We start from the raw sequence: 55,277 nt of genomic DNA on the forward strand, positions 1-55,277 counted from the left end.
CGGGGGACCGGTCGGCCGGCACGCGCTGATCGGCCGCGCCCGGTTGATGACCCCGGTGCGGGTGATGTTCTTGATCGCGCTGGTGTTCCTGGCGCTCGGCTGGTCGACGAAGGCGGCCTGTCTGCAGAGCACCGGAACCGGGACCGCCGACCAGCGGGTAGCCAACTGGGACAACCAGCGCGCCTATTACGAGCTGTGCTACTCCGACACGGTGCCGCTGTACGGCGCAGAGTTGTTGAGCCAGGGCAAGTTTCCCTACAAGTCGAGCTGGGTCGAGACCGACTCGACCGGTGCCCAGCAGATCCGTTACGACGGCCAGCCGGCGGTGCGCTACATGGAGTATCCGGTGTTGACCGGGATCTATCAGTACGTGTCGATGGCGCTGGCCAAGACCTATACGGCGCTGACCAAGCTCGCCCCGCTCCCGGTGGTGGCCGAGGTGGTGATGTTCTTCGACGTCGCCGCCTTTGGGCTGGCGCTGGCCTGGCTGGCCACCGTCTGGGCGAGCGCCGGCCTGGCGGGGCGGCGGATCTGGGATGCAGCCCTGGTGGCCGCCTCCCCGATACTGATCTTTCAGATATTCACCAACTTCGACGCGCTGGCAACGGCTTTCGCGATGGCCGGGCTGCTGGCCTGGGCGCGGCGAAAACCGGTGCTGGCCGGGGTGCTGATCGGATTGGGTGCCGCCGCGAAGCTGTATCCGTTGCTGTTCCTGGGCCCGATGCTGCTGCTGGGAATCCGGACCGGGCGCCTGCGTGCGTGGGTTCGCACCGCGGTGGCGGCGGGGGTGACCTGGCTGCTGGTGAATTTGCCCGTGCTTGTGTTCTTTCCGCGCGGCTGGTCGGAGTTCTTCCGGCTCAACACCCGTCGCGGCGACGACATGGACTCGGTGTACAACGTCATCAAGTCATTCACCGGCTGGCGGGGGTTCGATCCCAAGCTCGGGTTCTGGCAGCCGCCGACGGTGCTCAACACCGTTGTCGCGGTGCTGTTCGTGGCGTGTTGTGCGGCAATCGCATTCATCGTGCTGACCGCCCCGCAACGGCCACGGGTGGCGCAGCTGCTGTTTCTGGTGGTCGCCGCTTTCCTGCTGACCAACAAGGTGTGGAGCCCGCAGTTCTCGCTGTGGCTGGTGCCGCTGGCGGTGCTCGCACTCCCGCATCGGCGGCTACTGCTGGCGTGGATGACCGTCGACGCGCTGGTGTGGGTGCCGCGGATGTATTACCTGTACGGCAACCCCAACCGTTCGCTGCCCGAACAGTTCTTCACCACCACCGTGCTGCTGCGAGACATCGCGGTTATCATGTTGTGCGCGTTGGTTATTCGCCAGATCTATCGGACCGGTGAGGACTTGGTGCGCTGGGGCGGCCGCGTGGACGATCCGGCGGGAGGGCCCTTCGACCGCGCACCCGACGCGCCGCCCGGCTGGGTGCCGGATTGGTTGCGGCCGGTTGGTTCGCGCCGCTCGAGCGTCCCGGAATCCCACGACGCCGACGAGCAACCCGCGATGGCCAGCGGAGTGGCCCCAGCGCCATGACGCAGGTCGCCATCCCGATCTTCCCGCGATTCACCGCACTCGACGCGGTGGGCCCTTACGAAGTGCTGCAACGCATTCCGTCGATCGACGTCGTGTTCGTCGGGCACCAGCGCGGTGAGGTGCGGACCGAGAACGGAATGCTCGGTGTCAGCTGCGACCTCACCTTCGACGAGGTGGATAAGCCCGACGTGGTGGTGTTCCCCGGCGGCATCGGCACCCGCCAGCTCGTTCATGACGAGGCCGTCCGGGCATGGCTGCAAGCGGTACATCCGAACACCACGTTCACCACCTCGGTGTGCACCGGTGCCCTGCTGCTGGCCGCGGCCGGTCTGCTGGACGGGCTCACCGCCACCACCCACTGGCGGGCCGCCGACCTCCTCAACGGATTGGGTGCCCGCTACGTGCCGGAGCGAGTCGTCGAACATTTGCCGCAGCGGATCATCACCGCGGCCGGGGTGTCCAGCGGCATCGACATGGCCCTGCGTCTGGTGGAGCTGCTCGTCGATCGCGAGGCCGCGCAGGCGGCTCAGCTGCTCGTCGAATACGACCCGCAGCCGCCCTTCGACTCGGGCGCGCTCGCCAGGGCCGATCCCGCGACGGTGGCCCGGGCCGAGGAATACCTGGCTGCCCGGCAGTAGCGAAGTTGCCCAATCGGCCGGATTTTTCTGGTCAGCCCGCTATCCGGTAGCCTGATGCGGTTGCCGACGCAGGCGACCCTCCTGCCACGGAACGTCCGTGGCCGCTTGAGACCAGAGGAGGTGGTGAGGTTTCCATGCGTCCATACGAAATCATGGTCATTCTTGACCCCACGCTCGACGAGCGTACCGTTGCCCCGTCCTTGGAGACGTTCCTCAACGTCGTCCGCAAGGATGGTGGATCCGTCGACAAGGTCGACATCTGGGGCCGGCGCCGTCTGGCCTACGAGATCGCCAAGCACGCCGAAGGCATCTACGTCGTCGTCGACCTGAAGGCCGAGCCGGCGACCGTGTCCGAGCTCGACCGCCAGCTGAGCCTCAACGAGTCGGTACTGCGCACCAAGGTGATGCGCACCGACAAGCACTAACAGCCTTGGCTGCGTCGCGTGCCTCTCGTCGGCGCACCTGCCTAGGCTGTGGAGAGCTCAGCGAAAGTACGCTCATGACACCCATCACCGGAGCGGCGAGGAACAGGTCGGAACGAGGAGGAAATTGTGGCTGGTGACACCACTATCACCGTTGTTGGAAACCTGACCGCCGACCCCGAATTGCGGTTCACCCCGTCGGGTGCCGCCGTCGCGAACTTCACCGTGGCGTCGACACCCCGGATCTATGACCGCCAGAGCGGGGAATGGAAAGACGGTGAGGCGCTGTTCCTGCGGTGCAACATCTGGCGGGAAGCCGCCGAGAATGTCGCGGAAAGCCTCACGCGCGGCGCTCGGGTGATAGTCACAGGCCGGCTCAAGCAACGCTCTTTTGAGACTCGTGAAGGTGAGAAGCGCACCGTCGTCGAGGTCGAGGTCGACGAGATCGGGCCTTCGCTGCGGTATGCCACGGCCAAGGTCAATAAGGCCAGCCGCAGCGGCGGTGGCGGTGGCGGCTTCGGTGGTGGCGGCGGTGGCGGATCGCGCCAACAGGCGGCGCCGGCGACCAGCGCACCCGCGGACGACCCGTGGGGCAGTGCCCCCGCATCGGGCTCGTTCGGCGGCGGGGACGACGAACCGCCCTTCTGATTGAAAAAACTTCAGTAAAAGAGAACGGAAAGAAAAACAGACATGGCCAAGTCCAACAAGCGGCGGCCGGCTCCGGAAAAGCCGGTCAAGGCACGGAAATGTGTCTTCTGCGCCAAGAAGGATCAAGCGATCGACTACAAGGACACCGCGCTGCTGCGTACCTACATCAGCGAGCGCGGCAAGATCCGTGCGCGTCGCGTCACCGGCAATTGCGTGCAGCACCAGCGTGACATCGCCATCGCGGTGAAGAACGCCCGCGAAGTGGCGCTGCTGCCCTTTACCTCCTCGGCGCGATAGTCGCCGCAGGCCTACCGAAAGTACGAAACGATGAAGCTGATTCTGACGGCTGACGTCGACCACCTGGGTGCCGTCGGCGACACGGTCGAGGTCAAGGACGGTTACGGCCGCAACTTCCTGCTCCCGCGCGGGCTGGCGATCGTGGCCTCCCGCGGCGCACAGAAGCAGGCCGACGACATCCGCCGCGCCCGCGAAACCAAGGCCGTCCGCGACCTCGGGCACGCCAACGAACTCAAGACGGCGATCGAGGCGCTCGGCCCGGTCTCGCTGCCGGTGAAGACCGCCGCCGATTCCGGAAAGTTGTTCGGCTCTGTGACGGCCAGCGATGTCGTCGCCGCGATCAAGAAGGCCGGCGGTCCCAACCTGGACAAACGCATCGTGCGCCTGCCGAAATCGCACATCAAGGCCGTCGGGACCCACCCGGTGGCGGTGCACCTGCACCCCGAGGTCGACGTCGAGCTCGCGCTCGAGGTCGTCGCGCAGAGCTAAGCGCCCGACATTTGCTCGCAGCCCGGCGGTGGCCCGATCGGCCGCCGCCGGGCTTCTTGTGCTGCGGGCACGCCGCCGCGCGCCGCTGACAGGGATCGCGGACGTGCTCCCTGGCGAACTATTTCTGGGGTGCATTTCGCCTGGGCGCGTTACCGGCCCGTAACGCTGGGAAAACACGGCGGAAAGCCAACACGCCCGGGGCAGTAACCTGGCCCGACACGCCGTAGAGATTCTTGTCCACACGAATTCCATGCCGTTGTATGGCCGGTATCTGCACTGATGTCCTAGCCCTTTGCATTAATCCACAGGTTCTCCACACCCCGCTCAACACAGGTGTCGACGGATATGCACACACGATGCACAGCTTCATAAACAGCACCCCCTTTGCGTACTAGCCAGCAACGTTTAACGTCGTCCCGGCGCCGGGCGTGCGGGTGCTCCGGGGCGCGCGTTGTCAGCACCTTGACTTACGCTCGATACCGGCTATCGAATGTATGTTCGGATGCGTGAATCAGGGGAGGAGGGAATCCGTGGCGGTCGTCGATGACTTGGCGTCGGGCATGGATTCCTCGCCGCCAAGCGAGGACTTCGGCCGGCAGCCACCGCAGGATCTGGCGGCCGAGCAGGCGGTGCTGGGCGGCATGCTGCTGAGCAAGGACGCCATCGCCGACGTGCTGGAACGGCTGCGGCCCGGCGACTTCTACCGCCCCGCGCATCAGAACGTCTACGACGCGATCCTCGATCTCTACGGGCGTGGCGAGCCAGCCGACGCGGTGACGGTCGCCGCGGAGCTGGACCGCCGGAACCTGCTGCGCCGCATCGGCGGCGCACCGTATCTTCACACGCTGATTTCGACGGTGCCGACCGCAGCCAATGCGAGCTACTACGCGACCATCGTGGCCGAGAAGGCGTTGCTGCGGCGCCTCGTGGAGGCGGGCACGCGGGTCGTGCAGTACGGCTACGCGGGCGCCGAGGGTGCCGACGTGGCCGAGGTGGTCGACCGCGCGCAGGCCGAGATCTACGAGGTGGCCGAGCGCCGGACGTCGGAGGACTTCGTCCCGCTCGAGGATCTGCTGCAGCCGACCATGGACGAGATCGACGCCATCGCGTCGAACGGCGGCGTCGCACGCGGCGTGCCGACCGGCTTCACCGAGCTCGACGAGGTGACCAACGGCCTGCACGCCGGGCAGATGATCATCGTGGCGGCCAGGCCTGGCGTGGGCAAGGCGCTCGCGCTGGACACGCTGCTGCCGACGCCGACCGGCTGGACCACGATGGGTGATCTCGACGTCGGCGATGAGTTGCTCGGAGCCGACGGGCGGCCGACGCGGGTGGTGGCCGCGACCGATGTAATGCTGGGGCGGCCTTGCTACGAGGTCGAATTCTCTGATGGGACCGTGATCGTCGCCGACGCGGCGCATCAATGGCTGACCGAAACACGCGCATCCCGGAAGTCGGCGCAGGCGGCGGCGGTCGGCTACAACAGGTACAAAAATCAGCGGACCTTTGCGGCGGTGCGGACCACGGCCGAGATCGCCGCAAGTCTGCGCTGCCCCGTGCAAGATCGGCGACTGAACCACAGCGTGGTCAATGCGCGCGCGCTCGACCTTCCGGAGCGCGAATTATTGGTTCCGGCATACACTCTCGGCGCTTGGCTGGGCGATGGGACCAGTGCCGCCGCGCAGATCACCACCGCCGATCCCGAAATCGTCATGCGGATCGAAGCGGACGGCATTGTTGCCGTTCCGTCGGAATCCGCCCGGTACCGCTATCAGCTGCGCCTACCGGCTGGCGCTGAGCCCGGCGCGCGCCAGTGCGTGGTATGCGGCAGGTCGTTCATTCCGCAAACCAGTCAAGTACGGACCTGTGGGCGTTCGTGCGGTGGCAGGGCCCGGTTTGTCTCTGCCGCGGTGCCGAGCCCGACGTGCGTTCGCTGCGGCGGACCGTCGGCAGGGCTGCGGTTGTGCCAGAAATGCCACTTCGCCGTGGGCACATTGCAGGCACGCCTGCGGACGATCGGGGTGCTTGGTGACAAGCACATTCCAACGGAATACCTGCGGGCGTCCGAAACGCAGCGGCGTGCCGTGCTCGCCGGTTTGCTCGACACCGACGGAACCGTGACCGCGGGTGGCGCAGTCCAATTTTCAGTCACCAGTCAACGGCTGGCGAGCGACGTCAACGAGCTCATCGTCAGCCTGGGCTATCGCTGCCAAACCTCGACCAAGCGCGTCCCGGGCCGCTGCGAATCGTCCAGCATCGCTTACACCTTGACCTTTTCCACGGACGACAAAGTGTTCGCATTGGAGCGAAAGGCCATAACGCACAAGGAGCGCCGGGCTACAGCGGGTACCTCGCGCTGTGGCTCGCGCTTCATTGTGGACGTGCGCCCGATCGAGTCGGTTGCCGTGCGTTGTGTCGAAGTGGACAACGACAGCCACATGTACCTGGCGGGCAAAGCAATGGTGCCCACGCATAACTCCACGCTGGGACTGGATTTCTTGCGGTCGTGCTCGATCAAGCACCGCATGGCCAGCGTCATCTTCTCGCTGGAGATGAGCAAGTCCGAGATCGTCATGCGGCTGCTGTCGGCGGAGGCGAAGATCAAACTGGCCGACATGCGGTCCGGGCGCATGAGCGACGAAGACTGGACGCGGCTGGCGCGCCGGATGAGCGAAATCAGCGAGGCGCCACTGTATATCGACGACTCGCCGAACCTGACGATGATGGAGATCCGGGCCAAGGCGCGCCGGCTGCGGCAGAAATCCGACCTGCGTCTGGTCGTCGTCGACTATCTGCAGCTGATGTCGTCGGGCAAGAAGGTCGAGTCGCGGCAGCTCGAGGTGTCCGAGTTCTCGCGCCACCTCAAGCTTTTGGCCAAGGAGCTCGAGGTCCCCGTCGTCGCGATCAGCCAGCTCAACCGCGGTCCCGAACAGCGCACTGACAAGAAGCCGATGCTGTCGGACCTTCGTGAGTCGGGATCGCTGGAGCAGGACGCGGACATGGTGATCCTGCTGAATCGGCCGGACGCGTTCGAGCGCGACGACCCGCGCGGGGGAGAGGCGGACTTCATTCTCGCCAAGCACCGCAACGGCCCCACCAAGACGGTGACGGTCGCGCACCAGCTGCACCTGTCGCGGTTCACCAACATGGCGCGGTAAGGAGTGAGGTAGGAGGTGCTGGTGAGTGTAGTACTACCACTCCTTACCTGCGGTGCAACGGTTGCGCGCACCGCCCGGGCGGCATGACGTGATCCAGCCAGCCCGTGGGCGGCACCGTATTCCCCGGCCGGCCCGGGCGTCGCGACTAACACCCCGCTGGGCGGGGGCAGCACAACCTGACGGTCGAACTGGTCGCGTTGGCAACCACGCAGGCAGCATTTGGGTCGGCACCCGCCGTCGGCGGGGCATGCTGCTCGCGGCCGAACGCGGTCGTGCGAGGCGTTTTCAGCGTAGTACCGCGTGGGCGCGCTGCACCGGCGATGCGGCCAGCCACACCGGGATGAGCTAGGCGTCTTCGATGAGCCCGGGTGCGACCCGATGGTCAGCAGCCGAGCTTGCGGCTCGTGCCGCACAGGGGTTCACCGCGCCGCGATCGACGTCAGTGAACGACCCGCGTATGCGTTGCGCGCGATGCATGCGGGTTCGGTGTTGAACCTGAAGGCCCCGCGTCAATCCGGCCCCCGCACGGCGACGGCCGGCGCCGCGATCTCAGACGGCGGAGCCGGACTGGCGGCGGTAGTGCCGGCGTGCTTTGAGCCGGTTGCCGCAACTCGACATCGAGCACCACCGCGCGCTATTGCCCTTGGATCGGTCGATCAAAAACAGGTTGCATTCGGTGTTCGCGCACGCACGCACGCGTCCAGGGGCGTTGGTCTGGAGATAGTCCCATGTCACAACCGCGAGGGCCGCGAGCTCATCGCTGGATGGGGTAGATGACTGCCACTCTATGTGATTGTCGCGGATCATCGGATGGTAATTGACACGCCGCAATGCCGGCGACAGCACCGCTGGGTCGGCGTGACCGCGAATCACTTGCTGCAGCGCATCGCGGGTGCTGCGTAGCAACGCGAAATCGGTTCTCTTAGGAGGATTGTCGGCGTGCTCGGCAATCCAGCGTGCGGCGGATCGGTCATCGCCGAGTTCATCGTGGGACACACCATCAATGACGGGCGTGGTGTTGAGCAAGGCAAGAAAGAACGCCTCGTCGACATCAGTGCGTACCACCACCCTAACCCCCTCCAACGGCTTGACAGGTTAGACTACCACGTGCTTGTCTATAACCGGCAAAACTATTTATGGAGGTTAGACCTGTGGCCGTTCATCATCGTTATCGCACCATCGGTGATCACCAGATCTTCTACCGGGAAGCCGGCCCCAGCGACGGGCCGACAATCGTGCTGCTGCACGGATTTCCGACCGGTTCGTTCATGTATCGCAATCTGATTCCGCTGCTTGCCGACTGGTATCACGTCATCGCACCCGACTTCCTTGGCTACGGGCTCTCTGATGCCCCGACCGTCGAGGAGTTCGACTACTCCTTCGACGCACTGGCCCAGATCACCGCGAAACTGCTCGAGGAACTGGGCGTCGAGAGGTATGCCATCTTTGTGCAGGACTACGGTGCGCCGATCGGTTGGCGGTTGGCGCTGTGGGATCGCGACGCGGTGACAGCCATAATCACCCAGAACGGCAACGGCTATGACGAGGGCTTCATCGCCGAAGGCTGGCAACCGATCTGGGATTATCAGGACGATCCGTCGCCGGAGAATGAGGCGCAGCTGCGACACGCACTGACCATGGAGGCGATCAAGTCCCAATACACCACCGGCGCACCGGATGAGTCTGTGGTAAGCCCAGATACCTGGCACTACGACTACGCACAGCTGTCACGTCCCGGCAACGACCGAGTCCAATTGCAGATGTTCCGCGACTACGCCACCAACCCGCCGCTGTATCCGAAGTTGCATGACTGGTTACGCGACAAGCAGACTCCAGTGCTCGCCGTCTGGGGTAAGCATGATCCTTTTTTCGGACCCGAGGGCGCCTACGCGTTCACCCGCGACACCGCGAGGGCCGAAGTCCATCTGTTCGACGGCGGGCACTTCTTACTCGAAACTGCGCTCGAGGAGGTTGCCGCTGTGGTCAACGACTTCCTGGGCCGAGAATTACGCCGCTGACCCGGTCACAACCGCCCCGCAGCCCGAGGCGGCTGGCGGTGTGAGCCGCGTCTCCGGCGCAGCCAACCGCTGGTCTGACCCACCAAATACGAAGGGAACGTAGAGACATGGTTGAAATCTTTGACCACCGCGGTGATCCCGTCACTCATGGGCGCGCGCACGTTAACGGTATCCGGGTGCACTACGTCACGGCGGGACAGGGAGAGCCACTGCTGTTGCTACATGGAACACCAAAAAACCATTACTACTGGCATAAGCTATTTCCTTTGATCACTGAGCATTTCACCGTAGTGGCACCCGATCTTCGGGGATTCGGCTATACGGACAAGCCGCCGGCATCCGAGGGCTACGACAGCCTGACCAACGCCACAGATCTCGCAGAGCTGATGCGCCACCTAGGTCACAATCAGTTCCATGTACATGGCGAAGACCGGGGCGCAGAATACGGTTACGTCCTCGCCGCGACCCGGCCTGAGATGGTCAAAACGCTGTCGTTCGCCGAAATGTTGCTCTCAGGGCGAGGACTCGAGGAGTGGTCGACCTTCACTCGAGAGCACCTGTCGGCTCAGTACCGCCAGCAAGGGATCTGGTTGTGGCACGTCCCGTTTTTCTGGATGCCGCATCTGCCCGAAATGCTGATCACGGGCCACGAGAAGGAATTTTGGGCATACTGGATCAAAGCCGAAACCTACAATCCCTATTCCATCTCCGATGCCGCCATCGATGAATGGGTTAGCTGCCTCAAGGCGCCGGGCGGATTGCGGGGCTGCTTGGAGAGCTACCGAGCGGGGCTGCGCAACGCGGAGATCAATCGTGAACTCGCGGTCAGCAAGCTCAGTCTTCCGATTCTGACCATCGGCGCTACCGAGTTCTTCGCCCATCTCGTTGAGGACCAAATGCGTGACCTCTGTGCAGGGGCGCGGCGCAGCGCAGTGTTCGACGAGTGCGGCCACAGCTTGGCGCTGGAGGCCGAGCATGCGCTGGCAACAACGTTGCGCGAATTCATGCTCGAAGCTCAACACTGAAGACACTGGCGTACGGGTGGGACCAAGAAACAACGCGTCGTCGGTGAAGTAGCAAGCGATTTCCGCGGTTGCTGGTGGTCGATGGCGTGCTTCCAGCCCTCGATGGGAGTGGGCCGGCACAGCCGGGTTACAACAGATTTAGACGCTTCAGGTCGGCAAGATACTTGTTGATCAGCGCCTCGTCAATGTGCGGAATGCCCTCGTAGCCAACTAAATTCGCGGTTTTGACGGCTTGCTGGAACACCTCCGTGGGCGCCGCAGCCCCGAGCAGGGGCTGCTCGGGGCTGCGATAGGCATGAAGCAGTGGCAGTACGGAGAGTTGGCGTTGCTGTTCGGGCAGTGACCTCAGTCGGGTCTCGAAACGGTCGAGCCATTGCCGGTAGTCCGCGAGCCGGGTGATGGGATGGCCGCTGTGGATCAACCAGTCGACCACAGTGTCGAGCGAGACACCGTCGTCGTGGGGATTCATGACGTCGTAGGAGCGGAATCCGTGATCGGCGTGCGACGTTTGGCGCCCGATTGAGGTAATAGCCTCGGCGACGAAGTCGACTGGTAATCCGTCGTAGTGAGCACGTGGCCGATGCGCGGAAGCGGTGGTGCGGTAGAACGTTTCGGGCGCGATACCGGTGTACAGCAGGCTCAGTAGGAGTCTGGTGAACATATCGGGGACATTGAGTTGGCCCGGGTAGTGAGAGTGGGCAAGAATCATGTCGCAGCGGAAGACGGCTACCGGCAGTGCGCACAGATCGTGCGCCTCGCGCAACAACACCTCGCCGGCCCATTTGCTATTGGCGTATCCATTGGCGTAGTCGCCGTTGATCGGCCTCGTGCTGCTGACCGAACGAATGTCCCCGTCTTCGAGAAATTCTTGGGAATCCACACTCATCGCAACTGCCACTGTCGACAAGTAGTTGACCGCCTTGATGCGATTGGTCAGCGCCAAGCGAATCACTTCGGCGGTCCCAACGACGTTGGGCCCGAACAGTTGCCGGTAGGGCAGTACATGGTTGACCAGCGCGGCGGGGTGCACGATCAAGTCAACCTCGCCGGCAAGGGTGTGCCACGTGTCGACATCGACTCCGAGATCTGGTTCGGCGACGTCACCGGCGAGTACCGTCAAGTGATCGGCGGCCAGAGCGTGATAGCGCTCGGCTAGCTCGGCGTCACCGGCGTACACGGCGTCGAGCCGCTGTCGTGCCTCGGCGTTGTTGCGGCCGCGCACCAGTGCGATCAGGGTGCCCCCGGTTCGGGATTTCTGCGCAAGCCATTGCAGGACCAGGAACCGGCCCAGCCAGCCGGTGGCGCCGGTTAGCAGGACGGTGCCGGGCTCGCCGGTGGCACGGGGCAGTTCCGGTGCGGTGGAAAGCGTTGCGGCGTCGATGAATTTGTCGAGGGTCAAGTCAGCCGCTCGGGCCTCGTGGTCGCCCCCATGCACGGATGACGAACTCGGTCGGGTGGTAACGGCCGAACGGTGTTTAACGATGAAGTTAGCCAGGTCGGCAAGATCGCCGGCCGGGTTGATGATGCGAGCGACGGGGACCTCGATTCCAAAAACGTCGTCGAGGAGATTGGCGAATGTCAACGCCGATAACGAATCCCCGCCGAGATCCAGAAAATGAGTGCCGTGATCGATGTCGCGGGATCCCAAGATGATGGCGGCCGCGTTGACGACGGTCTCGATTGCGGGCCGGCTCGCCGCCAGGTCGCGTAACTGGCGTAACTCGTCGTCGCGCGCTGAATCGATATCGGAATACATCTGTTCGAGTTTGTCTCGGTAGCGCGCTGTCAGGTTGGGGCGCAACAATTTTCCGACCCCCGACAGCAGACCGTTGTCGACAGTGAAGGGCTCGGTTTCGACCAGGATATCCAGGAGAAATTCGTAGGGCTGCAGTTCAGCGGCGGTGGCCGTGCGGTGCAAGGAGGCGGTGAGCGCGGCCTTGAGGGCGTCGGGGTCGGTGTGTTGCTCGGACGTGTGTTGGGTAGGCACGACGACAGCCAGCAAGCCGGAGCGTTCGCTGTTGCCGTACACGAAGACCTGGTTGACCAATGCTGCCCCGGTGTAGATCGCCTCTAGGTTGGCGATAGCGACAAATTCGCCGTGGGCCAGTTTCAGGACATTGTTTCGACGGTCGAGGTAGACCAGATGATCGGGCGCGATCTCGGCCATGACGTCGCCGGTCTTGTAGTACCCCTCGTCGTCGAAGACTTCCGCCGTCGTCTCGGGCCGTTTGAAATAGCCGGGGAACATTGCCGCCGACTTGACCCTTAGCTCTCCGCGTGGGTGCGGCCGATCGGTGGTGAAGTAGCCCAGTTCGGGCACGTCGACGAGTTTGTAGTCGGTGACCGGCGGGCGGACGATCACGCCGTCGCGCGCGACTGCGCCGGCTTCGGTAGAGCCGTAGCCGTCGATGAAGTGTGTGGCGAAGGTGGTGTCCAGGAAGGTGCGCATTTCTGCCGACAGGGGCGCGGTGCTGACGAAACCGGATACGACGCGTCCACCGAGGACCTTCTCGCGCAGCTCGGTATCCGCCTGTCGTCGTGCGGCGGCGGGATCGGCACCTTGACTGATCAACCGCTCCACGCCGTTGCGGTGTCGTTGATAGAGCATCTCAACCACACGGGGTACCAGTCCGAGCGCCGTGGGCCGTACCAGGGCCCAGTCATCAAACAGCGTCGACAAATCGGGTTGTGCGACAAAGTAGTTGGTGCCGCCGGCTTGTACCGAGGAGATCAGCGACAGCCGGCCGACGACGTGGTTGAGCGGCATGAAGTTCACGTTGATCGCCGGGGCGTCGTTGTCAGTCAGAAACGATGATGTCCACAGCCGTGCCACGGCAGCTTCGGTGCTGGCACCGCCCTTTGGTGTACCTGTGGAGCCGGAGGTGTAAAGAATCATGGCCAGCCGGTCGGGTGAGCCGCCGGTGTACGGCTGTACCGAGGGTAATCCGGCGGCGTGCGCGACGACGTCGTCGATGACCTCGACGACTATCTGCGGATTGGTCTGGGCGAGCTGTTCGCGGGCATTCTGCAGCGCCTCACGCTGGGCATCAATTCCGGGCCGGTAGTCAAGAACGACGAGATGGCGCAACGCGTCGTTGTGGTGCGCGGCGGCTGCCACAGCAAGCTCGAGGTAGGTGGCACTCACCGCGATGACCTTCGGTGCGGTTTCGCTGATCATGGGTTGCAGCCGTCCCAACGTAGCGTTGTGCTGCAGGGGAACCGCGACCAATCCCAGGTAGGCACACGCCAAATCGACTACGAAGTAATCAGCGCTGGAGAACCCGATGGTGGCGACGAAGTCGCCCGCGGTGAGCGGTGCGTGGGCGTCGTGCGTCCACGCCGCAGCAAGAGCCCTGACGCGCTGCCAGACCCGCCGATAGGTGATGGTCTCGAACACTGGCAGCAGTGACGCACTCGTGCGCCCCGTCTCCGGGTCGGTGATCAATTCAATCTCCCGCTGACCCAGAGCTGGGCGCTCGCTGTAGCCCTCGAAGAACGTCTGCAGCACCTCAGCAAGTCGAAGGCCCGGTTTCGTGGCGGCCGTGAGCACCGCGGGGTCAGGTCGGGCGGCGCGGAACTGTGCATCGGTGTCGTAGAGCTCAGCGATCCGTCGTTCGCGTCGCTTCGCGAGGTCCGCATCGCCGATGACCAATGGGTGCTCGTGCTGATCAACACCGAGGGGCATGAACTCGCCTACTTTCGTCGATTGACATGCGAACGTAGATGGTTAACGTCCAAGTTAACATGTATATTCCAGGTCCACGATTCGCAATGCAGATCGGCTCAGGCGGGAATGGATTCTCTGATGGCCGGTGTTGCCGCTCGACAGGAACGGCGTGCCGCGGATGCCTGTCGGCTCCGGCCAATCCCGGCCACCAACGCGTTGTCAAGCAACTAGAAAGGAAAAACGAGATGACCGCCGATACCGATATTTCCAGCCTCGCCCATGACGCGGATCCCGCCGCGAAGAAGGCGTTTAACGCCAACGTACTGGCGCAGTTTCGAGCCAACCATGGCCAGATCATCAGCGGTCCCTTGGCAGGACTACCGAGTCTGATCCTGCACACTGTGGGGGCCAAATCGGGAAACCCCGTCGAGACACCACTTTTCAGATTCGATCACAACGACAGGCGTTACGTCATCGCGGCATTCGCCGGCAGCCCGGTCAACCCCGCCTGGGCGCACAACCTGTGGGCTCACCCGAGCGTCGTCGTGGAGGTCGCCGACGAAACATACGATGCGACGGCACGTGAGCTGCCTCGGCAAGAGCGCGATGCGTTGTGGCCATTCTTGATTGAGCAGAATCCCAGCTTCACCGACTATCAGGAGCAGACGAAGAGAACCATCCCGATCTTCGAACTCCAGCGCAGTACAGCATAGTGAGAACGACGAACGGCGGCCGCGGCCTGCAATCGCGGCCGTTGGCCGACATTGCTCATCGCCACCGAGCCGCGCCGCAACCGTTGAAATTGGACCGGCACCTCTATCGTAGATTCGATACGTCTACAATCGGGCGGTGAGGTTACCTCAGAGCACCGAATGGGCGCTGCACTGCTGCTGGTTGCTTGCGCAAAGCGACGGTACGCCGTTGGCGCGGCGTCGGCTCGCCGAATTCTTCGACCTGCCCGAACCGTACCTGGCCAAGGTGCTCAAATCACTGGTCAACGCTGGCGTGCTGGAGTCGGTCCCAGGGGTGGCCGGCGGCTACCGGCTGTCGCGGCCCGCAGCCAAGATTCGGGTGCTCGACGTGGTGGAGGCGCTCAGCGGCGGCGAACGCGGATTCCGCTGCGCCGAGATTCGTCAACGCGGGCCGGTCGGGTTGACGAAAACGCAATGCCGGACGCCGTGCCGCATCGCCTCGGTGATGTCCGACGCCGAAGCCGCGTACCGGGCTTCGCTGGCCTCGACCACGATCGGCGATCTCGTCGCCGATACCGCCAAACCGTCGGCAGAGCGCGTAGTTCGCTGGCTGGGGCCTCATGCCCGCGCGGAGTTACAGCCCAAGGCCGGCACGCGCGCACCGGCCCGCAGCCGCAGCAAGTCGCGCCGGTAGGACGCCGAGCGGCGATCAGCTGCCGTCTGAAAAGGCCAAGTCATGATTTGCGGCCTGACGGTTGAGAGGTGCTGAAAAATGGATACGCACGTGGGACAAATCGCTGTGGACACGACGCGAGACAAACTGCGTTAGCGCAGGTCAGAGCTCCGCAATTGGACAGTGGATTTGAGAACCTAATGGGAACCGATCGGCGTGCCGTTGACGGGCTTGAGCCTTTGTTGCGGGGAGGCTGATCACCGAGCCGCCGGCCGGTGAGCACTCGTGAGATGTCTACAGTGACGTAGGTAGAAGCTCCATCGTGTTCGACCCGTGACGCTCGCTGGGTCGGCAAGCGGGTCGGACGCATGGTCCCGGCGGGTCGGCAGCCTCCGGTGTCGCCGCGGCGGTCCGTCATAAGCGCAGGGACCCCATTAACCCAGTGGCAGAAGATTTTCCAACACTCGCTTGCCAAGTCCGCCCATCCGAGCTATATAGAAATGTATGCCGCACGGCATAGATAATCGATGGGGACAACCAGATAGATGGGAGTGTTGGAGGTGACGGCCATGTTGATGCGTAGCGATCCGTTTCGTGACCTCGATCGCTTCACTCAGCAGGTGTCGGGTACCGCGGCGCATCCCGCGGTGATGCCGATGGATGCCTGGCGCGACGGCGAGCAGTTCGTCGTCGAATTCGATCTGCCGGGAATCGACGAACAATCGCTGGACCTCGATATCGAACGGAATGTGGTGACGGTGCGAGCAAAACGCCCCGACGTCGACCCACGCCGGGAGATGCTGGCAACCGAACGGGTGCGGGGGGTGTTCAGCCGACAGTTGGTGCTCGGCGACAATCTCGACACCGACCAGATCGATGCGTCCTATGACGCGGGGGTTCTGCGCTTGCGCATCCCGGTAGCTGAGAAAGCCAAGCCACGCCGGATCGCGGTCAAGCGCGAGGACAGGCAGCACGCCGCCATCAGCGCGTAGATCGGCTGGTTCGATGCTGGAAGGCGGGTTCGTGATGACGCACTGCAGCGCCGGGGCGGCGGTGACGCCCCGCACGGTCACCGAGGTTTTCGCAGTCGGGCCGGCCGCGCTCCTGCTGGACGAGAGCCCAGAATTGTCCGGATTATTCGCTGAGGTCGACGCCATCTTGCGCGATGCGACGGCCAGCCTGCATCGTCCGCCCCCATCGCGCCAAGTGGTCGGTTGCGCTTTGGCCGCGCCCCGGTCACCTGGTCGGTCCTCAACGGTATGTCTGCGGCCCTGGAGTGCGCCTGCGACCGACGTGCGTGCCGTGCAGCGCAGCCCTCCGCGAGCCACATGTGCGACAACTGGCGACCCAACTTAGAGGAAGGCAGGTGATGGCATCACAACGAGGATGACCGGGCCAGTCCGCCGGCCGGGCAATACCGTGGGCGCTACCTGAATCCCGATGGGGAAGAGGCATGCCACCGCCACAGCCAGGCGACTCGTTTCCGGGGCGGGCGGCCCGCCCTCACATAATCCAGCCACGGTGTCGTCGAAGCTGAAAACCGCTGCTAATCAGTGTTATTCGCAGATAGACAAGGAAGGGGTAGCCGTGATCGCACAAGCAATCCGCAACGGCGCGCTGCGCGGACATTCGGGCGCGCTGCGCAGCTTTCTCCCGGTAGAGGCAGACCCTGCCGACTGGGCCGAACAACAACAGTCGGTTCCGCTGCCCGACGACGAATATCCCCACGCTCGCGGTGACCACCGCGTCTGGTAGGTGCGTGACCGGAGCGCGGTGACTCGCTGAGGGCGCTGGGGCTGCACGGTAGTCAATGGCGGGGATAAGGTCACGTGCAAGGCCACTCCGAACGCGTGCTAGTGAAGAGCATCGCTGCAACGAAATTACCTGCGGGACAGAGTATTGTGTGCAATTGCCGCGGGGAGTAGCGTGAGGTTCCAACAGCACGAGGCCGCCAGGACCCTAGCTAAGTGGGCACACCGTGGAACAATCGGAGCTAACCAGCCTCATAGGCCTGCGAGACGGCGATGGGAATCGAATCCATCTCGTCCGCGTGAATCGTCCCAGCGGGACGGGCGGCTACGTGCTCAGGGTCGGGACGGGGAAAGTGTTCCTGAGTGCCGGCGATCTTGCCAGGCTCAACCACGTCATCCGGTTCGAGCTACATTCGGCGCACCGGATCCATTTATTGCATTGGGCGATCCAGCTACTGATCTTGTGCGCACTGGCATGGCTCCTCGCATACGGCCCCACCGGGCCGCTGTTCGTCTACCCCTGGTCCTACTGAGGCCACCGCCCATCAAGCACGGATTACGCTGCGGGCAAACGCTTCTGGAGCGTCTTCGCGCTTTCTTAGAAGATCGCGGCCAGCTGCCCGCGCATTCTATGGTCAATTGAAGCAGCAGCTAGGCCGAAATGGCAGGCACGACCATCCACATACCGTTCAGGCCGAAGAATTCGAGATGTGTGGCGACGCTATAGTCGGTGCGTGTTGCCTACCTATGATCGCGATTCATGACCGAAGGACCACCAGGACCGGCGTCGGCGCAGGCACAGGCGGGCGAGATCGCCCCGCTCGATGTCGTCGGCTCCGGAGTCCTTCCCCCGGTGGATGCGCGAGTGCGCCGACTTTTTTGGCTGCTCGAGCGGGTCGCGCCCTCTCTGGGATCGCGGTGGGCAGTCGAGTTATGGTGTACCCCACCGGTTCTCGAGTCGAGCCTGCGCATGCCGCCGGGCGTGTCCCCGGGCAGGCCGATAGAAGCCTATTGGGATGGCCATCGGATCGCTGGTGAGGAATGGGGCGAGGGGCGGCCGATATACCTGGTACACGGTTGGGGCGGACAGCGCGCGCATTTGGCGGTGTTCGTCAAACCGCTGGTGGAGGCGGGGTATCGGGTCATTGCATTCGACTTGCCTAGTCACAACGAATCTGATCCGGGTGCGCTTGCGCCCGGGCGTACCACGTCCATCGAGTGTGCCGACGCCGTTGCGGCGATGATCGAGGCCCACGGGCCCGCCCACGCGGTGGTAGCTCACTCACTCGGAGCGAATGCGGCTGCAATGGCGGCGGCGAAGGGCGCACCCGTCGGGCGCTTCGTCTTCTTGGCGCCCATGGGCGATTTCCCGCTCTATCTCGACCTGTTCGCCGCACGCCACGGCTTCGGCCGCCGGATCCGCGCGGGCCTGCATCGGCGTCTGGAAGAACGAATCGCCATGCCACTGCCGGAAACGAACATGACGCGGATCGGTCGACGAGCCAACTACCCGCCGCTGCTGCTGATCCATGACCCCGACGACCCAGACAGCCCCTATGCCGCAAGTGAGCGGCTCGCATCGTCATGGCAAGGCGCACGATTAATGACCACGCGCGGGCTCGGCCGACTCGCTCATTACCGAATCCTGCGCCACCGCCCCGCTATTCGCGCTGGGCTAGAGTTCATCGACGACCAAACAGCTGAAAGTTGATCGCAGGCGCCGTTACAGTCAGCGGAAGCGGATGTTCAACGTCGCCAGGCCAAAGATCTTGCGGCCGGCCGACTTTGCGCCGACGATCACGACTCCGGTGCGGGTTTCGGGGTCCAGCGACTTGATCCGGCCGCTGTATTCGATGTCGGCACCCTCGGTGGCCGACACGATCACGGGCTGCGACAGCCGCACCGCGTAGCGGGTGACCGCACCGGGATCGCCCGACCATGCGGAGCCGAATCCGGCGCCCAGCGCCATGGTGAGCATGCCGTGCGCGATCACGTCGGGCTGCCCCGCCAGTTTGGCGAGGTTCTCGTCCCAATGAAGCGGGTTGGCGTCGCAGGCCACGCCGGAGTAGTTCACCAGGTCGCCGCGCGACAGTCGGGCGTGGTGCACCGGTAACTCGTCGCCGACCTTAACCTCATCGAAGGACGGTGTCCCCGGGGTGCGCGTCGTGCCTCCCTGGGCGATTCGAACCTCGTCCGCCGGCCGCACCGTCTTCTGATAGTCCACTTCGGAGTAGTCGATTCCGGCGAGGTTCACGTCGTGCATCATCACTTGCTGCGCGACGGTCCTGATCGCCGGATCGACATCCTCGGCGGTGACGCCGACGACGGTGGTGTGCAGGGTGTGTACCCGCTCGCCGGCGGTGTCGGTGAATGTATTGGTCACGGTGATCAAGTCCCTGCCGGCGATCCTGCGCACCGATGACAGTTCGACGTCAATGCGCAGTTCGTCGCCGGCCACGATCGGTCGGTGCTGCTCAAAGACTTCCTCGGTCTGCAGATACATCTCGTAGCCGATGACCACCGATTCGAACAAGTGGCGGTTGGCTGCCATAGCCGGGGCCGATGTGAACGTCAGCGGAGCCACCAGGTCCGGATATCCCAGTTCAGCCGCGGCGGCGAGTTTCCAGTGCGCAGGGTGGTAGTCCTGCACGGCACGGGCGAACTCGCGCAATTTCTCGCGGCCGACCTGGTAAGTGTCGTCGATCTGGTAGTAGTGGCCGACCCGCGATTCGAGCGCCGACGTTTCTGCTGCTGCTGTCATGAGTTGCCAACTTTTCTATCGGCCTGTTCACGGATGCCGACCCACGCACACTAACGTGCCGATACCAGGCCACCGGAGGGGCCAAGCGCTGCGCCGCCGCTTCCGCTGACCGGCACTTGCGCAGAGGCAATGGTGATGACGATATCGGCCCCGCTTAGCAGGGGATCCGGCCTTTTGCAGCCGACTTCAGAAAGCCATGTGGTAGCAGACCCACAGCAACGGGCCGACCAAGATCAGAGCCAGCAGGGTAAGACTGCCGATCAGCCGCCACGCAATCGTCGAGCGAAAGATTACGGCCGTCACCGCCGAGGCTGTCGCAAGGACTGTCAACGCGGCGGCGATGACGATTTCGGTGCGCGCCGACTGCACCGTATGGCCTCCATCCGCGGCAAAGCACCAAGTCGAAGGGTGCGCCGTTGATCTCAGTTGGCCAGCTGATCACGCGGTGGATACCTGGTCATGACACCGTGCTCATGTGCGAGCGGAACCGTCGACGAGTCAGTCACGCCTGGCCGGCCGGTTCCACTCCTGGTGTGCGGCGTTCGTCGCGCGGATGCCGCTGGGGCTGGGGGCATACGTGGCGCCGACGTTTGTCGGCTTCTGTGTGATCAACGGCTTCACCTTCGGCGTTGATCTGACGATCCTCACGGGTTTGCGTGGTGCGCTCGGCCTTCCGGTGCCGATCGCGGTCACGTGTGCCTACGTCTGCGCGTTCACGCTCAGTTACGTCCTCAATCGCATGTTCAATTTCCGGTCCCACGCACCCGTGGGGCCGCAGGTCGTGACCTACGTCGTGGTGGTGGCCGTCAACTACCTGGCTTTCATCCTCGGGGTGACCACCGCGCTGACCGCCATCGGAGTGCAGTATCAGCTCTCGCGGCTGGGGGCGGGCATGTGTGAAGCGGTGTACATGTACAGCGCGATGAGGTGGGTGGTCTTCCGCCCGTGATCCGCGCGTCGGACCGCACTTGTTGGCCGAGGTGTAGCCGGTGCGTGACCTTCTCGCGACGGCGACGAAGGACGCTCGACACGTGACGGTATTCGCGGTCATCGCCGCGCTCGCGACAGCTGGCTGCATCGGCTATTACTTCGGACGACGCGCGGCTTCGGCACCGCAGAGCTGGAAGAAGCGAACGAGCCGGGTTGCGCTGAGTAGGCAGGCCATCAACCTGCTCGCGATGATCACCGCGCGCCGGATCCAGCAGCGCCTCCGGGCCGAACGCATCGTCTCCGACGTGGCCGCCAGATACGGGCTGAGAGTAGTTGCGCCCCGCCAATTTCGACGCGGCGGCATGGTGCGGTTGCGTTCCTATTAAGGTGCACTGACGTGGCTGCACTTCAGGGCAAAGTGGCGTTGGTGACCGGAGCGTCGTCGGGCCTGGGCGCCGAAACGGCAAAGTTGTTTTACCGCGAGGGCGCAACGGTTTTCGGCATCGGCCGTGACACCGGACGCTTGACCGACGTCTTCGCCGATATCGAACGTGGCGGATTCGCGTCGGTAGACATCGGATCGGTGCTGGCCTGCCGGGACGCGGTCGAGCAGTGCGTCCGTGACTTCGGCGGCCTGGACATCCTCGTCAACGTTGCGGGACGCCACCAGATGCGCCGGACGGAGTCGATGACCGACGACGACTGGGACCAGGACCTCGCGGTCAACCTCAATGGGCCGTTCTACCTGTGCAGGGCGGCGCTGCCGCACCTGCTGCAACGCGGCGGAAACATCGTCAACGTCAGCTCCATCGCCGGAGTCGAGGGGCAGGCGTATTCGGCCGGTTACTGTGCCGCCAAGCACGGCCTGATCGGCCTCACCCGTGCGCTGGCGGTGGAGTACACCGCAGATCGGTTGCGGGTCAACGCGGTCTGCCCCGGCGGCATGCTTACGCCGCAGATCGAACAGTTCAGCGCGCCAGACGATCCCAACTACGACCTGATCATGCGCACGGCGTCGCCGCGCGGAATGATGCAACCCCTCGACGTCGCCAGCGTGATCGCCTTCCTCGCCAGCGACGCCGCGGCCGCGGTCCACGGCGCCGTCTACCGGGTCGACAACGGCAAAGGCGCCGGTTAGGAACCGCCGGCCGCTGCCCTTTACCCGACCAGCGCGTCGAACATGAGCGCGGTGCCGGCGGCGGTGAACGCTTGATACACCGGTTCCCACCGCATCACCGGCGCGGTGGTCGGCGCCCGCGCCGTCCGGCGTCCGCCGACGATGCGGTAGGCCCAATACAGGGCCACCGCGGCGAATCCCACCATCCCGATCCAGTTCGCCGCGGTAACCCAGGAGAAGCCGGCCGAGCCCGGGGGCATCTCGTGTGAGGGCTGCTTCATGCCAGGCATGTCCATCACCGCCGAATCCGGTTGCGAGCGCAGGTGTGTGGAAACGGCCGGCGCAGCCCCGCTCATCAGCGCGTACATCCACGCCATCGCCGCCATCGTCACCGCGTAGTAGCAGGTCTTCAATCGCTGGTGCGATGCCGACGAGGCCCAGACGGCAACGCCCACAAACCAGACGCAGGATAGGAGAAAAAAGACGGTCGGACCCAGTGCGGGCAGGTCGAGCCCCACGCGCCACACCATCAAAACCATCAGGACCGACATCGTCAGGTGCAGCAGGTGAGTGATCCGGCTCGTCCACCGGTCATGTTGCGCGACAGCGACATACGCGTACATGGCGACGCTCGCGCCGAACAGTACGGTGACCGTCCAGCGCAGCGCCGGTTCGCCGATCATGGCATGCAACATCGTGACCCGACGAACACCGTCCACGCTTCGCCCATGACGGAAAGCGTACCCCTACGGGGTATTTGAGCCAACCATGGTCGAGGGAGTCGGCGCAAGACCGGAAACCCCCAGCCTGTGCACCGGGCCAAAATAACGGTTCGGGCACGTTTCCATCACCTCCCGACACGTCGTGCGGCACCACGCTTCTCGTGGCCGACAATTCGGGGCATGACGCAATCGCGGGAGTCCGACGATGGCGCGTGAATTCTCGCGGCAGACGTTTCTGCGGGGCGCTGTCGGAGCGTTGGCCACCGGGGCCGTCCTCGGCGCACCCCGAGCCGCCGCCGATCCGAGGGCTACCGGTTGGGAGGGTCTGTCCACCGCCCTCGGCGGGAAGGTCTTGCTTCCCGACAACCCCCAATTCGCCGGGGCCAAACAGGTTTTCAACACCAACTACAACGGACTGACGCCCGCGGCGGTGGTTACGCCGACGTCGGCGGCCGACGTGCAGAAGGCGATGGCCTTCGCGGCCGCCCACAACCTCAAGGTCGCCCCGCGCAGCGGCGGGCACTCCTACATCGGCGCGTCGACCGCCAACGGCGCCATGGTGCTGGACCTGCGCCAGCTGCCCGGGGACGCCAATTACGACGCCGCCACCGGGCAGGTGACGGTGACGCCGGCGACGAGCCTGTACACGATGCACCGGACACTGGCCGCGGTTGGTCGCGGTGTCCCGACCGGTACGTGTCCGTCGGTCGGTGCAGCGGGGCACGCGCTCGGCGGCGGCATGGGAGCCCAGTCCCGGCACGCCGGGCTGCTCTGCGATCAGTTGACGTCGGCGTCGGTGGTGCTGCCCAGCGGCCAGGCGGTCACCGCGTCCGCCGCCAGCAACCCGGACCTGTTCTGGGCATTGCGCGGCGGCGGTGGCGGCAACTTCGGCGTGACGACCTCGCTCACCTTCGCCACGTTCCCCACCAAGGACGTCGACGTCGTCAATCTCAACTTCCCGCCGCAGTCGTTCGCGCAGGTCCTCGTCGGTTGGCAGAACTGGCTACGCACCGCCGACCGCAACAGCTGGGCGTTGGCGGACGCCACCGTCGACCCGATGGGCGTGCATTGCCGCATCCTGGCCACCTGCCCGGCCGGGTCGGGTAGCAGCGCTGCGGCCGCGATCACCCAGGCGGTGGGGCTGCAGCCGTCGGGTACCGAGAGCCACACCTTCAACTACATGGACTTGGTGAATTATCTGGCCGTCGGCAACCTCAACCCCTCACCGCTCGGGTACGTCGGAGGATCCGACGTCTTCGCGACTGTCGATGCGGGCGTGGCGCAGGGCATCGCCGCGGCGGTCAATGCCTTTCCCCGCGGTGCCGGCCGAATGCTGGCCATCATGCACGCTATGGACGGCGCTCTGGCCGCGGTGGCGCCGACTGCCACCGCCTTTCCATGGCGCCGGCAGTCGGCGCTGGTGCAGTGGTATGTGGAGACCGGCGATCCCGCGGCCGCGACGAACTGGCTCAACACGGCACATCAAGCGGTGCAACGGTATTCGGTCGGCGGCTACGTGAACTACGTCGAGGCCAACCAGCCGGCGTCGCGTTACTTCGGCCCGAACCTGTCCCGGCTGAGCGCCGTACGGCAGAAATACGATCCCGGCCGCGTCATGTTCTCGGGGCTGAACTACTAAGCGCCGACCACCCGATGGTTAGACCGGCTTCGCACGGGGTACTTCCAGTATGTCTGTGGCGAGTTAAGGGGTTGGCGAATGGCAATCGAGCACGGTCGTGCACGGTGCCCGCGCTGCATGGCGTGGGCGCAGTACCGGTTTCTTGAGCGCGATGGCGACAAGCTCGAGTATCAGGTGCATTGCGACGCGTGCGGGAACCTGTACTCCGAGGTGACCGTCGCGTCGACGGTGACCACGCCCGCCGCCTGAACGGCTCGCCCGCCTCACGTTCCGCGCCGAGGTCGCGGGCGCGGCCTGCTACGTTACGGAACTGCCCCCTGGTGTAAGGTCTGCACCGCGAGCCAAGACGCCCCCACTCCGGAGCAGCGCCTAGCGCGCGCAACGCCGTGCGAAACGCGTTGAAAGGGGCGGCGTGAACGAGGTATTGGCGCGAGCTGGCATCTTCCAGGGGATCGCTCCCGACGCGGTTGATGCGTTGGCTCGCCACCTGCAGCACGTATCGTTCCCGCGCCGGCGCACCGTCTTCGTGGAGGGCGAGCTCGGTGACGACCTTTACGTCATCCTGTCGGGCTCGGTGAAGATCCGTCATCAGACCACCGACGGTCGTGAAACCGTCTTTGCGGTGCTGGGCCCCGGGGACGTGTTCGGTGAGCTTGCGCTGTTCGATCCCGGCCCGCGCACCTCCACGGTGATCACCCTGACCGAGGTGGAAGCGGTGCGGATGGACCGCCGCGCGTTGCGGACCTGGATCGTCGAACGCCCCGAAATCGCCGAGCAGCTGTTGCGGGTGTTGGCACGGCGCCTTCGCCACACCAACAACACGCTGTGCGACCTGATCTTCACCGATGTCCCCGCCCGGGTGGCCAAGCAAGTTCTCGATCTGGCAATGCGATTCGGCACCACCACCGGGGGCTCGGTCCTGGTCGAGCACCACCTCACGCAGAAGGAACTAGCGCAACTCGTGGGGTCCTCGCGTGAAACGGTCAACAAGGCGTTATCGGATTTCACCCAACGCGGGTGGATCCGGCAACAGGGCAGGGCCCTCATCATCGACCAACCCGCGAAGTTGGCCAGGCGCGCAAGGGCTTAACGCCCTGGGCGGCCCAAGGGCACGGGCGCCGGCATCAGCACGATGGTCCACGCGTCCGGGTCGAGAAAGGCGATCGCACCGTTGCGGCCCCACCACGGGTTGTCGAGCGCGACCTCCACGGCTCCCGCGTCGCGGCACCTGGTCGCGACGGCTTGCTACGCGGTGGTCGAGTCGAAGTAGAAGACCAGCAGGTTCTCCCGCGTGGGCGCGGTTCCGTCGATGCCGTCACGATGGGCCACGAATTCGATGTTGTATTGATCGCCGGGCAGGCCGAACATGACGACCGACCATTCATCGTCATCCGCGACATCCAGTTGAGGCAAACCCAATACGTCCCTGTAGAACTCGACAACGTGTTCCAGCCGGGCCGTGGGGCGGGCCATCCGTACCTGCACGGCGGGTAACGCCGCCGGCCACGAACCGACGCTGGGCCTCTCAGACATCTCACCCCTTTCTCGAACGCGTACCGTCTTGGCGCCCTAGGTGATCGACCAGAACTCCAGCAGGGTTCGTAACGTCGCTACCAAGGGGAGCGGTTGGTCCAGCATGGGATGGTGGCCGGCCAGGGCCAGCTCCACGAACGGCCCACGCAACTGCAGCAGGGACCTGATCCGTTCGGCCATGTCGGGCGGCACCAATCCGGCTTCGCATCGCAAATAACCTACGCGGCAGCGCATCGCGGCCAGCATGGTCTCCAATGACTCCTCGTCGGCGGGCGTCGGCTCGAGAAACTCACCGCCGAAGATCGCCGGGTCGAACTTCCAAATCCATCCATCGTCGGTCCTGCGCACCGACTCGTCCGCGATGTGCTGCCGCACATACGGCAGGATCAACTCCTGCGAGGGCACCGCCGTAAAGCGGTCCAAAATCTCGTCTTTCGTCCGGTAGTGGTTGTGTTTGCGGCGGCGTAGTCGCCCTTCCTCCGGCGCACGCTCCCACAACGGCGAATCGATCACCAGCATGCTGTTGATCTGCTGGCTGTAATGCATTGCGGCCGTGGAGACCACCCAGCCGCCCATGCTGTGGCCGACGATCGTCGGCCGCCCAGCGGGGCCGGCGGCGGCCGCCGCCGCCATCACTTCGCCTGCCCAGATGCGCAGGTCGTAGCTGCCGCGCGCTTCGCTGTCGCCGTGCCCGGACAGATCCGGCGCGATCACCCGATGGGTGCGGGAAAAGAACGGCGCGACATGATCCCACCACCCCGAATGCGCCCCGCCACCGTGGACGAGCACCACCGGAGGTTGGTCGGCGTCGCCCCAGACGCGCAGGTGTATGCGGCAACCGTCGACGTCAACGTCGCAGTGGTCCGGCTTTTGATCGAGCGCTGTGGTGAACCAGGATGGTGTGTCAGGCGTCTGGCGCGAGCGGGAAAACAGTTTCCGACCTCCTGAGGATTCAAACACCTTGTCGTGATCTAGGTTTCGCTCGACGCTGCCAATCGCGGATCGCCTGGACGGGAAACGTGGAAGCTACGAAGTCGTCTCGGTCAGCCGCACCGTGACGGTGACGGCTCCCTTTTCGTCCCGCGTGGCGATGCCGTGCCCGGCGCGGTCGGTCTCGTCCAGCCGCAACGTCAAGGGCCCCCCGGCGCCGAGGAAGTTCCGCCACCAGGTCTTCGCGTCGGGCATGTTGACGCTGATGACGATGTCGCCACCGGAACGGTGGTAGGCCACCGGGATGCTGTACGTGCGTCCGGAGCGCCGGCCCGTGTAAGTCAGCACCGTGATGTTGCGATTGATCAGCCGGCCAAAGCGGCGCGAGTTGGCCAGCGCGGCAATCGGGGCATTGATAACTGGCGCGGCTCGCATCACGAGGCGGCCAAGGTTGTTGGGACTCACGCTGAAAGTATCGCAGCAAATGCCGGCCAGTAGTCGACGGTTGGAATTCGACGTGATGTTGTCGCGCCACCCACGGCGGTAGCATCCCGCGCAGAGGCTCCAGCGGCTGCCATAAACGAGGAAGAGGGCGCTGATGACTGCTCCTGTCGACCCATCGGTGCCGCCCAGCGGCACGGGCTGCGTCGAGTGCGATGAGGCCGGTGGTTGGTGGGTGCACTTGCGGCGCTGCGCCGCTTGCGGGCACATCGGGTGCTGCGACGATTCGCTGTCTCGTCATGCGACTAAGCACTGGCAGCAGACCGGACATCCGATCATCCGGTCGTTCGAGCCCGGCGAGAACTGGTTCTGGAACTACGAGGCCAACGACTATTACGACGGCCCTGGGCTGGCGCCACCCGAGTGCCGTCCCGAGGACCAGTCGGTCTCCGGGCCGCGCGGGCGCGTGCCGCATAACTGGTTCGAGCTGCTCCGCCGGCGAGACGGCTGACGCTCTGGCAGGCAAAGCCTCTCGCGGCGGGTGCGCGGGCTCAGGCTTGACCATCGCGGGTTCCCACAACTGGCCGCTAGGTGAAACGCACCGGCGGGTCTGCCAAGCTGTCGACAACGACATCGTTAGTGGACAGGCCCGGACCCATGGCAGAACTTGAATCGAAACTTCGCCAGCGCACCGAGGGGCGGCTGGATCGGTCTCGCGATCCCGCGATCCTCGATGCCGCGTTGGCGGCGCTGGCCGAGCACGGCTATGACGCGGCGAACATGAACGACATCGCGGCACAGGCCGGTGTCGGCAAGGCCGCGATCTATCGGCGGTGGTCATCAAAAGCCGCCCTGATGACCGACGCCCTCGTTTACTGGCGGCCCGATCTACTCCAGGACGACGCTCCGGATACCGGCAGTTTGACCGGCGACCTCGACGCCGTCGTCAAGCGCGCCAAGCGCAATGACAACTCCCTGATCACCAACGACCTCGTGCTGCGAGTCGCGTTGGAGGCCGCACACGATCCCGACCTCGCCACCGCGCTCAACGACCTGATCCTGTTCAAGGGCAGACGCGTGTTGTCGGCCGTCTTGGCGCGAGCCGCAGAACGCGGCGAAATCTCGGCCACCCGCGACTGGTCGTTGGTCGCCGACGTCTTGACCGCAATGGGACTGTTACGCGTTATCAGCGGGCAGAGCGTCGACGCGAAATTCATCCGGCAGGTGATCGATACGCTGATTCTCCCCGCCGTGCAGACCCCCGACGGCGACGTCAGGAAGCGCTGAATCCGGATTGCCGAATCACGTTGCGGCGGCGAGCAAGTCGCGTACCGCGTGATCGACGGTGCCCAGCAGGTCGGGGTCGATGCCGGTACGACCGCGGACCAGTATCGAGGCACTGTTGGCCGACGGCAGACCCTCGGCCGGGCTGAGCCCGTCGGGGAACTTGCCGATCAGCGGCAGCAGTGCCACACCGAGGCCCGATCGCACCGCCGCGTAGAGGCCGGACAAATCGCTGCACTCGGCGGCTATCTCGTAGTCGACGTGGTGGTTTTCCAGAATCGCGAAGGCCGGCTCGCGCAAGGTGCACGGCTCGGCGAAAATCACCAGCGGCAGCGGCTCTCGCGGAGAGATGGTCAGTGTGCGCGCCGAAACCCATTGCAACTGGACCAATCCCGATGCGTTAGCGCGATCCAGACCCGCCCCGTCCAGCATGACGGCCAGATCGACCAAACCACGATCGATCGCGTCGGCCAGCGACACGTTGCGGTCGAGCCGGAAGCGCACCCGCAGGTCGGGCAGGCGCTCACGCAGCACCCGGGACAGGCCGGCCAGCATCACATCGGCGCCATGTTCGGTGGCCCCGATGGTCAGGACCTGGTGTTCGGTGGCACCCAGGTCGTCGAGCGCGTTGTCGTGCGCGGCCAAAATCGTGCGGGCATGCCGCAGCGCCTTCTGGCCGACCTCGGTGAAGACGACTCCCCGTCCCGAACGTTGCACGATCGGTTCGCCGACCACAGCTTCGATCCGGCGCAGATGCTGGCTGACCGCGGATTGGCTCAGGTGTAGGGCGGCGGCTGCGCGGTGGAAACCGCCGCAGTCGGCGACGGCGACTAGGCTGCGCAGCGGCGCGATATCGAGCACCTGGGGCATGGCCGCACTGTAATCCGATCAATGTGACTAATCAATCATCCCGTGTATCGCGCCGATTATCGTTCCAGGTAGCACCACCGATAAGACTATGCGATCAATCGTGATCGCCAATAATCGTTGGACTGCGTCGGTCGATCACGCGAACATGGGTGACATGTCTTTGCCGCGCATGCCTGCGAGCACCGCCACGGCGGTGACGTTCTTTTACGCGCTCGGATATCCCATTGGCACGCTGGCGGTAACGGCGATGACGCCGATGGCCGCCCTGGTATTGCGGTTCAGTTTGGCCGCAACGATTCTGGCGATCTGGTCGCTGTTGGCCAGGGCCGGCTGGCCGCGGGGAGCGCAATTCGGTCACGTCCTGGTGACCGGCCTGCTGATCCAGGGCGTGCAGTTCTGCTGCCTGTACGAGGCCGTTCAGCTCGGAGCCCCGGCGGTACTGTGCGCGGTGGTGATCGCGATGAACCCTGTCGCAACCGCGATCCTGGCGGCGATGTTCCTTCGGGAACCGCTCGGTCTGTTGCGCGTCATCGCGCTGGTGTTCGGCGTCGTGGCGGTGCTGGCCGCCTGCTCGCACCGGCTGATGAGCACCCGTGGCGTCGACCCGGTCATCGTGATGCTTGTCGTTGGGCTGCTTGGCCTTTCGGCGGGCGGCGTCTATCAGCAGCGCTTCTGCACCGGTGTCGACTTCCGGGTGATGAGTGCCATGCAGAATGCCGTTGGGTTGATACCCGCGACGGCACTCGCGATGGTCACTCCCTTCACGGTGCACGATGGCGTCAAGGCGGTGATCGCGGTCAGCGGCATGGTGCTGTTGAACGCCACGCTGGCGGTGAGCCTCTACGTGCGGGCAATCAACACCCACGGCGCGACGGCGGTCGCGATGCTGTTCGCGGTCATTCCCGCGGTGGCTGGGGTGTTGTCGTGGATCATCCTGCGCCAACGCCCCGACGAAGGCATTGCGATCGGGCTGGTGCTGGGCGGACTCGCATGCTGGATCAACAGCCGGGCATCCGGCCGGCGCCGAGCCGGCGCGAGCACGCCCGCCGCCACGCTGCCGCAGGTCGAGCTGCAGGGCGCGCCGCGGTGAGATCCCGACCGCCTCCGATCGGGAGGGCCTGCCGATAGCGCTTGCCCACCGTCCGCTCATCCGCCGCAGCCGATCTGTGACAATGCACCCTGCGGAATATTCGACGGAGGCGTGGTGAACTCGGACATCGGGCGGCGCATCGGATCACGGTGGTTAGCGGGGACGGTCGTGGTCCTTGCGACGGCGGTCGCATTCAGCGGGCCCGCGGTGGCCCGCGCGGACGTGCAATTGTGCAATCCGGCGAGTGTCGACGCGAACCAAATGTGCCACTTCGACGCGTCGGGACCACTTTCGGACATCAGCATGGTGTTCCCGGCCAACTATCCCGATGAGCAGGCGATGATCGGCTATTTGGCCAAGGTGAACGACGACTTCGGCAACGCCCGCGGACCGCTGAATACGTTGAAATCGCCCACCGCGCTGAAGGTTACCGGAACCCGATACAGCTCCGGCCCCCCAGCGACGGGTACCCAGTCCGTAGTCACCGAGGTCTATCAGAACCTCGGCGCCGCTCACCCTCTGGTCTGGTACCGGTCCTTCAACTACAACCTGGCCAACCGGCAGCCGATCAGCTTGGATACCTTGTTCCAGCCGGGAACCCAACCGCTGCAGGCGATTTTGCCGATCGTGCAGAAGGCCCTGGCCGACCGCTATCGCGCGGCCGTGTCGATTCCGCCGGCGACCGGACTGCAGCCGGCGAATTACCAGAGCTTCGCGATCACCAACGACGCGATCGTGTTCTTCTTCGACCAAAACGCGCTGCAGCCGGCGATGGAAGCCACCCAAGTATCGGTGCCGCGCAGCGCGATCGCCTCGATGATCAGCGCCGACATCGCGTAACCGGCCGCTATAGTGATGCAACTGCGGGAGGCATCATGACAAGCGGCGACCAGCGAGCCGACGAAGAAGCCATTCGTGCGCTCATCGAGCGGCAGGTGGACGCCTGGGCCGCCGGCGATCCAGCGGCCTACGCCAGCGTCTTCACCGGCGACGCCACCTACATCACCTTTTTAGGCACCCGTCACGCGGGCCGCGATGCGATCGCGGCAGCGTATGTTCCGCTGTTTCGACGGGTCCTCAGGGGAACTCGGTTGCTCATCGACATCGCCGACATCCGATTTCTCACCCCCGATGTCGCGCTGGTCCACGCGAACGCGTCGGTGGTCAAAGGGGCGCGACGGCGTAATCGGCGCAATACCCGTGTCAACACCAGCGTGGCCGTGCGAATGGACGGCCGCTGGCAGTTCGCCGCCTCGCAGAACACCACCCACCGGCGCCTCGCTGAAGCGCTTATGTCTACCTTGTTTTCCTGATCGTCGGCGCCCGACTAGCGTCCTGTGGTCATGAGGGCACGAATGGCGACGCCGCAGGATGCCGATGCGGTGGCGGAAATCTACCTGCCCTATGTGCGCGACACGGCGATCTCCTTCGAGACGGTGCCCCCTGATGCCGACGAGATGCGGTCGAGGATCACCACAACGCTCGCGCGTCTGCCGTGGCTGGTCGTCACCGATGACGAGTGCGTCAAAGGGTTTGCCTACGCGAGCCCCCATCGGGCGCGTGAGGCCTACCGCTGGTCTGCCGATGTGTCGCTATACCTGGACGGATCGATTCACCGGCAAGGGCACGGCCGCCGGCTCTACACCGTGCTGTTCAATGTGCTTGTCGCGCAGGGCTACGTCAACGCGTATGCGGGCATCGCGTTACCCAATCCCGCCAGCGTAGGGCTGCACGAAGCGTTGGGCTTCACACCGGTAGGCGTCTTTTCCGGCGTGGGCTTCAAGGACGGAACATGGTGTGATGTCGGCTGGTGGCATCGCCGGCTGGTCGATCCGCCCCCCGCCCCGCCCGAGCCGGTGCCCTGGTCCCGGCTGTCCGACCAGGTCGTCGACGCCGCGTTCGCCGCATACACACGATAGCGGGCCAGGGGCGGATCGCAGCGACGACGTTGTGACACAACGGATTTACGGCAGCTCAACCCTGCTGGCCAGCCAGCGGCCGTCCACCTTTTCCATCGTCATCTTGACCCGGCTGCGGTCCAGCTGCGGCGCCGGCGCGGCCCCGTTGCTCACCGACTGATCGACGAACAGCACGACGTCGACCTTGTCTGTGGTGGCAGACTGGACCGCGGCGTCGATCACGGTGCCGTGCGCCGCTGCCTTGTTGTCGATCAGCGTCTGACGCAGCTGGGCGCTGGATTTGGTGTACATGTCCTTGAATTCACCGGTGGAGCCGTCGAGGACATCGGTGAAGTTCTTGTCGATCGCATTGGTATCCACACTGGTCAACGTGAGGATGTACTTCTTGGCGGCATCGAGTGCCTGCGCGGCGGCAACGTCCTTCTGGTGATGCTGAAACACCAGCCAACCCTCATAGCCCGCAGCCGCGAGCACCGCGGCCAGCACTCCGGCCGCCACACAGCGAGCAACGTTGATGCGGCGTCGTTTCGGGTCCTCGAGGTTCACGTCGCCGGCGACGTCCTCCTCTTCGTCGGGCGCGGCCGTGTCGGCGTCGGCACCGTCGGCGTCGGGCGTGGCGTCGGGCGTGGCGTCGGGCGACTTCGTAACTTCTTCGACCCCATCGGTTTCCGCCGCTGCGGGTGCTAGTGGCTGCGCCACTTCATCTCCGACCCCCTCCGCGGCGAGGCGGAAGCGATTCACCAACCATGTTCCTGGGTTGCCGACTGTTCGTAGCGCTGGGCGAGGGTTCATCAGTTGCATGCGCCGGAATCACGAAGCGCGTTCGCCCAACCGGTGGCCGAGACGATGTTCGCATGGGTGACTCCCGACGGATCCTTTCTCTTGATGCTGTCGCTGATTCGCGACAGTTGAAATGCCAAGTGCGTCATCGATTCACCGCCGTACACCGGCGAATACGGTCCGAAGTTGTCGGGCTGATTGGTGATGATCAGCGGCTTCACTCGAGGCGCCAGAAAGGCCGTCGACTGGTCGATATTGGCCACCACGGCGTGGGCGTTCCCCTGTACGCCACCGGCCGAGTAGTCGTCGTGCTGGTCACCGAGGTACCGGTTGAAGTCGTTGATCTGGCCCATCAGCGGATCGAATTGCGATTTGAACCATTGGCAGGAGTCCGACATCCCGCCGATCATCTCCGGTGTCACGCGTGCCGTGAATGTGTTGTACGGCCAGATGTCGAAGTTCGGCGACCAATCGCTGGGCGCCGGCGTGAACAGCGGCAACGGCGGCGGGGGCTGACCCGGATCGGCGGCGGTCGGGCCGGCGAGCGCGACGGCGGCCGCGAGCGCCGGTCCGGCGCACGCCAGGCCGCTACCTGCCCGTCGCAACCTCGTCAGATTCATCCGCTCTTCCCCAAGAAGTACGATATCCCGCGGCCACCGAATATCGAACCGCCAATCTCATCGCCGAAATCACCATTAACATCTGTATCTAGGTAGGCGATCTTCTCGCGATCTCGGCGACGCGTCAAGTGCCTGCTACCAGGTAAACAGCCCAATGACCACCAGTCATCGCCGGAGCACGACCTCGCTCGCGGCCGCGAGGTCGGCCCACTTTGTCAGGCGGGATCTTCCGCAGAAGCTGAGCAGCGGTTAACATAGCCGCCCGTGGGGGCACAACGACCGTTCACCGACGAGCATCGGTGCCTGCAAGTGATCACCTTGGGCCGCATCCGGCGATGACCGCCCAGGACGACCGCTCGCTCAGCGACGACCGAGCGCGCGACAACGTGGCCACTATCCAAGAGTGGTCCGCGGGATACGTCGTACGGCATCCCCTGGCGTCACTCAACACCCTCGGCGAGCAGTACATCCTCGCGATACGCACCATCGAGTACTGCATGGTCGACCTGTTCACCGGGCGGTTCCAATGGGCGGAGTTCATCCGCCAGGGCGCATTCATGGCTGCGACGGCGGTGCTGCCGACGGTGTTGGTGGCGCTGCCGATCGGGGTGACCCTTTCCATCCAATTCGCCCTGCTGGCCAACCAAGTCGGCGCGACCTCACTCGCCGGGGCGGCCAGTGGACTCGCGGTCATCCGGCAGGCCGCGTCACTGGTGGCCGCGGTGCTCATGGCATCCGCCGTCGGCTCGGCCATCACCGCCGATCTCGGCTCCCGCACCATGCGCGAGGAGACCGACGCCATGGAGGTCATGGGAGTCTCGGTGATTCGCCGCCTGGTGGTACCCCGCTTCGCCGCGGCCATCATGGTTGGTGTGGCCCTGACCGGAATCACCTGCTTCGTAGGGTTTTTGGCCAGCTACCTCTTCAACGTCTATTTCCAGCGCGGCGCGCCGGGAAGCTTCGTGGCGACGTTCTCGTCGTTCGCCACCACGGAGGACATGATCGTCGCGTTGCTCAAAGCCGTAGTCTACGGCGCGATCGTGGCGGTGATCGCCTGCCAGAAAGGGCTATTCACCAAGGGTGGCCCGGCGGGAGTCGCGAACTCGGTGAATGCTGCGGTGGTGGAGTCGATCCTGGTGCTGATGATCGTCAACGTCGGGATCAGCGAGTTGTACAACGCGCTGTACCCCAGGACGGGGCTGTGAGATGACGGCCTCCACCTACGTCCCCACGCTGGCCCGGCCGATCGTCGGCGCCTATCGTGCCGCGGCCGCCCCGACCATGCGGTTGGGGCACATGTTGGTGTTCTTCGTGCGCGCCGTACTTGCCGTCCCCTCGGTGCTGCGCCAATATCGCTCGGAATTCCTGCGATTGCTGTCGAACATCGCGTGGGGCAACGGCTCGATCGTCGTCGGCGGCGGCACGGCCGGCGTCGCGGTGGTGCTCGGGTTCACCGCCGGAGCACTGGTCGCCGTGGAAGGCTATAACTTCCTCAATCTCCTCGGCCTGGGCCCGGCCACCGGCATCATCTCCTCACTGGTCAACACCCGGGAGCTGGCGCCGATCATGGCGTCGCTCGCTTTCGCTATGCAGGCCGGCTGCCGATTCACCGCGCAGCTGGGTGCCATGCGCATCGCCGAGGAGATCGATGCCCTGGAATCTTTGGCCATCCGCCCCATCCCGTTCCTGGTGACGACCCGGCTGATGGCCTCAGTCATCGCCGTGATACCGCTCTACGTCGCCTGCCTGGCCGTGACCTATTTGACGTGTCAGGTCGTTGCCGAGGTGATCAGCGGTGGATCCGTCGGCCCCTACCTGCACTACTTCACGATGATGCTGAGCGCCAAGGACATCGCCTACTCGGTGATCAAGTGCGTTGTCTTCGTGTGGCTTTCGTCCACCGTGCAGTGCTACTACGGCTTCTATGCCTCGGGCGGACCCGAGGGCGTCGGGGTAGCCGCCGGGCATGCCATGCGGGCGAGCATCACCGTGGTGATCATGGTCAACATGTTGCTCACGATGGCGCTGTGGAGCATCGACGCCGGCGCGAGATTCGGTGGTTGAATGCCGAATTCATTGGACTTCGACGGGCGGGGCCCATCAGATCACCAGCTGCTCGCCATGGGCGTCGCGGTGCTGCTGATAGCGGGACTGGTCACGGGCAGCCTCCTGCTGAAGTCCACCGGCCGGCTCAACGACTACATCCGCGTGGTCGCCGAGCTGACGAACGTGGGCGACGGTCTGCCCGCCCGCTCCGACGTGAAGTATCACGGGCTGCTCGTCGGGGCCGTCGACAATGTCATTCCGGCGGCCTACGGCAAACCCAACTACGTGCACATCAACCTCAAACCCGAATACGCCAAAGACATTCCGGGTGGGGTGACCGCACGTGTGGTCCCCAGCAACGTGTTCGCGGTCTCGTCGGTGCAACTCGTCGACGGCCCTCCGAGTTCGAGCATCCGCAGCGGGGCACGCATCCCCGAAGACGTGCAGCTGTCGACGGTGATCTTTCAGACCACGATCAGCAAGCTGCGTGACATCCTTGCCGCGACCGGCCGGGGCCGCGAAGACCACAGCGTGGGAATACTCGCCGCCGTCGCGGCCGCCACCAATAACCGGCGCGGCGCGCTGCTCACCGCCGGTGCCCAGATGACGCGGGTGCTCGACGAGCTCAACGGCATCGTCACCACCGACCCCGGGCCGTCCACAGTCTCCGCGCTGCTGGACGCCACCCGGGGCCTGCAGTCCACAGCACCCGACTTGGTCGACGTGCTACACGACGCGGTCAAACCGATGCAGACCCTCGCCGAAAAGCGTGAGCAGTTCCGGTCTCTGGTCGCCGGCTCGCACCACACCTTCGGGGTGAGCCGCCAAGCGTTCGACAATCACACCGATCAGCTGATCGAGATGACGCAGAACCTCACCCCCGCCCTAGGTGTGTTCGCGCTGCACAGCGACAAGTTCGTGCCCATCTTCACCAGGCTGAACCGGTTGTCCGACAAGTTCTTCGAACAGGTGTGGGACCCCGAACTCGACACGGGAAACATGCGGGTCAACCTGGCACTGACCCCGACCTACACCTACACGCGCGCCGACTGCCCGCGCTACGGCCAGCTACTCGGGCCGAGTTGCTATACCGCCCCGACGATCGCGGTGCGCCCCGACCTGCCCGAGGTTCTGCTGCCGCAGAACTACCACCCGCCAGCGGATCTGGCGCCGCCCCCGGGAACCCAGATCGGGCCCGACAACAACCTCGTCCCCGTCGGGCCGCCACTGTACAACCCCAACCCGAGCTTGCAGGATCCCAATCCGCCGTTGCCGTGGTGGCCGTGGCCGATCGGGCCGGCTCCCCGCGTCCCGGGAACGGCCGATCCCGACGACGCGCCGCCGCCCGCGGGCGCCCCACCGGCACCGAGTCCGGGGCCGCCCGGTGCGGTCGCGCCATCGGGGTACGGCGGCAACGTCGGTCCGGTTGGCAGTCAACACGAACGCGACCAGTTGGGTTGGATCACCGGCCAGGGGAGGCCGGCGTCGGTGGCGACGCAGTTGCTGCTCGGGCCGGTGGCGCGCGGCACGGCGGTCACGCTGCAACTCCAGCAGCCGCCGGCGGTTGGGCCGAAATGAAGGGGCGGGGACCACTGATCGGCCTGTCGATGTTCATGGCGCTCGCCGTCGCCGTGACGTGGATGGTGTACGCCACCCTGCGGCGAGACGTGGCCGGGCCGACGACTCCCTACGCGGCGATGTTCACCGACGTGTACGGGCTCCGCATCGGCGATGACGTCCGGATGGCCGGGGTGCGCGTCGGCCGCGTCGAAAACGTGGAACTCACCGGCAAATTGGCAAAGGTCTCGTTCATCGTCGAAAACGACCAGCACTTGTACGGCAATACGGTCGCGTCGGTCACCTACCAGAACATCATCGGGCAGCGGTATCTGGGCTTGTCGCTGGGCGAGATCGGCAACCGGGGCCTGCTCCCGGCCGGGAGCGTGATACCGGTGCAGCAGACCGATCCGTCCTTCGATGTCGGGAAGTTGCTCAACGGTTTCGAGCCGCTGTTCACCTTGCTCAATGCCAAGGACGCCGACGACCTGACCAAGGGCGTGCTGCAGTCGCTGCAGGGTGATCAGGCGTCCATCCCGCTGCTGGTGGAGCAGACCTCGACGATCACCAGGACGCTGTCCGCGCGCGATCAGTCCCTGGGTGACCTCATCAGCAGCCTGACCAAGGTCACCGATACCGTCGCCCGGCAAAACGACGACCTTGATCACGCGCTCGATCAAACCCGTGATGCGGTAACCAACTTCGACGACCGCCGCGCGTCATTGCAGGACTCGGTGGGGTCGATCGCTCAGGTAACCCGCCGGCTCTCGGCGATAGCCGACGACGTGGATCCGTCGTTGAACGAACTCATCACCCGAGAGCCCGGGTTCAGCAAGCACATGGTCGGCATCGAACCTCAACTGGCCTTCACCGGGGACAACCTGCCGTTGCTCCTCAAGGGATTTGCGCGAGCTGTCAGCGAGGGTTCCTACGGCAACGCGTACGCGTGCGACCTGAACGCCGCCGGCTTTTTCCCCGGTCTCAACGACATCACGACCTTCATCGTCAACGCGGCCACACCGGGCAACGCGTATCCGATCACCACCAAGAACCTCGGGTGGCATACCCCGCGATGCAGGAACATGGCCAATGGCTGAATCATTGAAGACCCGGTGGGCTCGGCGCCGTCCGCTCGAGTCGTACAACAGGACCTGGCTCGGGCTGGCGGGACTGGTGTTGGTCGCCGTTCTCGTCGCGGCGGCACTGGGAATCAAGTTGCTCGGCGTCGGCTACACGCACTACACCGCCGAATTCCTACAAGCCGCAACGCTGCGGCCCGGGAACCCCATCACCATCGCCGGCATCGAAGTCGGACACGTCACCAGCATGAAACTCGATGGCGATCACGTCGAAGCCGGTTTGAGCGTGCGTGACAATGTCGCGCTGGGCAAGGACACCCGAGCGGTGATCAAGGTGATGACGATCCTCGGTTCGCGCTATCTCGAGCTGGTGCCTGACGGCCCGGGTTCGCTGCCGGGCAAGACGATCGGCCTGACGCACACCGAGGTGCCCTACGACTTGCAGTCGCTGCTCGAAGACGCCACCACCACCTTCGAGCAGGTCGACTCCGACCAGTTCGCCCAGTCGCTCGGGGTGCTGGGCAAGCAACTCGGCGGGGTGCCGCCGCTGGTTCCGCAGGCCGTCGCGAATCTGCAGACGCTGTCGACGATCACTGCCGACCGCCGAGGTCAGCTCGGCACGCTGCTGAAAAGCACTGAGCGAGTGGTCAATACCCTGCGGCGCCAGCAGACCAACATCGGACACCTGATGGATCAGGGGCAGGACCTGCTCGGGCACCTGGTCGCGCGCGAAGCCACCTTCCACGCCATGTTCGCGGGGCTGACCGACCTCGTCGATCAGCTCGACAAGATCGTGGTCAACAACCGGCCGTTGCTCAACGAGTTGTTCGCCAACCTGCACGAGCTGACGAACATGGTGGGCCAGCACGACGACCTGCTGCGCAATCTTCTGCAGGTCGCGCCGGTGGCCCTGCGCGGGCTGACCAACGCGACCGGCTACGGGCCGGTGGTCGAGTTCAACCTGCCCAACGGGCTCGCGATCGATTCGTGGATGTGTGCCATCAGCGGTCGCGCCAAGGAATTCAAGATGATCCAGTACTTCAAGGACTGCAAATGATTTCCGGCAGGCGGAAACTCATCGCGCTGGGAGTCGCGGCCGTAGCGCTGGCCGCCGTCGCCATCGGGGTAGCCGGCCACTACGTCAAGTCACGCCTGGACACCATGACGGTGACTGCGCAATTCGACAGCGCCGCCGGCCTTTACGAAGGCAACGTTGTTGCCGTCCTCGGCATGCCGGTCGGCAAGGTCAGCAAGGTCACCTCCAAAGGCAGTTACGTCGAGGCGGAGTTGACCGTGGACAAGAAGGTCAAGATCCCGGCCGCAGCCCGCGCGGTCACCATCACCACCTCCATCCTCACCGACCGCCAGGTCGAACTCACCCCGCCCTACCGGGGTGGTCCGCTGCTGAAGAACCACGACACGATCGGACTGACCCGAACCAAGACGCCCGTGGCTTTCGATCGTGTGCTCGACATGCTCGACAAGGTGTCCAAGTCGCTCAAGGGCGACGGGAAGGGCGGCGGACCCATCGCGGACCTGACCGACTCCGCCGTCGCCATCACCGACGGCAACGGCAAGAAAATCCTGTCCGCCCTCGACGAGCTCTCCAACGCCCTGCGGCTCAGCTCCGAGCGCGGCGGGACCACCCGCGAGCAGCTGACCACGATCATCACCGACCTCAGCTCGATAACCGAGGCCGCCGCACGCAACGACAACAAGGTACGCCAATTCGGTTCCACAACACGGCAGCTCAGCCAGATGCTCGCCGACGAAAGGCTCGGCACCGGTAGCACCGGGCGCACCATCAACCGCATCCTCGAAGAAGTGACCACGCTGCTCGAGCAGAACCGGGACAACCTCAAACAGGCGGTGCGCAACGGCGACACCGCCGCCAAGACCATCGTCGAGGATCAGCGCGGGGTATCGGAAATGCTCGACGTGCTTCCCATGACGCTGGAGAACCTGTACAACACCGTCGATCAGAACAACGGTGCGATACGCGTGCACGGGCTGCTCGACAAGGCCCTGACCGACAGCCAGTCCGCCAAGGAGCTCTGTAACCTCATGCACTTGCGCCAACTCGGCTGCAGCACAGGCACGCTGCAAGACTACGGCCCCGACTTCGGCCTGACCTACATTCTCGACGGACTCTCGGCGATGGGGCAGTAGCGATGAACGCGGCTAAGCACAAAGCATTCGCGGTGGCGCTGAGCGCGGTCATGGTCAGCTCCGGCTGCGCCACCAACGGGCTGTCCAGCCTGCCGCTGCCGGCGCCCGGGATTGGCAGCGGCGGATACCTGCTCAACGCCGTCTTCTCCAACGCGCTGAACCTGCCGGCCCACGCGAAAGTCAAACTCGCAGGCGCCGACGTCGGACAGCTCGAATCGATGTCCGCGCGCAACTACACCGCGGTGACGACGCTGCGCATCATGGACGGTGTCCGCGTCCCGGTCGGCAGCACCGCCGAGCTGCGGTCGGCGACACCACTCGGCGACGTGTTCGTCGCGATAAAGCCCCCCACCCCGGTAGATCCCGGCGCGCCGCTGCTGAGAAGTGGTGACACCATCGGCCTGGCCGCCACCCGCGCCGCCGCCACCGTGGAGAGCGTGCTGAGCTCGGCCGCGTTGCTGGTCAACGGGGGCTCGGTCCGCAATTTCACCAACATCGTCAACGGCGCCGGCAAGGCGACCGGCGACCAAGGACGCGCCTTCGGTGACCTGATCAACCGGACCAATATGCTTCTGAGCAAACTCAATTCGCGCTCGGACCAGATCGACGCCGCAGTGACCGAAACGGCCGCCCTGGCCGACCGGCTGGACCAGAAGAACCAGGCGATCTCCGATGTTCTGCGGGCCATCGGACCGGCGACCAATGTGTTGTCCAGAAATGCCGACGAAATCGCCGACGTCGTCGGCGAGCTCGGCGCCACGACCCATCAGCTGTCCAAATTCCCGTCCATCGCCGGCACCGACAAGACCGGCCGCAGCGTCATCAAGGACGCCAACACCATCGCCGCCGCATGGAATGACGTCGTGCTGAGCCCCGACACCAGCCTCGCCGGACTCAACCGGCTGATTCCGCCGTTCGTCAAAGCCACGCCCAGCGACGCGATCTCGGTGCGCGGCAGCTTCGATCGGTTGGTCATGGGGTCGCGACCGGGTACCGGGGCGGAAACCGGGGGGTTCAAGGGCGATCCGGCGTTCCACGGCCCCATGCGCCGCGACTGGAACTACCTGATCGGCTCCATCAAATACGTTTTGTGGCGCCTGCAGGAACGGGTCGTGGGCCGCGGCCCCCAGACACCGATGGGCCAAAGTCCTTGGACGCCGGTCGGTCCGCCGCTTCCTCCCGCGCCGGCCGGGGAGGCGCCGCCGGACCCGATGATCCCGGAGCCACCGCGATGATCAACACCATCGGCGGACTCATCGTCGGCGCCGTCAGAGCCGGCCATCGCCGGCGCGCCTGGCTGTCCGGGCTCGCGCTGGTGCTGACCCTGGTGATCGGCGTGACCTACCTGGCGCTCGGGGCGCTACGCGTCAATCCACTGCAGTCGACCTACCGGGTCACCATCCGGTTGGCCGAATCCGGTGGGCTGCTGGCCAATCAAGACGTCGCGGTCCGCGGGATCCGCGTCGGGCGGATCCAATCGCTGAGGCCCACGCCGACCGGCGTCGAGGTCATCGCCAACATCAATGCCGATGCCAAGATCCCCGCCGCCAGCCCGGTACGAGTGTCCGGGTTGTCCCCTGCTGGGGAGCAGTACATCGATTTCGAGCCCACGTCCAGCGCCGGCCCGTTTTTGGCGAACGGCAGCGTGATCGGTCCCCAGCACACCGCCACGCCCATCCCGCTCTCCCAAGTGCTCGCCGACGCCGATGGGCTGCTGGCCCAAACCGACCCGAAAAAGCTCGAAATCGTCAAGCGGGAGCTGAGTTTGAGCAAGGAGGGTCCGCAGAAGCTCACCGATATCATCGACGGCTCCACCTTCTTGCTGTCCACGATGGATCCGGTGCTGCCGCAGACGGTGAGCATGCTCAAGACCAGCCGGGTGGTGCTGACGACCTTGTCCGACAAGAATGCCGGGCTCGATGCGACGTCGCGCAATGTCGGCGACCTGATGACCGGCGTGAACAAAATGGACCGTGGTTACCGCAAATTCGTCGATCAGACCCCGCACGCCCTATCCTCGGTGGACAACCTGTTCGACGACAACTCCGACACCATGGTCGGGTTGCTGGCCAATCTGGTGACCACCGCGCGGATCATCTACGTCCGCGTCCCCGCGTTGAACGCGGTCTTCCCCGACTATCGCGGCTCGACCCTCGAGGCCTTGATGACGACCATGCACGAGCATGGACTGTGGGCGACCGCCGACATCTACCCGCGCTACACGTGCGACTACGGCACCCCGCGGCGGCCGTCGTCGTCCGCGGATTACCCTGAACCCTTCCTGTACACCTACTGCCGAGACGACGACCCACAGGTCTTGGTCCGGGGCGCCAAGAATGCGCCCAGACCGGGCGGTGACGACACCGCGGGTCCACCGCCCGGGGCCGACCTGGGTCAGACGGCGGATCCAACGCCCAAGGGGCGCTTCACCATTCCCACGCCGTACGGCGGACCGGTGCTGCCGATTGAGCCGCCCCACTGAACCATGAGCATTCGAGACCGCAAGGAGGCATCACCGTGACGATCACCGCCGACCAGGATTGCGGCACGGGCGATGACATCGAGAAGCCGCCCGACGACGAGCAGGAGGCCCCTGTCGACTCCGGCGAGCAGATCGCGAAACGCGGCACCAGGCCGTGGAAACGCTACGCCCGTATCGCGCTCGTCGTCGCCGTCTACACGGGAGCGGTCGGCCTCGCCGGCGGGCTGGGCTGGAAGCTGTGGGACGAGCACACGGTCAGCCAGGCCGGGCAGGCCGCCCAGCGAACCGCGGTCAACTATGCCCAGGTGCTGACGAGCATCGATTCCAACCAGGTCGACCAGAATTTCTCCGCCGTACTTGACGGAGCCACAGGGGAATTCAAGGACACCTACACCAGAGCCAGCGCCCAGCTTCGACAATTGCTCATCGACAACAAGGCCGCGGCGCACGGCACGGTGGTGGACTCTGCGATCCAATCGCAGACGCGAGACAAGGTGGTGGTGTTGTTGATGGTGGACCAGACCGTCAGCAACGCGGCGCGTCCCGACGGTCGGGTCGACCGCAGCCGGATGAAGATCACGATGGAGAACGTCGGTGGCCGCTGGCTGGCCAGCAGAGTCGAATTGCCCTAGGACGTCACGATTATGCGGTTGATCCGGCTCCCAATCGCGGTGGCAATGGTGACGGCGGCGGTGTGCGGCGCACCGGTGGCATCGGCGTCGGCGCAGTCGTTCTGCGGTGATCTCGGCGGCGATTGGGACGGGCAGTACTGCCACACCTCGGTGCTGTCCGAGCGAAAGGCGGTGCGGGACATCAAGATGGCGCTGCCGGGGGATCTGGTCGAGAATCCCACCAGCGGCCCACCCATCCGCGAATACCTGCGCAACCTGATGAACAACTGGCGTACCAAGGGCGCTTCAATGGTCCAGGACAGTTGGGGCGAGGAGAACTATCAGGTGTTTTCCCATGGGCGCGCGCTCAGCGTCGCCTTCCACGAGGACTACCACGCCGACGGCCCGGCGTTCAACAACGCCTATCGCACGTTCACCTTCGATATGGCGGGCGGTAGGCGGTTACAGCTGGCCGACATTACCAAGCCGGGTGTCGATCCGCTGGCCGCCATTCCGCCGCTGGCCGAGCCGTTCATCCAAGAGGCGCTCGACCGCGCCGCATGGCAGCACAATCCCGGCACGTATCCGTTCACCGTCGATCGGTGGACGCCGGACAAGGTGTTCTCGGGGGCCTACAAGGCGTGGGCGCTGACACCCGATGAGCTGATCCTCTACATGCCGGACTATCCGGTCGGCCACGACTCTCCGATCCAGTACGGGCAGTCCGAGCAGTGGTCGATGGACGGAGGCGCCGTCGAGCCGCACATTCCGCTCAGCGCACTCGGCTCGGTGCTGCGTCCGGAATTCGGCGGAGCGTAACGGGTACAGACGTCTGATGATCTCGGGTACAACGCCGCGTCCAGCCGTGCGTGGTCGGCTCGCCGACTACGCGATTCCGGTCGTCTACCGATCGCCCGGACAACCGCCGCTGCGGCTACGGTGATCTGTATGCCGTCGGCTGGCCGCTCGTCCGCAGATCAGGTAAAGCGGCGTCCGAAGGACCGCAAGGTCCAGATCGCGCGCGCCGCCACCGATGCGTTCAGCGAGTTGGGCTATCACGCGGTCAGCATGGAGAACATCGCGGCGCGGGTGGGAATCTCCGCGGCCGCTTTGTACCGCCACTCGCAAGGCAAATACGACCTGTTCCGCGAGGTCTTCCTGGCGCTGGGGCAGCAACTCGTCGACGCCACGGCCTTCGCGGACGCCTTGCCCGCCGATGGCGATCCCGAGGAACAACTCAGCGCTCTGACGGACGCGCTGATTGACGCCACGATCGTCAACCGGACGGCCGGCGGACTGTATCGGTGGGAGGGCCGCTACCTCCGGGGCGACGATCAGCGCGCTCTGGCCGAACAGATCAAACTCATCAACCGCCGCCTGCAGCGCCCGCTGATGAGGCTGCGGCCGAAATTGACGTCTCGGCAACGCTGGATCTTGTCGGCGGCCACCCTGAGTGTCATCGGCAGCATCACCGACCACCGGTCCCGCCTGGGTAATGCCGAGATCCGCGCGGCGCTGGCCGATATCGCCGCCGCGGTGTTGCACGCCGAGTTGCCGAGCCAGCGGGGCCGCGGACCCGACCAGTCGCGGTCGTCGACGCTGACCAGCGCGGCCGGAAGTTATGAGCTTCTCTTGCACGAATCGATGCGCCTGTTCAACGAGCGCGGCTACCGCGAAACCGGAATGGAAGATATCGCCGCAGCGGTCGGCATACCGGTCGCCAGCATCTATCAATACTTTCCGGGAAAGGCCGCCATTTTGGCGGTCTACTATCGGCGGGCCGCCGATCAACTTTCCGGTGACCTGTCCAGCATCCTGGCCACCAACGCCGACCCGGAACAGGCGCTCGCACAGCTCATCGAGGCCTATGTCACCCGGTCATTCGCCAACCCCGAACTCGCGTGCGTGTACTACACCGAGCGTCATAACCTGCCCGATACAGACGCGGTGCTGCTCTACAACATTCAGCGCTCGACCGTCGAATCCTGGGCCAGCCTCGCCGCCGCGGCCAGCCCGGAACTCACCCTCGGCCGCGCCCGCTACGCCGTGCACGCCGCGTTCGCACTTGCGGTGGACATCGGCCGCCTGGTCTACCCCAACACCAGTGCGGCCGCGAGCCCTACGGTGCGGCGCCTGATGGAGGTCACGGTGCTGGGACGACCGGCCGCAACGTCCCGCAATGCGCCTCGGGGTGGTCGGCAGCGCCGCTGACAGGGCTTTGGGGCAAGCCGGCACCGGAGAATGAATCCCCACTTGCTCGTTGGGTATTCACTGGGCGGAGCAGCCAGATGGGCCGAACGTCGCGTTCCGGCACCATATCTCCGTACTCTACCGCTGTGCCCGAGCGCTGCCGATCGGTGACTGCACTACCAAATCGCACGAACGGGCATTAACATAGATGCGTCTAATCCCCGCCCCGGGGCGTGGTGCGGTGCTCATCAGTTCGGGTGGGCCGGCTTCGGACCCGGCAGCGCCCGCGCGAAAGGCATGCCCATGCTCGCCAGGATTCGCACACTTCTGGAGTATCAGTTGACCATCGCCGAACTGCTGGGTCTGGCAATACTGCTGGGGACTCCGTACCTGATCGTCGGCGTGATCTGGTCGAGCACCCACACCCAGCATCTGCACGACATGCACGGCGCCGATCTGGTGGTGTCATTCCTCGGCTCGATCGTGTCATGGCCGGTGCTGCTTTTCGCCAACGTGTGCATGACCTAGGGGGCTCGCATGCTCAACCGCGGGCCGATGATCGTGTTCGCTGCCGTGGTGTTGTTGGCTGGGGGGCTCTTCGCCCTGTACCTTCCGGTATTCATCGATGCTTACGATCAGTTCGGCTGGCAAGTCAAGTGCGGCAACGGCTTTACGACGGAGCTGAACCAGGCGTCAAGCGCGGTCGGCCCAGCGGGCACCAACTACGTTGACCAATGCGGTAGCGCGCTGATGGTGCGACGGCTGTGGGCCATCCCGACCGCGGTTCTGGGCGGGATGGCGCTGACCTGGCAGGCGGCCGCGGCACTTGCCCATGACCACCGGCGACCGGCACCGTCACAATCCGCGGCGCAATCCCCATCCTGAGACCGACGCCGGCTAGACGGCACCAAACACGTTGTGAATGATCGGCTTTCGCCGACTACCGTGTGCTCTCGTCGGGAAGGTCGTGCCGAGATTGGTGCAATCCCGGGCCGTCTGGATCTTCGTCCTGGTGATCGAGTTGTTCCTGCAGCTTGCGCTGTTCCTCGGTTGCCTTCTGGGCGTCCTCGGGCCTAGCGGCCGGGTCGGAGTTGACTTGCTGATCCACCGAGATCTCCTCTGAACGTCTGCACTGCCTCCTGGCAGGATCTCCCGAATCACGGGCCCCGAAACCCGGCGAATGCCGTCGGAGCCGATCGCCCTGCTCACGGCGCCGCGCAGTCAGTATTGCTTGACCACAGCGCGCGGTGCCGTCCGCCAGGTTCTGCTCCCGTCGTCCTGCTGACGGGGCGGCTCGAGGAGCAAGACGGCCAGCCCGCCGAGCAGCACCGGGCGCACCCAGTCGCCCAGTTCGATCACCTCGCCGGAGCGGGGCAGACGGTGCATGCTGTCGCGGGCGACGTCGATGGGCGCCATGGCGAACACCGTGTCCACCGTGGCCTGGTCGGGCAGTTTGCGGATGCCGGGCAACGTGATGAACAGCCCGTCGTTGCCGGACAGGTGCAGCCCGACCGCCGCGAGCGCGCCGGTGATGCCCTCGCGGGTACCTCCGTGTCCGGACAGATGCACCCCGAGCGCCGCGGCGAGTTCGCGGGCTTCGCTGGGATGCAACACTTCTCGCTTGGCGCGACGCCCGAATTCAATCAGTCGTGGCGCGGCACCGGCGAGTTCACCCGGAACGACGACGGCCAGCCCGGGGTCCGCATCGGGAGGGCACACCCGTTCCAGGAACTGCCCGGCGAGTTCGATGATTCCGGTTCGCACCGCGTGTGGATCGCCGCCGGGGCTCCGCCAGGCCAGGCACGCGCTCGAGTTATGGGACGTATACGGGATCCGATCGTCGACGAGCAGCTGATGACGCGTGGCGCCGGCGGGGGAGCCGAGGCTCGCCGCTTGCAGCTCGTGGAGCAGGGCCCGGGCCCGCCGACCCGTGCCGGGCGTGTAGGGGTTGTCGGTGTCGTCGATGCCGATCAGCAGGTCCACATCGGCCAGCGCGGTGCGGCCCGTCACGGATTGACCACCAGGTCGGTGACATCGCGAATCCACTGGTCACGGCCGAGTTTTGGGCCCGTGAGCTTGAGGGTGTTGCGTTTGGTGAAGCCGAGAATGGTCTGATCGTCGAGCTCGGCCGCCGTCAGGGTCTGGGCCGGGTCGCGGCCTTCCACCCGCACGCTGACGACGCCGGTCGCGCCCGCGGCATTGAGGATCGAACGCACGCTGGGTCCCTTCTGGACCTGTGCGCCGTGCGATTGCGGCGTGGCGACCTCCACCTGAGGGAGCTGCTGAAGCCGCGAGACGGTAAATCGTTGCAGCACTTGGTGGTTCTCGTGCACGACGAGTTGCAGCTCGGTCTCCGACCCGCCACACGCCACCAGCCCGGCGCTCACGACCAGGACCGCAATCACCCGAGCCAGACGCGTATTGCTACGCATTTACGGATCCTTTCCTGTGAATACGCCGAGAATGAGGATAAGCGTAGGTCCTGGCGATCTATCATTCCCGCATGACCGTGATGCAGCGACCGGCGGCCGGGCACCTTGCCGTCCGGGAGGCGGCGTTCCCGCTGCTGGCGGTCGGCATTATCGTCGCCTCCACCGACATCCGGATTCCGCTGGGGCTGCCGGGACACCGTGGGTTGATCTGGCTCACCATGCTGGTGGCGGTCGCGCTGGTGACGGCGCGGCGCGAGACGGTGCTCGCGGTCGGTGCGGCGTCATCGATCGCGGCGTTGCCGATGCACGGGTTGAGCGATCCGTTGTGGAGCAGTCGCTATCTGGCCGCCGCCGTGTTGCTGTGCGCCGTGGCATCCCTACCCGTCGTACGGGTCCGCCGGTGGTTGCTCGCGCTGGCGGCCGCACCCATTCACCTTGTGGCGCTTGCCAGTTCGGCCATTTCGTGGCACTCCGGAGCCAAAATCTCGGCGTGGGCATCGAACGGGATGCTCGAGCGGGCGGGTTGGCATCTGGTTTTCGGGATTGTGGCCGGCCTGCTCGCCTGGGTGGTGGCACTTGGTCTGGGTCGCCCGCCGTCGGTGCGGGCCGGCGCATTTTTGGACGGAAACCGATGCAAGGAGCGGCCGCTGTGACGCTGCGAGTTATTCCCGAGGGCCTGGCCGCGACGAGCGCGGCGGTCGACGCGATCACCGCTCAACTGGCGGCCGCGCATGCGGCCGCGGCCCCGGTGGTCTCGGTGGTGGCCCCGCCGGCGGCCGACCCGGTATCGCTGGCGGCCGCCGCCGTGTTCAGTGAACGGGGCAGCCAGCATTCGGCCGCGGCGGCCAAGGGTGTTGAAGTCTTGGGGCGGGCCGGGCTGGGGGTGAGCCTGGCCGGCGTCAACTACGTCGCCGGTGATGCGGCGGCCGCGTCGACCTATCTGGGCGCAGGCTGACGATGACCGCGCCGGTGTGGATGGCCCTTGCGCCGGAAGTGCACTCGACGCTCCTGAGCAGCGGCCCGGGACCGGGTCCGCTGCTGGCGGCCGCGGCAACCTGGACCTCGTTGAGCACCCAATACGATTCGGCGGCAACCGAATTGACGGCCGTGTTGACTGGATCCGTGCCGGTCTGGGACGGCCCTACCGCCGACAGGTACGTGGCCGCGCACATGCCATATCTGGCGTGGCTACAGCTGGCCGGCGCGTTGAGCGCCGAGGCCGCCGCCCAACATCAGGGGGTGGCCACCGCGTACACCGCCGCGCTGGCCGCGATGCCGACGCTGCCGGAACTCGCCGCCAATCATGCGACGCACGCGGCCTTGGTGGCGACGAATTTCTTTGGGATGAACACGATTCCGATCGCGGTCAACGAGGCCGACTACGCGCGGATGTGGACCCAGGCGGCCACCACGATGACCACCTACCAGGCGACCACCGAAGCCGTGCAGATGAGCAGCGTCGCCGGGTCGGGCACGGGGACCGGTACCGGCTCGGGTTCCGGCACCGGATCGGGCACGGGCACCGGCACGGGTTCCGGCACCGGAACGGGAACGGGCAGTGGAACGGGCACGGGTACCGGCACCGGCGCGGGAAGCGGTACCGGCGGGGGAACCGGCGCGGGCGGCGGCGGCGGGACGGGTTCGTTTCAACTGCCCACCCCCGAAGAGATCTGGGAAATGCTGTTCGGGCCCGACGGTGAACAGATTCCCGGTCAGGGACAAGGCAACTGGAGCCCTTCGGAGTATTTGGAGAATCTGTCGAACTTCTTCAGCGGCAACCTGCAGGCCCTCGAGTATCTGCTGAATCCGCAGAACTGGACACTGTCGGGGATCGAATATTTCATCGTGTGGCAGCTCTACCGGATCGTCAACTGGACGATCCGCACGTTGCGATTTTTGATCCAGGAATTGCCGCTGCTCATTACGATCGGTATGAGCCTGGCGGTCACCAGCCTGGGCTCGGTGGCGGGTCTGGCCGGACTGGCAGGGTTGGCCGGACTGGCGCAGCCGTCCGCCGTCGATGCCACGCCGCAGCCCGCCGCGGTGGGTGTGCAACCGCCGGTGGTGTCGGCCGCCCCGGCGATGGCTCCGATGGCCCCGACCAGCCCGGTAGCACCGGAAACATCGGTCGCGTCGACCCCCGTACCCGTAGCCTCCGCGATCGCTCCGCCGGCGACCCCGCCCGTACCCCCGGCCCCGGTGACCGGAGCCGAGGGCTTCGGCTACATGGTGGGCAGCGTCGGGCTCGGCATGGAATCGACGGCGCAAACTCGGGCCAGAAGCCCGCTCGCCGCCGGGCAGACCGCAGCATCGGCGGCCGGCGTTGCGGCGGCCGAGCAGGAGCAGGGGCGTTCCCGCCGGCGTCCACGATCGATCGTCGACCCCGGATACCGCTACGAATTCATCGAGGCTGACGAGGAAGCGGTCGCGGTCGCGTCGGCAGCGCCGGATCGGTATCGGCCCTCGGATTCCGGCGACTTGGTACAGGGCTTCACCGGAACGCTACCCAGACCGGACGTGCGCGCGGGGGGCCTGAACACGTTGGCCGGCAACGAATCCGGCGACGGCGCCCGCATACCGATGCTGCCGGAGAGCTGGGAAGGCCCGTAGGCCGCGCGCTCCGTGGTGCGGTCAGCCGAGGTGTGCGGACAGCAACCAGGCGCCCACGGACTTGCGGCCGTTCTCCTCGTCGCGGATGTCGGCGCCGGCGAAGGCCTCAAAGCCCGCCAGGAAACTCTCGGGCACGTTGGCGTGGATGCGGGCCGGCCGGATGTCGTCGATCACCCAGTACTTCGAGACCGCCTCGCGCAACTCGGGCTCGGTGACCGCATTGACGGGGCCCTCGGCCGGCAGCGCGGCGCGGTCGAAGACGAGCACGAAGTACGAGGCGCCGGGCGCCGCCGCCCGCACGATCGACTGCTGGTAGCCGTCGCGCAATTCGACGGGCATCGAGTGGAACAGGGTGCTGTCGACGATGGTTCCGAAGCGGCCGTCGTAGCCGGTGAAGTCGCTGATATCGGCGACGGCGAAGGTGGCACTGGTAAGTCCCCGCCGGGCGGCCTTCTCGGTTGCCAGCGCGATGGCGGTGGGTGACTGGTCCAGCCCCACCGTGGTGAAGCCACGCTCGGCGAGATACAGCGACACCGCCGCCTCGCCGCAGCCGGCATCGAGCACGTCGCCGTGGAACTTGCCGTCCTCGATGAGGGCCGCGATTTCTGGCTGCGGCTCACCGATGCTCCACGGCGGCCGGTTGCCCTCGCCCATCTCGGGAGCCTCGCCCCGGTAGGCGGATTCGAACATCTCGTGAGTCGGTTGCGTCATGACCTCGTTTATATCAACGACCCTGATATATGTCAACGGTGCTGATATAGAGGGCGACGGTTACCGGCTCGCCGGATGGCAGTCGGTTGCCGACGAATTGGCGCGCTGAACCCCGGCCCGGTTGCTCCTACGTGAGGGTCGCGGTCAGGTAGCCGGACGCTTCGCCGAACGAGGCCAGCTCGTCCGTGGGCACCGCGAACCCCTGGGCGGCGAAAGCCTGCTCGGTCGTGCGGATATCGATCCGCCAGCCGCGTGCGGCCAGGTATTCGCCGGCAGGATTGCGGTCGCCGGTGTAGAACAACTCGGCCAGATTGATGTTGGAGCCGATGCGCTGGGACCGCTCGGTCAACTTCTGTGCCCAGTCCGAGGGGATGTCGCGCAGGTCCATGTGCTCGGTAGCGATCCGGCTGCCCGGCGCCGAAGCGGCGGCGATGTTGTCGAACAACCGGTCTTGCGCCTCGGGTGGCAGGTAAACCAGGAGCCCCTCGGCGCTCCACGCGGTCGGCTTGCCGGCGTCGAACCCGGCCGCCGCCAGGGCCGAAGGCCAGTCGTCACGCAGGTCGATCGACACGGCGCGGCGCTGCGCGGTGGGTGTGGCGCCCAGGTCGGCCAGAGTGCGTGTCTTGAATTCGATCACCTCGGGCTGGTCGATCTCGTACACGACCGTGCCCGCCGGCCAGGGCAGCCGGTAGGCCCTGGTGTCCAGGCCGGACGCCAAAATGACGGCCTGCTGGATACCCGACTCGGTCGCCCGCACGAAGAAGTCATCGAAGAACCGGGTGCGTACCGTGATCTGCTCCCGCACGGCCTGGCGGTTCAGCAGCGGATCGTCGCTGCGGTCAAGCTGGTTGTCGAGCAGCTTGATGAAGACGTCGCTGCCCACCGCGCGGACCAGCGGATCGGCCCAGGGGTCGTTCAGCAGGGCGTCCGGGCCTTGTGACGCGATGGCCCGCTGTGCGGCGACCGCCGTTGCGGTGGCCCCCACGCTGGACGCCAGATCCCATGTGTCGTTCTCGGTGCGGGCCACGCCCGTCTCCTCTCCGCGCCCTGCGCGCATTTAGTTAGCGTATTTAAGCGATTCCTCAACTGTACTCCTCGGTGCCGGAGCCACCGGTTCCCCGCGCGGCCGCGCGGGCGAGCCCGGGGAATGCGGAGGGTTGGCGTGGGTGTTCGCTGTAGGTATGGCTGACGAAATCGAATTGAGCCCGCGTGGGTGGGTGCGCGATCAGACCGAACAGATTTTGAGTCAGGGCACGACCGATGGAGTCGAGGTCTTCGATCGTCCGATTGTTCTGCTGACCGTCACCGGGGCGAAGTCCGGCAAGCAGCGCTATGTCCCGTTGATGCGGGTCGAGAAAGATGGCCGCTACGTCATTGTCGCGTCGCACGGCGGCGCCCCGGAGCATCCGGTTTGGTATTTCAACCTGAAGGCGAATCCGGCGGTGACGCTGCAAGACGGGGACAAGGTTGTCGCGCTGACGGCTCGCGAGCTCGAGGGAACCGAACGCGAGGAGTGGTGGCAGCGGGCCGTGGAGGCGTTTCCTCCCTACGCGGAATATAAGACGAGGACGGCGCGACAGATCCCCGTTTTCGTCCTGGAATAGCCGCTTTCGGTTTCATGGGCGGGCCACCTTCGATGAATACCGATAAAATTTGCATTCGATATGCACTCGGCTCGTCCGATTGACCACTTGCGCACTGCCCCCTACCTTCTAACGCATAGGCCAGGCAACTCCCGCCGAACAATGACGTTCAGGTAGTTGTAATCGCCTGCGCTGCACGGCGTTACGTATTTTCGGCCTGCCCGTGACCGGGTGGATATCGAAAAGCCCACCGCCGATGACCAATTCACGGGAGGGCCAGTGCAACCCATCACACAGCGAGAGCCGCAGGGCATGGAGGACGACGCTCCGTCTCGACGCGACCGGGTGCGTGAGATCCTGCAATACGATCTGCCGGCCTCGTTGGTGGTCTTCTTGGTGGCGCTGCCGTTGTCGCTCGGGATCGCGATCGCCTCGGACGCACCGGTTCTCGCCGGCCTGATTGCCGCGATAGTCGGGGGAGTCGTCGCTGGATGGATCGGCGGGTCGCCGTTACAGGTCAGTGGCCCGGCGGCCGGGCTGACGGTGGTCGTCGCCGAACTGGTCTCCCAGTTTGGCTGGGCGATCACCTGTTTCATCACCGTGATCGCCGGGATCCTGCAAGTACTGTTGGGGCTCAGCCGAATTGCCCGCGCCGCCCTGGCGATATCGCCCGTGGTGGTGCACGCGATGCTGGCCGGCATCGGCATCACGATCGCGCTGCAACAGGTGCATGTGCTGCTGGGCGGTGCCTCGAAGAGCTCGGCTTGGAGCAATGTCACCGGACTGCCCGCCCAGATCATGGGTGCGCATCGGCCGGGGCTCGTCCTGGGTCTCCTCGTGATCGCCATTTTGGTTGCCTGGCGCTGGGTTCCGGCCCGGGTGGCCAGGATCCCCGGCCCACTGGTCGCGATCGTGGCGGTAACCGTCCTTTCAGTGATCCTCCCGTTCAACGTATCCCGCATCGTGCTGGATGGTTCGGTGCTCGATGCGCTGCGGCTGCCCTCGCTGCCGCACGGGAATTGGGGAGCTGTCGCCATCGCGGTGATCACCGTCACCTTGATCACGAGCGTGCAGAGCCTGCTGACGGCGGTATCGATCGATCGCATGCATACCGGGGCGCGAACCGACTTCAACCGCGAGCTGATCGGGCAGGGCGCGGCGAATATCGCGTCGGGCGCCATTGGCGGGCTGCCCATCGCGGGCGTCATTGTGCGCAGCGCCGCCAACGTGAATGCCGGCGCCAAGTCGCGTGCGTCGACGATCATGCACGGCGTGTGGATACTGCTGTTCGCCGTACCGTTCGCGGGACTCGTCGAAAAGATCCCCACCGCCGCGCTCGCCGGCCTACTCATCGTCATCGGCATCGAGCTGCTGAAGCCCGCGCACATCGAAACCGCGTCGCGCAACGGCGATCTCGCCGTCTATCTGGTGACCGTGGTGTGCGTCGTCTTCCTCAACCTGCTGCACGGCGTCATGATCGGCCTGGCGCTGGCCGTCGCCGTGACCGGATGGCGGGTGGTGCGAGCCAGGATCGAGGCCGAGCCCGTCGGCGACGGGTGGCACGTCGTCGTCGAGGGCGCGTGCACCTTCCTGGCGCTGCCCCGGCTGACCGGAGTCCTGGCCTCGGTGCCCGAACGCACTTCGGTCACCATCCACCTGCTGACGAATTATCTCGATCACGCGGCGCACCAGGCGATCAGCGACTGGCAACGCCGGCACTGCGCTACTGGCGGGCAGGTCCATGTTCGCGACACGGTCGAACCGCGTGACAACGACTCCCTGGCGACCAGCGGCCTCATGGAATCCGTTGGCCCCGCCGGGAAATCATCGAAGACCAACCGTCGTAACGTGCATCTGAGGCTGGTCGAGGAGTTGTCCGCGGCGGGAGCCAAGTAACCGCCCGGCGCGACTAGTTCAGGTCGGCGGCTACCTGCTCCAAGGCAGCGAGGTGTTCGTCGACATTGGCAAAACCGGCCTTCATGGTGTTCACCGAAAGATGGCTGGCGCCGGCGGCTTTCCAGGCGGCGATGGTGGCGTTGAGCTTGTCGCGGTCGTCGATCCAGCTGACCCGGCCTTCCATGCCGAGGCTCTTCGGGTCGCGACCGGCCGATTCGGCCGCGCGATTCACTTGTTCGAGGGCGTGGTCGAGGCCGGGG

At 65.3% G+C, this 55,277-nt stretch carries 62 protein-coding genes and 1 pseudogene (1 of these 63 running past the window's edge); 45 read left to right on the forward strand and 18 right to left on the reverse strand.

Annotation, left to right across the window (positions count from 1 at the left end; translation table 11 throughout):
• The 7 genes from ACYQ8K_RS10825 to dnaB all read left to right on the forward strand — a co-directional run.
• On the forward strand, positions 1–1,537 hold a 1,537-nt coding region (locus ACYQ8K_RS10825; RefSeq protein ID WP_459968721.1), incomplete at its 5' end, for a glycosyltransferase family 87 protein.
• Entirely contained in the window at positions 1,534–2,175 is a 642-nt protein-coding gene (locus ACYQ8K_RS10830) for a DJ-1/PfpI family protein (protein WP_459968723.1), read from the forward strand. The genes ACYQ8K_RS10825 and ACYQ8K_RS10830, both read left to right, overlap by 4 nt.
• Before the next feature lie 134 nt (positions 2,176–2,309).
• The gene (rpsF, locus tag ACYQ8K_RS10835; protein WP_007771721.1) at positions 2,310–2,600 is read left to right on the forward strand and encodes a 30S ribosomal protein S6; all 291 of its coding nucleotides are present in this window, start codon (positions 2,310–2,312) and stop codon (positions 2,598–2,600) included.
• A 126-nt stretch (positions 2,601–2,726) separates the two neighbouring features.
• Positions 2,727–3,245, forward strand: coding sequence for a single-stranded DNA-binding protein (locus tag ACYQ8K_RS10840; RefSeq protein WP_459968727.1), 519 nt, complete (start codon positions 2,727–2,729; stop codon positions 3,243–3,245).
• 42 nt (positions 3,246–3,287) lie between these two features.
• Complete coding sequence (gene rpsR / locus ACYQ8K_RS10845) at positions 3,288–3,542, forward strand: 30S ribosomal protein S18 (RefSeq protein ID WP_003874730.1); 255 nt, start codon at positions 3,288–3,290, stop codon at positions 3,540–3,542.
• 30 nt (positions 3,543–3,572) lie between these two features.
• Positions 3,573–4,031: a 50S ribosomal protein L9 gene (gene rplI / locus ACYQ8K_RS10850; RefSeq protein WP_459968729.1), complete on the forward strand. Its 459-nt coding sequence runs from the start codon at positions 3,573–3,575 to the stop codon at positions 4,029–4,031.
• 530 nt (positions 4,032–4,561) lie between these two features.
• Positions 4,562–7,189 carry a replicative DNA helicase gene (gene dnaB, locus ACYQ8K_RS10855; protein WP_459968731.1) on the forward strand — a complete coding sequence of 876 codons (2,628 nt, stop codon included), beginning with the start codon at positions 4,562–4,564 and terminating at the stop codon, positions 7,187–7,189.
• A gap of 549 nt (positions 7,190–7,738) precedes the next feature.
• On the opposite strand, the gene ACYQ8K_RS10860 is transcribed toward dnaB, so the two are convergent.
• Positions 7,739–8,257 (reverse strand): CGNR zinc finger domain-containing protein, encoded by a 519-nt coding sequence (locus tag ACYQ8K_RS10860; protein WP_459968733.1) that lies wholly within the window; start codon positions 8,255–8,257, stop codon positions 7,739–7,741.
• 83 nt (positions 8,258–8,340) lie between these two features.
• On the opposite strand from ACYQ8K_RS10860, the gene ACYQ8K_RS10865 reads away from it, so the two are divergent.
• Positions 8,341–9,207 (forward strand): alpha/beta fold hydrolase, encoded by an 867-nt coding sequence (locus tag ACYQ8K_RS10865; RefSeq protein ID WP_459968735.1) that lies wholly within the window; start codon positions 8,341–8,343, stop codon positions 9,205–9,207.
• Between the two features lie 107 nt (positions 9,208–9,314).
• Positions 9,315–10,232 carry an alpha/beta fold hydrolase gene (locus ACYQ8K_RS10870; RefSeq protein ID WP_459968737.1) on the forward strand — a complete coding sequence of 306 codons (918 nt, stop codon included), beginning with the start codon at positions 9,315–9,317 and terminating at the stop codon, positions 10,230–10,232.
• A gap of 127 nt (positions 10,233–10,359) precedes the next feature.
• Here ACYQ8K_RS10870 and car read toward each other — a convergent pair whose 3' ends face one another.
• On the reverse strand, positions 10,360–13,917 hold the full coding sequence (gene car, locus ACYQ8K_RS10875) for a carboxylic acid reductase (protein ID WP_459968739.1): 3,558 nt from the start codon (positions 13,915–13,917) through the stop codon (positions 10,360–10,362).
• A 227-nt stretch (positions 13,918–14,144) separates the two neighbouring features.
• Between car and ACYQ8K_RS10880 the strand changes: the two genes are divergently transcribed.
• From ACYQ8K_RS10880 to ACYQ8K_RS10905, 6 genes are all read left to right on the forward strand, one after another.
• Positions 14,145–14,612, forward strand: coding sequence for a nitroreductase/quinone reductase family protein (locus tag ACYQ8K_RS10880; RefSeq protein WP_459968740.1), 468 nt, complete (start codon positions 14,145–14,147; stop codon positions 14,610–14,612).
• 136 nt (positions 14,613–14,748) lie between these two features.
• Positions 14,749–15,285 (forward strand): RrF2 family transcriptional regulator, encoded by a 537-nt coding sequence (locus ACYQ8K_RS10885; protein ID WP_459968742.1) that lies wholly within the window; start codon positions 14,749–14,751, stop codon positions 15,283–15,285.
• Between the two features lie 548 nt (positions 15,286–15,833).
• Positions 15,834–16,256, forward strand: a complete 423-nt coding sequence (locus tag ACYQ8K_RS10890; RefSeq protein WP_459968744.1) for an Hsp20/alpha crystallin family protein — start codon at positions 15,834–15,836, stop codon at positions 16,254–16,256.
• 529 nt (positions 16,257–16,785) lie between these two features.
• On the forward strand, positions 16,786–17,019 hold the full coding sequence (locus ACYQ8K_RS10895; RefSeq protein ID WP_459968746.1) for a hypothetical protein: 234 nt from the start codon (positions 16,786–16,788) through the stop codon (positions 17,017–17,019).
• 295 nt (positions 17,020–17,314) lie between these two features.
• Positions 17,315–17,548 carry a hypothetical protein gene (locus tag ACYQ8K_RS10900; protein WP_459968748.1) on the forward strand — a complete coding sequence of 78 codons (234 nt, stop codon included), beginning with the start codon at positions 17,315–17,317 and terminating at the stop codon, positions 17,546–17,548.
• A gap of 227 nt (positions 17,549–17,775) precedes the next feature.
• A complete protein-coding gene (locus tag ACYQ8K_RS10905; RefSeq protein WP_459968750.1) occupies positions 17,776–18,726 on the forward strand; it encodes an alpha/beta fold hydrolase in 951 nt (316 codons plus the stop codon).
• Between the two features lie 18 nt (positions 18,727–18,744).
• Here ACYQ8K_RS10905 and ACYQ8K_RS10910 read toward each other — a convergent pair whose 3' ends face one another.
• A complete protein-coding gene (locus ACYQ8K_RS10910) occupies positions 18,745–19,776 on the reverse strand; it encodes a fused (3R)-hydroxyacyl-ACP dehydratase subunits HadA/HadB (protein WP_459968752.1) in 1,032 nt (343 codons plus the stop codon).
• Between the two features lie 186 nt (positions 19,777–19,962).
• Positions 19,963–20,145, reverse strand: a complete 183-nt coding sequence (locus ACYQ8K_RS10915) for a hypothetical protein (RefSeq protein WP_459968754.1) — start codon at positions 20,143–20,145, stop codon at positions 19,963–19,965.
• A gap of 106 nt (positions 20,146–20,251) precedes the next feature.
• Between ACYQ8K_RS10915 and ACYQ8K_RS10920 the strand changes: the two genes are divergently transcribed.
• The 3 genes from ACYQ8K_RS10920 to ACYQ8K_RS10930 all read left to right on the forward strand — a co-directional run bounded on the left by ACYQ8K_RS10920 (position 20,252) and on the right by ACYQ8K_RS10930 (position 21,844).
• The gene (locus ACYQ8K_RS10920; RefSeq protein WP_459968756.1) at positions 20,252–20,725 is read left to right on the forward strand and encodes a GtrA family protein; all 474 of its coding nucleotides are present in this window, start codon (positions 20,252–20,254) and stop codon (positions 20,723–20,725) included.
• Between the two features lie 82 nt (positions 20,726–20,807).
• Entirely contained in the window at positions 20,808–21,092 is a 285-nt protein-coding gene (locus ACYQ8K_RS10925) for a hypothetical protein (protein ID WP_459968901.1), read from the forward strand.
• A gap of 11 nt (positions 21,093–21,103) precedes the next feature.
• Positions 21,104–21,844, forward strand: coding sequence for an SDR family NAD(P)-dependent oxidoreductase (locus tag ACYQ8K_RS10930; RefSeq protein ID WP_459968758.1), 741 nt, complete (start codon positions 21,104–21,106; stop codon positions 21,842–21,844).
• A 20-nt stretch (positions 21,845–21,864) separates the two neighbouring features.
• Here the strand turns inward: ACYQ8K_RS10930 and ACYQ8K_RS10935 are convergent, their stop codons facing one another.
• Positions 21,865–22,506, reverse strand: a complete 642-nt coding sequence (locus ACYQ8K_RS10935) for a DUF5134 domain-containing protein (RefSeq protein ID WP_459968760.1) — start codon at positions 22,504–22,506, stop codon at positions 21,865–21,867.
• Between the two features lie 244 nt (positions 22,507–22,750).
• On the opposite strand from ACYQ8K_RS10935, the gene ACYQ8K_RS10940 reads away from it, so the two are divergent.
• The 3 genes from ACYQ8K_RS10940 to ACYQ8K_RS10950 all read left to right on the forward strand — a co-directional run bounded on the left by ACYQ8K_RS10940 (position 22,751) and on the right by ACYQ8K_RS10950 (position 25,274).
• Positions 22,751–24,184 (forward strand): FAD-binding oxidoreductase, encoded by a 1,434-nt coding sequence (locus ACYQ8K_RS10940; RefSeq protein WP_459968762.1) that lies wholly within the window; start codon positions 22,751–22,753, stop codon positions 24,182–24,184.
• 78 nt (positions 24,185–24,262) lie between these two features.
• Positions 24,263–24,433: a hypothetical protein gene (locus ACYQ8K_RS10945; RefSeq protein WP_459968929.1), complete on the forward strand. Its 171-nt coding sequence runs from the start codon at positions 24,263–24,265 to the stop codon at positions 24,431–24,433.
• Between the two features lie 163 nt (positions 24,434–24,596).
• Positions 24,597–25,274, forward strand: a complete 678-nt coding sequence (locus tag ACYQ8K_RS10950) for a Crp/Fnr family transcriptional regulator (RefSeq protein WP_459968764.1) — start codon at positions 24,597–24,599, stop codon at positions 25,272–25,274.
• Here the strand turns inward: ACYQ8K_RS10950 and ACYQ8K_RS10955 are convergent.
• The 4 genes and pseudogenes from ACYQ8K_RS10955 to ACYQ8K_RS10970 form a co-directional block, all read right to left on the reverse strand.
• A pseudogene (locus ACYQ8K_RS10955) lies at positions 25,271–25,417 on the reverse strand (VOC family protein); the annotation flags it as partial. The gene ACYQ8K_RS10950 and the pseudogene ACYQ8K_RS10955 overlap by 4 nt on opposite strands.
• A gap of 12 nt (positions 25,418–25,429) precedes the next feature.
• Positions 25,430–25,717, reverse strand: a complete 288-nt coding sequence (locus tag ACYQ8K_RS10960) for a VOC family protein (RefSeq protein ID WP_459968766.1) — start codon at positions 25,715–25,717, stop codon at positions 25,430–25,432.
• A 36-nt stretch (positions 25,718–25,753) separates the two neighbouring features.
• Entirely contained in the window at positions 25,754–26,650 is an 897-nt protein-coding gene (locus ACYQ8K_RS10965) for an alpha/beta fold hydrolase (RefSeq protein ID WP_459968903.1), read from the reverse strand.
• Positions 26,651–26,743: 93 nt separating this feature from the next.
• A complete protein-coding gene (locus tag ACYQ8K_RS10970) occupies positions 26,744–27,082 on the reverse strand; it encodes a hypothetical protein (RefSeq protein WP_459968905.1) in 339 nt (112 codons plus the stop codon).
• 163 nt (positions 27,083–27,245) lie between these two features.
• Here ACYQ8K_RS10970 and ACYQ8K_RS10975 point away from each other — a divergent pair, with 163 nt between their 5' ends.
• Both ACYQ8K_RS10975 and ACYQ8K_RS10980 read left to right on the forward strand, forming a co-directional pair.
• The gene (locus ACYQ8K_RS10975) at positions 27,246–27,599 is read left to right on the forward strand and encodes a UBP-type zinc finger domain-containing protein (RefSeq protein WP_459968768.1); all 354 of its coding nucleotides are present in this window, start codon (positions 27,246–27,248) and stop codon (positions 27,597–27,599) included.
• Between the two features lie 146 nt (positions 27,600–27,745).
• Entirely contained in the window at positions 27,746–28,375 is a 630-nt protein-coding gene (locus ACYQ8K_RS10980) for a TetR/AcrR family transcriptional regulator (RefSeq protein WP_459968770.1), read from the forward strand.
• Positions 28,376–28,390: 15 nt separating this feature from the next.
• On the opposite strand, the gene ACYQ8K_RS10985 is transcribed toward ACYQ8K_RS10980, so the two are convergent.
• The gene (locus tag ACYQ8K_RS10985) at positions 28,391–29,242 is read right to left on the reverse strand and encodes a LysR family transcriptional regulator (RefSeq protein ID WP_459968772.1); all 852 of its coding nucleotides are present in this window, start codon (positions 29,240–29,242) and stop codon (positions 28,391–28,393) included.
• Between the two features lie 169 nt (positions 29,243–29,411).
• Between ACYQ8K_RS10985 and ACYQ8K_RS10990 the strand changes: the two genes are divergently transcribed.
• The 4 genes from ACYQ8K_RS10990 (at position 29,412) to ACYQ8K_RS11005 (ending at position 32,251) form a co-directional block, all read left to right on the forward strand.
• On the forward strand, positions 29,412–30,332 hold the full coding sequence (locus ACYQ8K_RS10990; protein ID WP_459968774.1) for a DMT family transporter: 921 nt from the start codon (positions 29,412–29,414) through the stop codon (positions 30,330–30,332).
• A 114-nt stretch (positions 30,333–30,446) separates the two neighbouring features.
• Positions 30,447–31,172 (forward strand): esterase, encoded by a 726-nt coding sequence (locus tag ACYQ8K_RS10995; protein ID WP_459968776.1) that lies wholly within the window; start codon positions 30,447–30,449, stop codon positions 31,170–31,172.
• Positions 31,173–31,207: 35 nt separating this feature from the next.
• Positions 31,208–31,645, forward strand: coding sequence for an SgcJ/EcaC family oxidoreductase (locus ACYQ8K_RS11000; protein ID WP_459968779.1), 438 nt, complete (start codon positions 31,208–31,210; stop codon positions 31,643–31,645).
• 42 nt (positions 31,646–31,687) lie between these two features.
• Complete coding sequence (locus tag ACYQ8K_RS11005; RefSeq protein WP_459968907.1) at positions 31,688–32,251, forward strand: arsinothricin resistance N-acetyltransferase ArsN1 family B; 564 nt, start codon at positions 31,688–31,690, stop codon at positions 32,249–32,251.
• A 45-nt stretch (positions 32,252–32,296) separates the two neighbouring features.
• On the opposite strand, the gene ACYQ8K_RS11010 is transcribed toward ACYQ8K_RS11005, so the two are convergent.
• On the reverse strand, positions 32,297–33,052 hold the full coding sequence (locus tag ACYQ8K_RS11010; protein WP_459968781.1) for an Mce protein: 756 nt from the start codon (positions 33,050–33,052) through the stop codon (positions 32,297–32,299).
• Entirely contained in the window at positions 33,043–33,651 is a 609-nt protein-coding gene (locus tag ACYQ8K_RS11015; RefSeq protein ID WP_459968783.1) for a hypothetical protein, read from the reverse strand. Before ACYQ8K_RS11015 ends, ACYQ8K_RS11010 begins: the two co-directional genes overlap by 10 nt.
• A gap of 335 nt (positions 33,652–33,986) precedes the next feature.
• Between ACYQ8K_RS11015 and ACYQ8K_RS11020 the strand changes: the two genes are divergently transcribed.
• The 13 genes from ACYQ8K_RS11020 (at position 33,987) to ACYQ8K_RS11080 (ending at position 46,670) form a co-directional block, all read left to right on the forward strand.
• Positions 33,987–34,856 carry an MlaE family ABC transporter permease gene (locus tag ACYQ8K_RS11020; protein ID WP_459968909.1) on the forward strand — a complete coding sequence of 290 codons (870 nt, stop codon included), beginning with the start codon at positions 33,987–33,989 and terminating at the stop codon, positions 34,854–34,856.
• A 1-nt stretch (position 34,857) separates the two neighbouring features.
• Complete coding sequence (locus ACYQ8K_RS11025) at positions 34,858–35,715, forward strand: ABC transporter permease (protein ID WP_459968785.1); 858 nt, start codon at positions 34,858–34,860, stop codon at positions 35,713–35,715.
• Complete coding sequence (locus ACYQ8K_RS11030; protein ID WP_459968787.1) at positions 35,716–37,275, forward strand: MlaD family protein; 1,560 nt, start codon at positions 35,716–35,718, stop codon at positions 37,273–37,275. It abuts the gene before it with no gap.
• A complete protein-coding gene (locus ACYQ8K_RS11035) occupies positions 37,272–38,351 on the forward strand; it encodes an MlaD family protein (RefSeq protein ID WP_459968789.1) in 1,080 nt (359 codons plus the stop codon). The genes ACYQ8K_RS11030 and ACYQ8K_RS11035 overlap by 4 nt, the downstream gene beginning before the upstream one ends.
• Positions 38,344–39,390: an MCE family protein gene (locus ACYQ8K_RS11040; protein ID WP_459968791.1), complete on the forward strand. Its 1,047-nt coding sequence runs from the start codon at positions 38,344–38,346 to the stop codon at positions 39,388–39,390. Before ACYQ8K_RS11035 ends, ACYQ8K_RS11040 begins: the two co-directional genes overlap by 8 nt.
• Positions 39,387–40,502: an MCE family protein gene (locus tag ACYQ8K_RS11045; RefSeq protein ID WP_459968792.1), complete on the forward strand. Its 1,116-nt coding sequence runs from the start codon at positions 39,387–39,389 to the stop codon at positions 40,500–40,502. Before ACYQ8K_RS11040 ends, ACYQ8K_RS11045 begins: the two co-directional genes overlap by 4 nt.
• Positions 40,503–40,504: 2 nt before the next feature.
• Complete coding sequence (locus ACYQ8K_RS11050; protein WP_459968794.1) at positions 40,505–41,737, forward strand: MlaD family protein; 1,233 nt, start codon at positions 40,505–40,507, stop codon at positions 41,735–41,737.
• Positions 41,734–42,984, forward strand: a complete 1,251-nt coding sequence (locus ACYQ8K_RS11055) for an MlaD family protein (RefSeq protein ID WP_459968795.1) — start codon at positions 41,734–41,736, stop codon at positions 42,982–42,984. Before ACYQ8K_RS11050 ends, ACYQ8K_RS11055 begins: the two co-directional genes overlap by 4 nt.
• A 35-nt stretch (positions 42,985–43,019) precedes the next feature.
• The gene (locus tag ACYQ8K_RS11060; protein WP_459968797.1) at positions 43,020–43,616 is read left to right on the forward strand and encodes an Mce protein; all 597 of its coding nucleotides are present in this window, start codon (positions 43,020–43,022) and stop codon (positions 43,614–43,616) included.
• Positions 43,617–43,628: 12 nt separating this feature from the next.
• Positions 43,629–44,414 (forward strand): mannan-binding family protein, encoded by a 786-nt coding sequence (locus tag ACYQ8K_RS11065; protein ID WP_459968798.1) that lies wholly within the window; start codon positions 43,629–43,631, stop codon positions 44,412–44,414.
• Positions 44,415–44,543: 129 nt separating this feature from the next.
• Positions 44,544–45,806: a TetR/AcrR family transcriptional regulator gene (locus tag ACYQ8K_RS11070; RefSeq protein ID WP_459968799.1), complete on the forward strand. Its 1,263-nt coding sequence runs from the start codon at positions 44,544–44,546 to the stop codon at positions 45,804–45,806.
• Between the two features lie 282 nt (positions 45,807–46,088).
• Positions 46,089–46,313 carry a hypothetical protein gene (locus ACYQ8K_RS11075; protein WP_064878624.1) on the forward strand — a complete coding sequence of 75 codons (225 nt, stop codon included), beginning with the start codon at positions 46,089–46,091 and terminating at the stop codon, positions 46,311–46,313.
• A gap of 9 nt (positions 46,314–46,322) precedes the next feature.
• Positions 46,323–46,670: a hypothetical protein gene (locus ACYQ8K_RS11080; protein WP_459968801.1), complete on the forward strand. Its 348-nt coding sequence runs from the start codon at positions 46,323–46,325 to the stop codon at positions 46,668–46,670.
• A gap of 55 nt (positions 46,671–46,725) precedes the next feature.
• Here the strand turns inward: ACYQ8K_RS11080 and ACYQ8K_RS11085 are convergent, their stop codons facing one another.
• From ACYQ8K_RS11085 to ACYQ8K_RS11095, 3 genes are all read right to left on the reverse strand, one after another.
• Positions 46,726–46,893 carry a hypothetical protein gene (locus ACYQ8K_RS11085; RefSeq protein ID WP_459968803.1) on the reverse strand — a complete coding sequence of 56 codons (168 nt, stop codon included), beginning with the start codon at positions 46,891–46,893 and terminating at the stop codon, positions 46,726–46,728.
• A gap of 113 nt (positions 46,894–47,006) precedes the next feature.
• Positions 47,007–47,795, reverse strand: a complete 789-nt coding sequence (locus ACYQ8K_RS11090) for a hypothetical protein (protein WP_459968805.1) — start codon at positions 47,793–47,795, stop codon at positions 47,007–47,009.
• Positions 47,792–48,190, reverse strand: a complete 399-nt coding sequence (locus tag ACYQ8K_RS11095; RefSeq protein ID WP_459968911.1) for a hypothetical protein — start codon at positions 48,188–48,190, stop codon at positions 47,792–47,794. Before ACYQ8K_RS11095 ends, ACYQ8K_RS11090 begins: the two co-directional genes overlap by 4 nt.
• Before the next feature lie 98 nt (positions 48,191–48,288).
• Here ACYQ8K_RS11095 and ACYQ8K_RS11100 point away from each other — a divergent pair, with 98 nt between their 5' ends.
• From ACYQ8K_RS11100 to ACYQ8K_RS11110, 3 genes are read left to right on the forward strand one after another with little or no spacing between them, the layout of a single operon-like run.
• Positions 48,289–48,870, forward strand: a complete 582-nt coding sequence (locus ACYQ8K_RS11100) for a hypothetical protein (RefSeq protein ID WP_459968807.1) — start codon at positions 48,289–48,291, stop codon at positions 48,868–48,870.
• On the forward strand, positions 48,867–49,172 hold the full coding sequence (locus ACYQ8K_RS11105; protein ID WP_459968808.1) for a PE family protein: 306 nt from the start codon (positions 48,867–48,869) through the stop codon (positions 49,170–49,172). The genes ACYQ8K_RS11100 and ACYQ8K_RS11105 overlap by 4 nt, the downstream gene beginning before the upstream one ends.
• 2 nt (positions 49,173–49,174) lie before the next feature.
• Positions 49,175–50,827 (forward strand): PPE domain-containing protein, encoded by a 1,653-nt coding sequence (locus ACYQ8K_RS11110; protein WP_459968809.1) that lies wholly within the window; start codon positions 49,175–49,177, stop codon positions 50,825–50,827.
• A 21-nt stretch (positions 50,828–50,848) separates the two neighbouring features.
• Here the strand turns inward: ACYQ8K_RS11110 and ACYQ8K_RS11115 are convergent, their stop codons facing one another.
• A complete protein-coding gene (locus ACYQ8K_RS11115; protein WP_459968811.1) occupies positions 50,849–51,538 on the reverse strand; it encodes a class I SAM-dependent methyltransferase in 690 nt (229 codons plus the stop codon).
• A gap of 127 nt (positions 51,539–51,665) precedes the next feature.
• Positions 51,666–52,565 (reverse strand): class I SAM-dependent methyltransferase, encoded by a 900-nt coding sequence (locus tag ACYQ8K_RS11120; protein ID WP_459968913.1) that lies wholly within the window; start codon positions 52,563–52,565, stop codon positions 51,666–51,668.
• 154 nt (positions 52,566–52,719) lie between these two features.
• On the opposite strand from ACYQ8K_RS11120, the gene ACYQ8K_RS11125 reads away from it, so the two are divergent.
• Both ACYQ8K_RS11125 and ACYQ8K_RS11130 read left to right on the forward strand, forming a co-directional pair.
• The gene (locus tag ACYQ8K_RS11125) at positions 52,720–53,142 is read left to right on the forward strand and encodes a nitroreductase family deazaflavin-dependent oxidoreductase (RefSeq protein WP_459968813.1); all 423 of its coding nucleotides are present in this window, start codon (positions 52,720–52,722) and stop codon (positions 53,140–53,142) included.
• 291 nt (positions 53,143–53,433) lie between these two features.
• Positions 53,434–55,017, forward strand: a complete 1,584-nt coding sequence (locus ACYQ8K_RS11130; protein ID WP_459968915.1) for a SulP family inorganic anion transporter — start codon at positions 53,434–53,436, stop codon at positions 55,015–55,017.
• Positions 55,018–55,030: 13 nt separating this feature from the next.
• Here ACYQ8K_RS11130 and ACYQ8K_RS11135 read toward each other — a convergent pair whose 3' ends face one another.
• Positions 55,031–55,277: the end of an LLM class F420-dependent oxidoreductase gene (locus ACYQ8K_RS11135; protein WP_459968917.1), read on the reverse strand. The gene runs 611 nt beyond the window's last position; the window shows 247 of its 858 coding nt (coding positions 612–858); its start codon lies off the right edge, out of view; its stop codon occupies positions 55,031–55,033.

Source organism: Mycobacterium sp. MUNTM1 (assembly GCF_054660795.1).

Bases quoted from the DNA above. Each gene is read 5' to 3' on its own strand.
- ACYQ8K_RS10830 (WP_459968723.1), top strand. From the start codon at position 1,534: ATGACGCAGGTCGCCATCCCGATCTTCCCGCGATTCACCGCACTCGAC.
- rpsF (WP_007771721.1), top strand. From the start codon at position 2,310: ATGCGTCCATACGAAATCATGGTCATTCTTGACCCCACGCTCGACGAG.
- rpsR (WP_003874730.1), top strand. From the start codon at position 3,288: ATGGCCAAGTCCAACAAGCGGCGGCCGGCTCCGGAAAAGCCGGTCAAG.
- rplI (WP_459968729.1), top strand. From the start codon at position 3,573: ATGAAGCTGATTCTGACGGCTGACGTCGACCACCTGGGTGCCGTCGGC.
- ACYQ8K_RS10870 (WP_459968737.1), top strand. From the start codon at position 9,315: ATGGTTGAAATCTTTGACCACCGCGGTGATCCCGTCACTCATGGGCGC.
- car (WP_459968739.1), bottom strand. From the start codon at position 13,917: ATGCCCCTCGGTGTTGATCAGCACGAGCACCCATTGGTCATCGGCGAT.
- ACYQ8K_RS10880 (WP_459968740.1), top strand. From the start codon at position 14,145: ATGACCGCCGATACCGATATTTCCAGCCTCGCCCATGACGCGGATCCC.
- ACYQ8K_RS10890 (WP_459968744.1), top strand. From the start codon at position 15,834: ATGTTGATGCGTAGCGATCCGTTTCGTGACCTCGATCGCTTCACTCAG.
- ACYQ8K_RS10905 (WP_459968750.1), top strand. From the start codon at position 17,776: ATGACCGAAGGACCACCAGGACCGGCGTCGGCGCAGGCACAGGCGGGC.
- ACYQ8K_RS10910 (WP_459968752.1), bottom strand. From the start codon at position 19,776: ATGACAGCAGCAGCAGAAACGTCGGCGCTCGAATCGCGGGTCGGCCAC.
- ACYQ8K_RS10935 (WP_459968760.1), bottom strand. From the start codon at position 22,506: ATGATCGGCGAACCGGCGCTGCGCTGGACGGTCACCGTACTGTTCGGC.
- ACYQ8K_RS10940 (WP_459968762.1), top strand. From the start codon at position 22,751: ATGGCGCGTGAATTCTCGCGGCAGACGTTTCTGCGGGGCGCTGTCGGA.
- ACYQ8K_RS10945 (WP_459968929.1), top strand. From the start codon at position 24,263: ATGGCAATCGAGCACGGTCGTGCACGGTGCCCGCGCTGCATGGCGTGG.
- ACYQ8K_RS10960 (WP_459968766.1), bottom strand. From the start codon at position 25,717: ATGTCTGAGAGGCCCAGCGTCGGTTCGTGGCCGGCGGCGTTACCCGCC.
- ACYQ8K_RS10970 (WP_459968905.1), bottom strand. From the start codon at position 27,082: ATGCGAGCCGCGCCAGTTATCAATGCCCCGATTGCCGCGCTGGCCAAC.
- ACYQ8K_RS10975 (WP_459968768.1), top strand. From the start codon at position 27,246: ATGACTGCTCCTGTCGACCCATCGGTGCCGCCCAGCGGCACGGGCTGC.
- ACYQ8K_RS10980 (WP_459968770.1), top strand. From the start codon at position 27,746: ATGGCAGAACTTGAATCGAAACTTCGCCAGCGCACCGAGGGGCGGCTG.
- ACYQ8K_RS10985 (WP_459968772.1), bottom strand. From the start codon at position 29,242: ATGCCCCAGGTGCTCGATATCGCGCCGCTGCGCAGCCTAGTCGCCGTC.
- ACYQ8K_RS10990 (WP_459968774.1), top strand. From the start codon at position 29,412: ATGCCTGCGAGCACCGCCACGGCGGTGACGTTCTTTTACGCGCTCGGA.
- ACYQ8K_RS11000 (WP_459968779.1), top strand. From the start codon at position 31,208: ATGACAAGCGGCGACCAGCGAGCCGACGAAGAAGCCATTCGTGCGCTC.
- ACYQ8K_RS11005 (WP_459968907.1), top strand. From the start codon at position 31,688: ATGGCGACGCCGCAGGATGCCGATGCGGTGGCGGAAATCTACCTGCCC.
- ACYQ8K_RS11010 (WP_459968781.1), bottom strand. From the start codon at position 33,052: ATGCAACTGATGAACCCTCGCCCAGCGCTACGAACAGTCGGCAACCCA.
- ACYQ8K_RS11015 (WP_459968783.1), bottom strand. From the start codon at position 33,651: ATGAATCTGACGAGGTTGCGACGGGCAGGTAGCGGCCTGGCGTGCGCC.
- ACYQ8K_RS11020 (WP_459968909.1), top strand. From the start codon at position 33,987: ATGACCGCCCAGGACGACCGCTCGCTCAGCGACGACCGAGCGCGCGAC.
- ACYQ8K_RS11025 (WP_459968785.1), top strand. From the start codon at position 34,858: ATGACGGCCTCCACCTACGTCCCCACGCTGGCCCGGCCGATCGTCGGC.
- ACYQ8K_RS11030 (WP_459968787.1), top strand. From the start codon at position 35,716: ATGCCGAATTCATTGGACTTCGACGGGCGGGGCCCATCAGATCACCAG.
- ACYQ8K_RS11035 (WP_459968789.1), top strand. From the start codon at position 37,272: ATGAAGGGGCGGGGACCACTGATCGGCCTGTCGATGTTCATGGCGCTC.
- ACYQ8K_RS11040 (WP_459968791.1), top strand. From the start codon at position 38,344: ATGGCTGAATCATTGAAGACCCGGTGGGCTCGGCGCCGTCCGCTCGAG.
- ACYQ8K_RS11045 (WP_459968792.1), top strand. From the start codon at position 39,387: ATGATTTCCGGCAGGCGGAAACTCATCGCGCTGGGAGTCGCGGCCGTA.
- ACYQ8K_RS11050 (WP_459968794.1), top strand. From the start codon at position 40,505: ATGAACGCGGCTAAGCACAAAGCATTCGCGGTGGCGCTGAGCGCGGTC.
- ACYQ8K_RS11055 (WP_459968795.1), top strand. From the start codon at position 41,734: ATGATCAACACCATCGGCGGACTCATCGTCGGCGCCGTCAGAGCCGGC.
- ACYQ8K_RS11065 (WP_459968798.1), top strand. From the start codon at position 43,629: ATGCGGTTGATCCGGCTCCCAATCGCGGTGGCAATGGTGACGGCGGCG.
- ACYQ8K_RS11070 (WP_459968799.1), top strand. From the start codon at position 44,544: ATGCCGTCGGCTGGCCGCTCGTCCGCAGATCAGGTAAAGCGGCGTCCG.
- ACYQ8K_RS11075 (WP_064878624.1), top strand. From the start codon at position 46,089: ATGCTCGCCAGGATTCGCACACTTCTGGAGTATCAGTTGACCATCGCC.
- ACYQ8K_RS11080 (WP_459968801.1), top strand. From the start codon at position 46,323: ATGCTCAACCGCGGGCCGATGATCGTGTTCGCTGCCGTGGTGTTGTTG.
- ACYQ8K_RS11100 (WP_459968807.1), top strand. From the start codon at position 48,289: ATGACCGTGATGCAGCGACCGGCGGCCGGGCACCTTGCCGTCCGGGAG.
- ACYQ8K_RS11110 (WP_459968809.1), top strand. From the start codon at position 49,175: ATGACCGCGCCGGTGTGGATGGCCCTTGCGCCGGAAGTGCACTCGACG.
- ACYQ8K_RS11115 (WP_459968811.1), bottom strand. From the start codon at position 51,538: ATGACGCAACCGACTCACGAGATGTTCGAATCCGCCTACCGGGGCGAG.
- ACYQ8K_RS11125 (WP_459968813.1), top strand. From the start codon at position 52,720: ATGGCTGACGAAATCGAATTGAGCCCGCGTGGGTGGGTGCGCGATCAG.
- ACYQ8K_RS11130 (WP_459968915.1), top strand. From the start codon at position 53,434: ATGGAGGACGACGCTCCGTCTCGACGCGACCGGGTGCGTGAGATCCTG.